A 57431-nucleotide genomic window follows, 5' to 3' on the forward strand; every position below is an offset into this window, starting at 1 on the left:
AGCGAATGCATGGCACGCTGGGGTATCTTTCCCCCGCCCGATTCGCTAAGCAGTTTACGACGGCATCCGTTGCGTGAGTATCTACTTTCTTGACAGAGGTCCACAGCGGCCCTTATTTCGTGAAAAAGACCGATTAACTCCCCGTTGCGGACTGAGAGGACTTTAAAGGGCTGTGTGGAGCGCAAAATGAGGCGGAATGGGTTAATTAAGCGACTCTCAGTCCGCTTGGCCTTCGGCATGGTCCCATTTGCCGAAATAGCGGATCTGTAGTCCGCATGGCCCGCTATCCATCACCTTCTACCGCATCCGTACCCTAATTCCGCTACATCCAACTCGTTCTGCCGCACTCATGCCTATATCCCATATCTTCCTCAGTCTCATCCCGCCGAAGGGCGGTGGACCGCTGGCAAGGCTGAATGTGCGGCTGCCATCTGTTCGCGTATTCCTCTAAGCCGCGCCTTCAGCTCGGGGATGCTGCACTCCAGGATCTGGCTGATGTCGGGCAGGGGGAGCTGGATGCCGTACCATAAGGCACTGGTAACGTGATCATCCCAGTTAAGCAGCCCAGAAGCGCAGCGGCTACGGTCCCGGGCGAGCACGGCACATTGGCGGATGCACTCTCTGTAGGCAGAAGCAGCAGCGCCGTCTCCTGAGAGGCTGTCCTTCAGCCACAGTGGATGGAGTGCCGCGAAGGTGGCGGTGGTTGCTTGCTCGGCGCGGGCCCCCTTTTCGAGCAGCAGGCAGCTAAGCGCATAGACGGGGCCGCTAGATTGCTGGATGAAGTGGTTGAATCCGGCAGCGCTTGCTGCCTTGGGCGATAAGGGGTCAGGCATGTGGTCACGTTCCTTCCTGAATCTGTACTTTAGTGTTCATTCCAGCGCGCAAAAAACCGCAGGACAGAGGAGGACCTCTGCCTGCGGTTTTGGGTATAAGGCGTTAGACGCCTAGCGCAAAATCGTGGCGGATCTGGCTCTCTCTTAGCGCTTACGGGGTTAGCTGTCGGATTCGGACGGTGAGAGTCGCCCTACCTGCCGGAGACTTGCGCGTGGCATTCTCCTTCGGATTCACCCCAAGTCGGCCTGACGGCCGGATGGTTCCCCCGTTTTCCACATGACGGAAATTCAGCGTGCAATGCATATGCTCATTTTCATGATTGCGTTCATTTGCTTTCAACACGAATCATACTCTGTTCAGAGGGGGTTTGTAAAAATGGAAAAGAGTGCTATTCGACTTGTTTTCAGCAAATGGCTGAATGGCTGTGCATAGTGAAGCCAAAACTCATATATATAGCAGATTATCTGCCATTTATCTCGCTCAAGCGCTGTTTTTTATTTTTGGCAGACGGCAGTGGGGAGGAAGGGTCCCCATCTATCGTCGCCGCCTACCTCTATGAATCGCAATAAAAAAGGCGCTGCTCCTGTTGAGAAGACAGCACCTTTACATATATTACAGAACAGCAGCATCCATAAGCTCCTGAAGCTCAGGAAGATTGAAGCCCTTGACCGCCCGGTCCCCGGATACGGTGACTGGAATGCCCATGAAGCCCAGCTTTTCCACTTCTTCCTGGTAGACGGAGCTTGTCATCACATCCCGGACCTCGAAGGGAATGCCCTTGCTCTCAAGCAACTGCTTGACCTGATTGCATTCGCTGCAGCCGGAGGTTGAATAGACAATTACGTTCGCGCTCATTGTTCCACTGCTTCCTTTATCGCTTTTTGGGTAATCTTCCAGTGTGAGGTGTTCCAGCGGACTTCGCTGTCCTCCAGCAGGAAAATCTGCGGGGATTCATGCTTGATCCCTAAATCCTCAGCAATCTGGTTGGAGACAGGACGGTCTTCGATCACATGGACCACGGCTGCAGGAGTATCTGAATGCTGTGCATAGGCCTGGAATTCCTCGTTGGCCTTGGCGCTGATCGGACAGGTGGTGCTGTGCTTGAAGAGCAGTTTTTTGCCAGGCTGCCCGATATATTGCTCTAGTTCTTCCTTAGTGTGAATTTGTTGAATAGACATCAGAGGATCACCTTCCTGGGTAAGAGTTAATGAAACCTGTTGTCAACAATTGTGTTGTTAACAACTATTATTCATGATTGTAGCATAGTTCAAAATTAAAGCAAAAGAAAGTTCACCATAGCCTGCCCCTCCCTTGCGGGATGTTGTTAACGGCCGGTGGCCGTGCTAATGTGAGAGGGATGAACCAAGGCTCGGTGCATATTGATGCAGATATGAGGGGGGAGCTCATGAAAAGGGTTGCGTGTGTCACCGGGGCTGATCGTGGACTCGGATTGTACCTTGTTCGCTCTCTTTTGGAGAGTAAGTACATGGTGTTTGCCGGACAGTATTCGCCGGATCAGGCGGCACTGGAAGCTTTGAAAGCGCAATACCCGGATAGCCTGAGGCTGGTCCCTCTCGATATCGGCAGTGCAGGGAGTGTGAAGGAAGCCGCGCGGAGTATTGCCGGAAGTACAGGGCACCTTGATATGATTATCAATAACGCCGGGATTATCCACCGGTCGGATGATGCAACGGTGCTCGTGGATATGGATGATGAAGCGATGGCGCATATTTATAACGTGAACACGCTGGGGGCGCTGAGGGTAAGCAACGCATTGATGGGTTTACTGCTGCAAGGCCGGCAGCGTCTGGTGGTTAATATCTCGTCGGAGGCTGGCAGCATTGGGCGGAACAAGCGGATTAATATGTATGGCTATTGTATGTCGAAGGCCGCGCTTAATATGCAGTCCTCGCTGCTGCACAATCATCTGCGTACGATGGGCGGACAGGTGATGGTGTTCCATCCCGGCTGGCTGCAGACCTATATGAACGGGGAGAAGGATGCGAAGGCGCCTGTAACTCCTGAAGAATCGGCAGGCAAGATTATGACGATCGTTCATAACCATAAGATGTATCTGGCTGAAGAACCGGCTTATATCGATCTGGACGGCAATCTCTGGCCCTGGTGACACGAATATTCAGGACAGGCTAAATTGGCTAACTTGGCAAAAGAGAGGTGTGCATATCATGTCTTCCTATAAAGCATTGGCGTTCGGCAGCTATACCGAAGTGAAGTATCATCCCTTCCAGGGGGTAGACCGTGAGCTGGAGCAGCTCCTTGAACCGGAGTTCCAGGTGGTCTCTACGGAGGATTACGGACGGATGAACAAGGCAGAGCTGGCAGAATGCAGGCTGGTGGTCTCCTATACGGAATTCTCCGAAGATAAGTTACCCGCTGAGCAGAGCGGGGCCTTACTCGCTTATGTGGCTGGCGGCGGGGGGCTGCTTGTCGTGCACAACGGCATTTCCCTACAGCGTAATCAGGAGCTTGGGGCGATGCTTGGTGCCCGGTTCACCCACCATCCGGCGTTCACGGCGCTAGAGATGAAAGTGACTGCGCCGGAGCACCCGATTATGGAGGGGATCTCTGATTTTGTGATAGAGGATGAGCCTTACTATTTCGAGCAGCATCCCCACTTCGAGACAACGGTGCTGGCCGAATATCCTCATGACGGAGCGATGAGACCGGCGGCATGGTGCCATACCTTCGGCGAAGGCCGGGTGGTCTATCTGATGCCTGGGCACCATCTGCCATCCTTTTCCTCAGAGCCGCTGCGCCGGATGATCCGCAGAGGCGGATTATGGGCTGCCGGAATGCTATAGCATGTGACGCTAATGATAAAAGGCAGGATACCGCTTGGATAACATGCGGTGTCCTGCCTTTGTGTATAGGATGGGATGATCAGCTATGATGCCCTATTTTGGGGGCTCAGTATCAGCAACAGGGACGACCTCGTTCTGATGGAGAGCTTCCAGTACCTCTGCCCGCAGCGTATCGGTGAAGGCGGCCCAGACTTTTTTGCCGACATCCAGCTTTTCGCGTCCAATCGATTGCAGCGTCTCCAGCCATACCCGCTTGTCATTAATGAGTCCGAGCTGGTCCTGAATGTCCTTATAGAAGGCTTCATGGGCGTGGAATTTCTGATCCAGCGCAAAAGCAGCCGCATTCGCCGTATACCGCAGTTCCTTGGCGGCAATCCGCAGCTCATGAAGAGCTTCGAAGGCTTCCTGCGTTTCGGCTGCCGGACCCTTGAATAGGGTTTTGCAGGCTTTTTTCTTCTGTTCAAAGGCGACTTCAAGCTCGCGCATGGCGACATTGGCGTCTTTTTTGGCAGCTAGGGGCTCAAGCCCGGTCTCGATAAAAGGTGTCCACAGCGCTTCGAGTGCTTGGCCGGACAGCTTGGGCAGTGCCTTCTTTAGCTTCTTACGGGACGCCTTGCGTGTGTCCTTCTGGTGTCCGATGACCGCCTTCAGCAGCTTGGCAGTCTTCTTATCGCCCGCCGCCTTCGCCGCCTTGCGCCGGGCCTCAAAGGACCCGATCAGCACATCTGCATCACGGACCCTGCCGAGCTTCTTCTGGGCCTGCTTGAAGCTGTCATACAAGTCTGCCGTTGCAGTATGGCCCGGATCAAGAATGGACAACAGGGTCAGCAGCTTGCGGCTATTGACTCTGGCCTGATGAATATCCTCATCGTTGAACCCTTTGCGTGCATCCTTGCTGTAGTCCTGAAAATTAATGTACAGCTTGTTCATGGCCTGTTCCCATTGCCTGGATTTACTTAGTTGCCTGTGCATTGCCTGTGGTTCGGTTGTCATGCAGCATCACTCCTAGAGGTTGTGTATAGCATGAGCTTATGCGCGAATCTTATGGCTGGTATATTCTTCTGTACTACATTAAGGATAACGGGTTCGCTCCGCCATTTCAAATCCGTAAGGGGATACACTGCTGGTTGTACGGTGCGGGGAGAGATCGGTTACAATGTGAATAGTTAACGGAGTTAAGATTAGCGCAGGTCTTAATAGATAGAAAGGGGAATCAGCATGCGGAGTGAACCTTATGATGTATTGGAGAACGGGGCGGCAGGAAGGCTGCCGGAGCAGATGGTCCTCTTCACGCATACCGGCGGTGAATCAGGGGATGAGGCATCTGCTGAGGATATGCTGATTCCGTTTGCTTTTGAAGAGGTGCTGTGCCGTGATGTCGGGGCCGGGAGGGTCCCGCCGGTGCTGCATCTCTGGAGCCACCCCGGCGGAGTCGCGCTGGGGCTGCGGGACAGTAAGCTGCCCCGCGCAGCAGAGGCGATGCAGGCGCTGGAGCAGCAGGGCATCCGTACGGCGGTCCGCCATTCGGGCGGCGCTGCGGTGCCGCTGGATGCGGGAGTGATCAACGTGTCCCTGCTGCTGCCGAAGCCTGCGGGCAAGCTGGACTTCCACGATGATTTCCGGCTGCTGGCTTCGGTGATTACCGAAGCGGTAGCTGCGGGCCATCCGCAGGCAGCGGCGCAAATCCGGGCAGAAGAAGTCACCGGGTCGTATTGCCCCGGTGACTTCGACCTGGCGATCGGCGGCCGCAAGTTCTGCGGCATCGCCCAGCGCAGACAGAGCAGCGCGTACTTCGTCCACGCGTTCGTGATTGTGTCAGGCTCGGGGCTCGCGAGGGGAGAGCGTATCCGCCGCTTCTATCAGGATGCAGCGGACGGCGATGCCTCCCTGGATTATCCGCGTGTGCGGCCGGAGACCATCGCCGCACTCGCGGAGCTGGGCGGCCCGTCTTCGGCGGCCGAGTTCACCGCGGGTATCCGGCAGGCGCTTGCCGGCCGGGGAACCTGCCTGCTGCCGGCGGAGCTGCTGCAGCAGGAGAACGGCTACAGCCTGCGGTACAGCGACCCGCAGGTGCTGGAAGCAGCGCTTATGCTGCGCGAGAGGTACGCCCGCTGAAGCGGGCTGCGGCTACTGGCGGCAGGCTGGAGTATGCGCGTCCGAATGCATGCGGAAAACAGGATACATTGTGCGCGTCCGAATGTATGCGAAAAACAACATACAATGTGCAGGTCCGGGTGTGCGCGGGCCAGAGACAGTCCAAGAGGATGAACGCGGGGGCAAGAGATGCAGCCCCCCGCGATCATCCTCTACATTCCAATCGTCCCCAACTACATATACAACTCCGGACGCCGGTCCGCGAAGACCGGGATCTGTCCCCGTACCTCCCGGACCCGGGCGAGGTCAAGCTCGCCGCTGAGGATCTCTTCGCTGCCGGAGGCCTCGCTGACAATCTCGCCCCAAGGATCGATGATCATTGAATGTCCAGCGAAGGTATTCGCCGGATCAGCTCCCGCCCGGTTACATGCTACGACGTAGCATTGGTTCTCAATCGCCCTGCTGACCAGCAGCGCCCGCCAGTGAGAGAGGCGGGGAAGAGGCCATTCCGCGCTGATGAACAGGATCTCGGCCCCTGCGGCCATATGGACGCGGACCCATTCCGGGAACCGGATGTCGTAGCAGATCAGCCCGGCGCAGGAGATACCGTCCAGTGTGAATAGTCCCTTGGCCGCGCCGGGCTGGAGGTAGAGATGCTCCTCCATCAGCTTGAACAGATGCAGCTTGCTATACTCCCCGGTGCACGCCCCGCTGCGGTCAAAGACATACATACTGTTCGTTATGCCGCCGCTCTCCTGCCTGACCGCAATGGAGCCAGCGACGATATTCACTCCATTTTCCCGCGCCAGACCTGACATTAAGGCACCGGTGGTCTGTCCGCCAGGGTCGGCGATTTCGCCCAGACGGGTCAGGTCATATCCCGTTGTCCATAGCTCGGGAAGGATAATGCAGTCCGGACTGCCAGCGGCAGCCTCACGAATTTTGCGCTCAGCGGCAGCATAATTCACCTCCGGTTTGCCAAATGCTATATCGAGCTGAATCAGGGCTATTTTCATACAGGCAGCCACCTCCAAAAATTATTAGTTGACGGGTCAATGAATTGGGTGTAAAGTATGTTTTGTCGAAAAGGTTTTGCACAATTTATTTGCGTGAGGGGGTTAATCTTGAGCGAAGTTCAGCCCGATGAACATAAGATCTTCGAACTGCTACAGGCCCTGCACAAAGAAATCGGCCCCAAATTCGAGCGCTGTGCCGGCATGACTCCAACCCGCTTCAGGCTGCTGCAAGAGCTGTACCGGATTTCCGAGATCAGTCAGATTTCCCTGCAAAAGCTTCTGGAAATCGACCCAGCAGCGGTTACCCGCCACTTAAAAGGGCTTGAGGAGAACGGGATGATCGCCCGCCGCAACAATCCAGCCGATAATCGGGTGACTCTCGTCTCCCTGACTAGTCAAGGCCGGGAGCATATTAATGCCTACCGGGAGAATAAGACCCAGTTCATCGGTGATCTGCTGGCCGGATTCAATGAACAGGAGCGAAACGAACTCGCAGAGATGCTTACCCGGCTGCAATATAATATTAATGTACTGTAGCCGGCACCTATAATCAAACCATTTTAAAAGGAGCTAATTATTCATGAACACTACCAAAAACAATGATTACATCAGCATTATTACAGGACGCCGCTCGATCCGCAAATATGATCCATCGGTTAAAATCAGCAAAGAGGAAATGACAGAGATTCTTACAGAAGCTACGCTGGCCCCTTCTTCCGTGAATATGCAGCCTTGGCGTTTTGTGATCATCGAAAGCCCGGAAGCCAAAGCCAAGCTGGCGCCTATTGCCAAGTTCAACCAGCTTCAGGTCGAAACCTCCGCAGCCATGATTGCCGTATTCGGTGATTTGAAGAACTTCGATTATGCTGAAGAAATCTACGGAACTGCAGTAGAACGTGGACTTATGCCTGCCGAAGTCAAAGAAAGACAACTAGCTGCTCTCGGCGCGCACTTCGCCAATCTGCCGGCCGATATTAACAGAGAGACAGTCATGATTGACGGCGGTCTGGTCTCCATGCAACTGATGCTGTCCGCCCGCGCACACGGGTATGACACCAATCCGATCGGCGGATTTGAAAAGGATCAGATCGCTGAAATGTTCGGTATGGACAAAGAGCGCTACATTCCGGTTATGCTGATCTCGATCGGCAAAGCGCTGGATGAAGGCTACGCCTCCGTCCGTCTGCCAATCGACAAGATCGCCCAGTGGAAATAAGCTCAACTTAAACTCAGGAGGAATAAACGAATGTTAATTATCCATGCGCTGCTTCATGTGAATCCTGCACGGGAGGAAGAATTCCTGGCCACAGCGAAGCCGCTGATTGCTGCCACGCACGAAGAAGAAGGGAACCTGTCCTACGAGCTGTATAAGCATGCAGCAGACGGAAGTCTCTATATTATGGTTGAGACCTGGCGTGACCAGGCCGCCGTTGCCGCTCACAACACAAGCCCCCACTTCACCGGCTTCGCCGCCAAAGCGGGAGAGTTCCTGACCGCACCGCTCGATGTTAAGGTGTATAGCGCAGAGGAATTGAGCAAATAATTACGAATTAAGCGGTTCACCCAATACGATCTGGAATCCCGGGATGCTGCGGCAGTCTAATGACTGCTGCGGCATCCTTTTTATTGAAATATAAGAATTTATATGTTTCACATAATAAGTTTTCCTTCTATTTCTCGCTGAAACGGTACCGTCCTTTAAAAGGACGGCATAGCCGTTTCCACTTGCTAAGTGCCATACCGTTTATAAAACGTACAAGCGGGGTATCTTACCTTACTCTCACTTGGATTGTCATTTGCTGGCGAAGCAAGGCGGGGGGAAGGACGAAGGAGATGAAGACAGCATGACTAGTGTACATAACAATCACGGGTTAACCTCAATCCCTGCTGCTGCCGAGCGGGACGGGCAGCTTCAGCAGGATCTCATAGATTACGTGAATTATCATATTTCGGGCGGCTCCCTGGCCTCGCTTACCGAAGGCGCGAAGGAGGCTGAGCCGGCGTTTACCCCTCTTTTGCAAAGTGATACCGCGCGCGCTTACCGGCAGGAGTGCGGGGGCGTCATAACGGATATGCAGCAGCTCGGGCAGCTGCCGGGTATAAGCCAGGAATGGCTTAATCAGCTCGCGGATACAGTTGCGGGACTCGATTCCGGTAAGCTCAGAGCTCTGGCCCCGCAGACCACCCGGCATAACCGGGTAGATCCTTATGTGAACGGGCCGCAGTGCCTGGACATGCTGCTCGGCGAGATCCGCAAGGCTGAACGTTACATTCATCTATCCGTGATGCTGTTCTTCAATGACCATTCGGGGAACCTTATCGCTGCTGAGCTGCTTCATGCGCTTGAGCGCGGCGTCGAGGTTAGAATCATGGTGAATTATACGGTCACTGCGCTCGGATACGGCCAGAATCTGGAGGTGGGGCAATTCTCCACAATTGCCGGGCGTCTGGAGCAGGCGGGTGCGAGGCTGCTGGATACCTTCCACTCCTATTACGGTGCGGAGGAATGGGCTGCGAAGCGTAAGGTGCTGAAGTCACAGGGCGTGCCTGAGAGCATCCTTTTTCTGCAGGATAAGGTTCAGGAGGATGTGGAAGTGACCGGGCTGAATGTGATTGACCACCGCAAATTCATGATTATAGACGGAATAACTTCCGTTATCGGCAGTCTGAATATCGGGGACCAGTATACCTTTGCCACCCCCATTCAGGAAGCCCCGGACCGGCAGGTGGATGGACGTCCGCTCGGTATACCCGCGAAGGAAGAGGAATGGCATGACGGCTGCTTCCGCATTCAGGGGGCTGTGGCCCAGTCGCTGAACGCTGTTTTTCACTCCAGATGGTTGCTGCTCGGGGGAGATCACTTTGACCTTGCGTCACCCTTCTATCGTCCTGCGGTAGACTATGCATTCGGGGAGGAGGAGTGCACGCTCTTCGCGAGCTTTCCCGGCAACCCGGTCAACCTGATTCAGCAATATATTCTGGATGTGATCACCTATGCGGCCGATGAGACCGTTATTGTGAATCCCTATCTGATCGATCAGGCCTTCTGGGACCGGCTGGGAGAAGTGGGGCCGGAGCGCGCCTGCCATCTCGCCATCTGCAATCCGCTGGAGGTTAACGATCATCCGACAAACCGGGCGGCGGTGCGCAGCAACATGTACGTTCCCTTTTGTAATGGCGTATCCTTCTATGATTATAGTGCGACTGAACGCTTCTCCCACTGGAAAATCATCTACGACCACAGAGCGCAGGCGGTATTTCACGGCTCTTATAATATTAATGAACGGAGTGCCTGCCATGATTACGAGCTGGGCCTGCTGGTGAAGGGCAGAAGTCTCGCGGAGAAGGTGAAGCGCATAATTGATTATGACCTCAGTGTCTCCCGCAAAATCACCGACAAACACGAGTTCTTCAAGCATCCATGGCTGCATCCCAGCACGTATCTGAACAAAGCAACGCAGAATTACACCTGATATCCTCTCCGGCGACTGGTCATGTATAATGACGTTATACCAATGAACGAAGATGGAGCTAATGAAGATGAACATACAGATTCTTGGACAAGGTCCCCGGACCGGGGAAATCAGATTCGCGGCAGCGGAATGGGGGGAAGCCAGAGCCATTTGGTGCGGACCGCCTGTTCAGCCGGGAGAGGAATGGGAAGCTGAATGGGAGCTGCCGGCGCTATTCATGAGCTGGGTCGATATTGTGCCGGCTCCCGGCGGTGCCTTTGGCCTGCGCATTGAAGGGGAGACGGTCATCCTGACGGGCGTGCTGGAAAATATAGAGGAGGACGGCACGGGTTATCTGCGGATTGGCCGCGACCTGATCATGTTCGAATGCCTGGGCGAACCGATGGCGCTGGGCGGTTTCGTCGAGCTGAGGACCCGTGAAGCCAGGCTGTATCCGGTGAATCTGTAGGGGCCGCAGAGCCCCGGGCGGACGAATGATTTCCTGCCCCGGCATAGCCACCTTCAAGCAAATGAGCTAATATAATATAGATTGAAACAAGTAACAGCATAAGGAGTAGAAGTCTGATGAACAGCGATATTCAACAATTTAAGACGGAATTCTTCAAGGCGCTGGCTCACCCGATGCGGATTCGGATTCTGGAGCTGCTTAGCGAAGGCGAGAAGAATGTGAACGAGCTGCAGGCGATCCTGGGCTCGGAAGGCTCTGCTGTATCCCAGCAGCTGGCCGTCCTCCGGGCCAAAAATGTGGTCACCAGCGTCAAGGAAGGGACCACTGTCATCTATGCCCTCCGTGATCCTCTGATCAAGGAGCTTCTGGCTGTAGCCAGGCAGATTTTCGACAATCATCTGGTGAGTACCATTTCCCTGCTTGAAGGCATCCGCAGCGAATAACCCCGGCCTCCGGGGGCGGATTACCCCGTTGACAAGAGCAGCGGGCAGGAGTAATGTGGGTATTATATTCAAATAATCAGATATTCAGAGAAAAGAAGGTTATAGGATGACAGGGTGGGGCCGTTTCAAAGGCTATAACATTGCTTCGCTGCGCAAGGATATCATTTCAGGGACAATCGTCGGCGTTATTGCCATCCCGCTCGGGATGGCATTTGCTATTGCTTCCGGTGTGAAGCCGGAGTACGGAATTTATACAACTATTGTGGCCGGCATACTGATTTCCTTATTCGGCGGGACCAAGTTTCAGATTGGCGGGCCTACGGGAGCATTCATTCCTATTTTGTTCGCCATTGCGATGCAGTACGGGTATGAGAATCTGCTGATTGCCGGAATGATGGCCGGGGTGATTCTTGTCGTGATGGGTGTTCTGCGGCTGGGGGTATTGATTAAGTTCATTCCGAAGCCGGTGACCATTGGCTTCACGGCCGGGATTGCCGTTATTATTTTCAGCGGGCAGATTGCGAACTTCCTTGGCCTGAGGGATATGAAGCGGCATGAGAGCTTTATAGACAATATGAAGGAGATCGGGGCGCATCTCTCCACAATCAACCTGTACAGTATTCTGACTGCGGCGGCCTGTCTGGCTGTAGTGGTGCTGGGCATGAGGTTTGCCCCGAAGGTGCCGGGTTCCCTGATCGGACTTCTGTGCGCTACGCTCATCGCCGCCCTGTTCTTCAGCGGTAAGGTGACCACTATCGGTTCTGCTTACGGGGATATCCCGAATACACTCCCGAGCTTTCACTTTCCGCTCATTACCTGGGAGAAGATCAAGCTGCTGATCCGCCCTGCGTTTATCATTGCCATGCTGGGGGCCATTGAGTCGCTGCTCTCCGCAGTAGTAGCGGACGGCATGTCGGGCGACCGCCATGACAGCAACCGTGAGCTGATCGGCCAGGGGGTCGCCAATATCGCCGCGCCGCTCTTCGGCGGGATACCGGCTACCGGCGCGATTGCCAGAACCGCTACCAATATCCGCAGCGGTGCCGCTTCCCCGCTCTCCGGGATCATTCACGGTGTGGTGGTGTTCCTGATTCTGCTGCTGTTCGCTCCGTACGCCTCCAGCATTCCACTGGCAGCGATGGCGCCGATTCTGATGGTTGTAGCCTGGAATATGAGTGAACGCAAGGAATTCCTCCACCTGCTGAAGCTGAAGACTGGGGATTCGCTGGTGCTGGCGATTACCTTCCTGCTGACGGTATTCGCCGATCTGACAGTGGCGGTAGAGGTGGGGCTGATCTTGGCCGTTGTCCTCTTCGTCAAGCGTATGGGCGAGGTGCATAGAATCTCCAAGGTGCTGCCTGACCCGTCTTCCGTCAAGGTCGAGGCCCATATGGTAACAGAGAGCCACGACTGTCCGCAGATCGGAATCTACAATGTGGAGGGACCGCTGTTCTTCGGAGCCGCTTACCGCTTCGACCAAACCATGCCCGAGCTCGGCCCGGATCAGCCTAAGCTCATCCTGCTGCGTATGGGCAAGGTGCCGCTGATGGATACGACAGGCGAGGCCAATCTGGCGGCCCTGGTGAAGGAGCTGCAGGCCGCTGGCGGCAGGCTGATGATCTCAGGCATCCAGAGTCAGCCACTGGAGCTGCTGAAGAAGACAGGACTATACGACCGGATCGGGCCAGCCCAGTTCTATGATCATACCGGCGAAGCGATCAATGATGCGCTGGGAAGCGTGAATCCCAGCCGTTGCCGGGGCTGCGAACATGCGGCCTTCAGAGAATGCAGCGCCCTCTCGGGGCTGGAGGAATCCGCGTCGCGCAGCGCTGCATTCAAGGGGCGTACTCCGGCGGTGGCCCGCAAGCTTAGCGGCGGGGTATAACCCGCGCAATCCGGGGCTAAGAAGGATAACAAATGCTGCCGCTTAGCGGCCAGTCCGCAGGCTCCGCAATTGCAGTTCCCTTTTAACTTCACACCAGCAGTGCTGTCCTTCTTGGGCGGTACTGCTTTTTTATTCTTAAGGAAAGGTGTATGGGGAAAACCGAATACAATGCGCAGCGTGAGGGTACAGCACCAATATTGGACACTCCCGCCCCATATTTGTACAATTACATCATTGGACTATATCAAGGTAAGGAGATTATCCTTCATGAAAGAACTGAATTATACCAAGGTCTTCATCCTTCTGGCTGCTATGACAGCGGCAACACTTGCGGTATACCGCGTGGTTTCGCTGCAGACGGATACGTTCTATGCCTTTCTGCTCTGGAATCTGTTTCTGGCCTGGGTGCCGTTCTTCTTCTCCATGGCCGCGCATGAGCTGGATAAGCGGAAGATCGGGGGGCTGCTGATTTTGCCGCTGGGCGTAGCCTGGCTGCTGTTTTTTCCGAATGCGCCTTATATTATGACCGATCTGATCCATCTGACTGTCCGCAAAAGCAAGTATATCGTCGGCGGAACGATCCAGAACCGGTACTGGTATGATCTGATCACCCTCCTCCTGTTCACCTGGAGCGGCTGGCTGACTGGATTCTTCTCCCTGTACCAGTTCCAGCACGTGATCTACCGGAAAAGCAACATGCTGCTCTCGTGGGCCTTCGTCCTGTTCGCCTGTGTCATGGGCGGCTACGGCGTCCTGCTCGGCAGAGTCTACCGGCTGAACAGCTGGGATGTGCTGACGGACCGCCATCAGCTCTACCGGCTGGTCATGGACAGTCTGAACCGGCAGTCTGTGTTCTTCAGCCTGTTCGTCGCGTTTGTACTGCTGGTGATCTATGCCACGATGTACTGCCTGCTGAACGGGCTGGCGGACGGGAGCCGCAGGAGTTATTCCAAGAGCGGAGGAAGATAGGTTAAGCGTCCTCCTCATCGCCGAGTTCAGGCTCCATCTCGATCTCCATATCCAGCTCCATGTCCAGCTCCAGCTCAAGAACAGGAACATACTGGTAGCGCTCCAGGTCAACCACACCCCGTTCATCGAAGATAACGCCCTCTCCGGTTAAATATAGCTGCTGTAGGGAGGCGGATTCGTCTTCTGTGAGCGAGATCATTCCTTTGGCGTTGATGACCCTGTGCCACGGCAGCTTGTACTTCCTGCTCATGGAGTGCAGGATGCGCACGACCTGCCGGGCCGCCCGGGGACTTCCAGCCACCCGGGCAATTCCGCCGTAGGTCATGACGGAGCCTTCCGGGATCGATTGAATGATGAGGATAACTTTTCGCGTGAATGGTGTCATCTTACGGGCTCCTTACTGTTCGTTCTCTGTCAATAACAATACTGTACTAACCATAACATAAAGCGGCTGCTGCAAGCAGCTTGTGCCGGAGGAAGCAGCGGCTGGCGAATATCATATGAAGCTTGGCGTAAGTCAGCCCCTCTTTTGCAGAGCGGGCTAATTTGTTGTGCCGTTCAAGGGCCGGACGGCTTCGGCTCAAATATAAGAATGTATATGTTTTACGCTATACATTATCCTTCTATTTCTCGCCGAAACGGTACCGTCCTTTAAAAGGACGGCAAAGCCGTTTCCACTTGTTCCATGCAGCAAATTCTGGCGAATAAGAGTTAGAGAGACGGGGGATAATCAGAGCAATAGATCTCTGACAGGAGTGATAGCGGTGAAGAACAAGCATTCTGCACTGAACAGTGAAGCTGCCGGTACCCTGTCTGCCCATCCTCCGCTAAGCCCTTCGCTGGAGGAGACGGTGGGGCGGCTGCGGAAGATTTTCAATAACGACGGGACACTGAGAGTAAGGATCATGGAGAACAGCCAAGGCGCTCCCGTCCGCTGCGGATTAATCTATGTCGATGGAATGGTGGACCGGAATCTGATTCAGACGGGGATCATCAAGCCGATATTGGCTTACCAGCCCGCAGAGGAAGAGCACCGGGACCCTAAGGTTCTGATGGAGAGAATCCGGTTGACTGTCATTGATACCCCAGATGTCATGGTCTCCGAGGAGTTGGATGGACTGATCGGGGCGGTCGTCAGCGGGAAGGCAGTGCTGCTGCTGGAAGGTTATGCCGGAGGGCTTATCATCAATGTTCAGGGATGGGACTCCAGGGCGATAGAAGAGCCTACTACGGAAAAAGCAGTGCGCGGCCCCCGTGAGGGCTTCACCGAATCGCTGCTTGTGAATCTGACCCTGATCCGCCGAAGGGTGCGCGACCCGGATCTGAAAATTGAATTCACCGAAATCGGAACACGCAGCAAGACGCAGACCTGTATCTGCTATATGGGGAGTCTGGCCTCTCCCGATATTATTAAGGAGCTGTATGACAGGCTGGAGAAGGTGGAGCTTGATCTGATTCTGGACACGGGTTATCTGGCCGAGCTGATCCGTGACGAGCCCTACTCTCCGTTTGAAACCGTTGGAAGTACCGAACGGCCGGACACACTTGTGAGCAAAATCATGGAGGGGCGGGTTGCGCTTCTCATCGAAGGCACCCCTTTTGCGCTGACAGTTCCTTATGTATTCGTTGAGAACTTCCAGGCCAGTGAGGATTATTATATCAACTATTATTTTGCATCGTTTAACCGTGTGCTTAGAGTGTTGGGCGCCTTCATGTCGATCAGTATCCCGGCCGGTTATATTGCCCTTGTAACCTATGCCCAGGAGATGGTCCCCACTCTGCTGCTGCTTAGTATTGCGACTGCCAGGCAATCGGTACCTTTTCCAACCATTGTTGAAGCGCTGCTTATGCTGACCATCTTCGAGGTGCTGCGGGAAGCGGGGGCACGGATACCGACATCGATTGGCCAGGCAGTAAGCATTGTCGGGGCGCTGGTGCTGGGCCAGGCTGCCGTGGATGCGCGGATTGTCAGTGCGCCGATGGTTATCGTGGTGGGATTGACAGGGATAACGACCCTGCTGAATCCACGGCTGACCGGGCCGCTGATCATCGCCAGACTGGCGCTGCTGGGTACCACCTTCTTCCTGGGCCTCTACGGGTATTTCTTCGGTCTGCTCGGTCTGGTCATTCATCTGATGAGCCTACGCTCCTTCGGCGTCTCTTATATGCTTGGGGTAGGCTCGATCCGGCCGCAGGATATTAAGGACACCGCTGTCCGTGCGCCCTGGTGGGATATGAATTTGCGTCCGGCGGTGATTGGAATGCGAAACCGGAGACGGAAGCCGTCCAAGAGACCGGCCAAGCGGTCATGAGGTCCCTGCGAAGAGGAATCGCCTCTCTTAGCTCACTACTGCTGCTGCTGCTGCTGCTGAGCCTGGGACTCACCGGCTGCTGGAATTATGCCGAGGTGGATGATATGGCGATTGTAGCCGGAGTGGCCATTGATAAGAATGAGGATGGGAAGCTGCTGCTTACAGCAGAGATTGTGGATACAGGAGGGTCGGCAGACAAGGCTCAGGCGGGCTACAAGATGGTCAGCCTCAGCGGAAATACGATGTTTGAAATCGTCCGCAATCTGATCTCTATAACGGGCAAGAAGCTGTTCTGGAGCCATGCCAAGGCGATTATTTTCAGTGAGGAGGCAGCCAAGGAGGGCCTGATCCAAGTCATTGACTGGTACAGCCGGGATACGGAGACACGTTCAGATGTGTTCATCTTTGTGTCAGGAGAGAAGACGGCCCGCGAGGTTCTTAATCTGAACAGTACCACGGAAGCCATCCTGTCCTTTGAATTGGCCCAGATGATGCGTGATGAGAAGTATACGAACATCGCCCCGGCTGTGGAGATATGGGATTACATCGATAAGCTGGAGACTTCAGGGATCAATGCGACCGCACCAGTCATTCATATTCATCAAAAAAACGGTGAGCAGATCGTAAGGGTGTCAGGTACCGCCGTATTCGTGAAGGACCGGATGGTGGGTAAACTGAGCGGCGATGAGACGAAGACGATGCTAATGGTCAAAAATGTACTGCAGGGAGGGGTGCTGGCTGTGGATGATAAGCGGGGGAATCCGGCGTATTCCCTGGAGATTGTCTCCAGTCAAACCAAGCTGAAGCACAAAATGGTGGATGGCAAGCTCCAGATGCAGATCCGTACTGTAACCAAGACAGGGCTGGATGAGGTTATGACACCGGATGGATTCTTTAAAGATGAGACTGTTCAGGATATTGAGCACAGGGCCGCTGAGCGGCTGCAGGCAGATATTCTTACGTTAGTTCACAAGATGCAGCAGCAATACGATGCTGATATTTTTGGCTTTGGCGAGAGCCTGTACGAGAATCAGCCCAAGCTCTGGGCGGAGGTGAAGGATCATTGGCCTGAGGTCTTTGCCGATCTTGAAGTGAACGTCCAGTCTAAGGTGACGATACAGAGCAGTGCCAAGACTTCACGGGCCATCCGGCTGGGGGATTAAATTATGGTCATTTACGTGGTATTAATCTACGCCTTGATCGCTGTAATTGATCCATATGGGCTGCGGAAGAAGGGAATGAAGCGGGATTTCCTGGTCTGCTCTGTCCTGTACCTAATTTCCTTCGCGCTGGCCTTCGCACTCTCGATGCGCTGGGAGATTCCCAGTCCGTCCCCGCTGTTTGTGGATTGGGTGAAAAGGCTATATTAAAGCGCGCCGCTGAAGGAGGAGGAGAGTGTGAGCAAAGAGATTATTCCGGCTGGCCAGTCCATCAGCATCGCTATATTATTTGTCACCGGCGCTTCCCTGTTCCTGGGAACCTCCTCACAGTCCGGTAACAGCAGCTGGATTGCCCAACTGCTGGCGATTCTGCTGGCGCTTCCCCTTATGCTGATCTATGCAAGACTCCATGTTCTGTTTCCAGGCAAGGATCTGTATGACATGCTGATTGAAGTGTTCGGCTCCGTCCTGGGACGGATGCTCTCTTGTCTGTATATCTGGTATGCTTTACATCTGGGAGCGCTGGTGCTGCGCAATTTCGGGGAGTTCAGCAAGACCGTGGCTTTAACCGCAACTCCGATGTTCGCACCCATGCTTATGATTGGACTGCTCTGTATCTGGGTGGTCCACGCCGGCATCGAGGTGCTTGGAAGAAGCGCCAAATTCCTGCTGCTGTTCTCGCTGATTGTAATTGTGATTTTACAACTACTCTCCGTACCCAAGTTTGAATACCATCATCTGAAGCCGCTACTCCATACCAGAGTAGGCCTTATTCTTGCAGATACAGCCGGCTCGTTCACCTTCCCTTTTGCCGAGATTGTAGTCTTCCTTGGCGCGTTCAGCGCCATTCCGGCCAAGGGCTCTGCCAAGCGGGTGCTGGTCAGCAGCACACTGATTGCAGGGAGTATCATTATTATGATTACGCTGCGCAACCTGCTGATTCTTGGCCCTGATATTCTGTCCGGTCTGTACTTCCCCTCTTACGTGGCGGTCAGCCGGATTAATATCGGCGATTTCGTTACCCGGATCGAGGGCTCGGCGGCCATTGTATTTGTTACGGCGCTCTTCGTCAAGGTCAGTCTGTGCCTGTATGTAACCTGCAACGGGGTAGCGAAGGTATTCAAGCTGAGGAGCTACCGGTCTGTAGTGCTGCAGATGGGGCTGATTATGATCTATCTGTCGGATTTCATCTATTCCAATATTATGGAAATGGAGTATTTCGCGTATCACATCTATAAGGTGTATGCCCTTCCTTTCCAGGTGGTTATCCCTGTACTGCTGTGGCTTACAGCCGAGCTTATCGCCCGCAAAAGGAGCAGCAGGCAGGAGGTTCCTCCAGAGCAGCAGCCGGAAGGTTCATAAGCGTAGAAGTGTCATCTCCTCAGCCCCGCCCTGCGGGGCTGCCTTGTTTTCAACCTATGCTGAAGTTAGCTATAATGAGAGGTAAGAGAGCATCTCATAGAACAGGTAGGAAAGGCGTGGATTAAAGATGAGCGTATCCAGCATTGTAATGTCCTCACATTGGGGCAGAGAGGTCAGACATAAGCTTATCGCCCAAGGCTCCAAGGTACTGGCTGTGGTGTTTCCGGGACAGAATTATTCCGCCGAGCGGCCGCTGCTGGATTATGCGGGCAAGCTGGCCCGGGAATACGGCTGTGACCTGCTGCTATTAGAATACGGCTACCAGGCTGCAAGAGTATCCTTCAAGCGCGAAGAGATTGATATTGTTGCCGAGGAATGCAAAATTGCCCTTGCTTCGCTTCCCGACTATGAACAGCTCCTGTTCATCAGCAAGAGTATGGGGACGATTATTGCCGGTAAGGTGGCGTCGGAGCCGGGAATGGGTGAGAAGGTATCGCATCTGTTCCTTACCCCTGTTCCCGAGAGTCTGCCGTTCATCCGGCAGAGCCGGGGCAGTGTGATTTACGGCGGGAGTGACCCGATGTTCACCGGGCAGTATCCTGCCGAGCTTAGCAACATGAAGCAGGTAAGGGTATATAGGATTGACGATGCCAACCACGCTCTGGAAGTGGATAGCGTCAACGAATCGCTGGCAGTGCTGCTGGTTATTATTAATTTCTATCATGAATTTTTCCGCGATTCACTATAAAGGGAGATGAGAGCATTTACTCGCGGATCAGTCTGGATTAGCCGGGAGGGCATTGATATGCAGGGGAAGGTAATCGGTCAAGGCAGAACGGCGGAAGTGCTGGAGTACGGGGAAGGAAAGATTCTTAAGCTGTACCGCGATGACGTTCCGGAAGAGTATGTGGACTTAGAATTCCGCTTCAGTAAATGGGTCTATGAACAAGGTGTTGCTACTCCGCAGCCCCATGAGCGGGTAGTGGTAGAGGGCAGACCGGGAATTGTGTATCAGCAGATCGCCGGTCCTACCTTGCTGCAGCAGATGAACCGAAAGCCGTGGCTGAACTTCAGCGGCTTCAAGCAGATGGCCGGCCTGCACTACAGTCTTCACCAGCTTGAGGGTATGGGCGAAGCTGGAGCGCAGAAGAAGCAGCTGGAACATCAGATCATAGCTGCACCCATGCTTGCGACAGAGGAGAAAACACAGATTCTGTCCCGGCTTGCAGAGCTGCCGGACGGGGAGAAGCTATGCCATGGCGATTTCCACCCGGACAATATCCTGATGGACGATAAGCTGTGGGTCATTGACTGGATGACCGGCGTCCGCGGCAATCCTGCAGCGGATGTTGCACGGTCGGTAATCATGTTCAGTATCGGGGCCTTGCCTGAGCGGGCTTCTATGTTCACTAAGGGGTTCCTGGGATTTGCCAGGAAGCGGCTGACCGCGCAATATGTCCGCAGGTATCTGAAGCTGTCAGGCATGACGCTAGCTGATATTAACCCTTGGATACTGCCGGTAGCGGCGGCACGGCTGGTAGAAGGCCTTCCGGTTCCCGAGAAGGAACTGCTGGTCCGCGAGATCCGCAGACATCTGAGAGCATAGAGCTGAGGGCAACAGACTGTATAGAGGAGGCGGAAGTGCAGATGAATACATACATTGCCTTGCTGCGCGGCATTAATGTCGGCGGCAATAAAATCATTAAGATGCAAGCACTTACGGCGATGTTCGAAGCGCTTAAGTACGGGAAGGTGCGGACCTATATTCAGAGCGGCAACGTTGTGTTCGAGAGTGAAGAGACCTCCGCTTCTCTGCTCGCCGGGACGATCAGCCAGCGGATTCAGGAGACCTTCGGCTTTGAGGTGCCGGTGATGATCCGTTCTCTGGAGGAGCTGGAGGCGGTCATTGCCGGCAATCCGTTCCCGCAGAGTGAACAGGAAGCCTACAAGCGTCTGTATGTCTCGTTCCTGGCAGCGGAGCCAGCCGCTGAGGCGCTGGAGAAGCTCCGCCCCTATGAGGATGGAGCCGATAAGGTGCGGGTGATCGGCAGGGAGCTGTATGCCTTCTATGAAGTGAGTGTAAGCAAGTCGCCGCTGTTCAAGGTGCCGTTCGACAAGCTGCTGGGAACGGCACTTACCGCGCGCAACTGGAACACCCTGAACAAGGTAGCAGCGCTGGCCCGTAAGCCGTAAAGGAAGTAGCAACTCTAATAAATACCCCACTTGGATGCATCTCCGAGTGGGGTATTTGTCTAAATATAAGAATTTATATGTTTCACACGATAACTTATTCTTCTATTTCTCGCTGAAACGGTACCGTCCTTTCAAAGGACGGCAAAGCCGTTTCCACTTGTGTCCTGTGCTTCCGGCACGTTCAGCAAACATTCAGCGGGCATTCATTGCCGGTTAAGGTACGGATGCCATAATACACCTAAGAAATGAACGAATCGGAGTGGATCAAACGATGAAATTACTGAAGAGGCCGGGTACCGATGTTGTCCTGCTAATGATTATGCTGCTGGCAGCCGTCCTGTACGGATACGGAATCTGGAATGACCAATATGCTAATACGTACTATACAACCGCCGTGGGCAGCATGCTGCAGAGCTTCCATAACTTCTTCTTCGCTTCCCTGGATTCAGCAGGGTCTGTAACAGTGGATAAGCCGCCGGTCACCTTCTGGCTGCAGACCTTAAGTGCGCTGGTCTTCGGACTGCATGGCTGGAGTGTCATTCTGCCGCAGGTGCTCAGCGGTGTAGGCTCGGTACTCTTAGTCTATCTGCTGGTGAAGCCAACCTTCGGACGGGCGGCGGCAAGGCTTGCAGCGCTCGTTATGGCCGCTACTCCAGTAGCAGCGGCGGTAAGCCGCACGAACAATATTGATACGCTGCTGGTGTTCACACTGCTGTTGGCGGCTTGGTTTCTCTTCCGGGGCACCCAGACCCACCGGCTTGGCAGCCTGCTGGCTGCCTTCGGGCTCATCGGTGTCGCCTTCAATGAGAAGATGCTGCAGGCTTATATGGTACTTCCGGCCTTTTATCTATTCTATCTCCTGGCAGCAAAGATGAACTGGAAAAAGAAAACCGGCACCCTTGCAGCCTGCACTGCCGTACTCCTGGCAGTCTCTCTATCCTGGGCGGTAATTGTAGATTCCATTCCGGCGGATAAGCGGCCTTACATCGGTAGCAGTGGCACCAACTCTGTGCTGGGTTTGGCTTTTGGCTATAACGGTGTGTCCCGTCTGACCGGTGACCGCAGCACTGGGGGAGCCGGAAGCGGCGGCTTCGGCGGTGGCGGCATGCCCGGAATGAACGGGGAAATGCCGGACTATAGCGGTGAATTCCCGGCCATGGATGGAGCTGGCGGGCAAGGGGGCGCAGACGGGCAAGGGGCGACGAACGGCCGAGATTCCGCCGCCGGGGACAATCAGAGCCGTGACAGCGGCGGGACTGCTCCAGGCCAGGACGGACGCGGTGGCGGAATGGTGCCGGGCGGTCAGGACGGCGGACGGCGCGGAGAAGGAGCGGAAGGCGGATTCGGCGGGTTCGGCGGCCCGAACGGACGCGGAGGAATGAACGGCGGCGGCATGTTCAACACAGGCACTGCCGGTCCGCTGCGGCTGTTCCAGCAGGAGCTGTCCGGCCAGGCGAGCTGGCTGCTGCCGTTCGTGCTGTTTGGCAGCATCGGGATCTTGGCCAGCCTGCGCCGCAGGAGCTTCACCCGGCAGCATAAGGAAGCCATCTTCTGGCTGGCCTGGCTGGTTCCGGTCATGGGATTCTTCAGCATCGCCGGCTTCTTCCACCAGTATTACCTGATCATGATGGCTCCGCCGGTGGCGGCGCTGGCAGGTGCAGGCTGGTCTCAGCTCTGGAGCTACTATAAGGAGCGGAAGGCCTGGCTGTCCTGGCTGCTGCCCGCAGCCGTGCTGGCTACAACGGTGCTTGAGGTGTACATTATCCGGCCGTACGACGATACCATCGGCAGCGGCTGGTCCTACGGTATTTTGGCAGCAGGTCTTGCAATGACTATACTGCTGGTGATACTGCCGCTGCTCAAGGCGGTACGCGATAAGTCTTCCTGGCTGCATGCCGCAGCGGTAACGGGGTTGCTAGTGCTACTGATTGGCCCGCTCTATTGGGCGTTCACACCGCTTGTCTACGGCAATAATAGCATGACGCCAGCAGCAGGACCCGATAGCGGCAGCTCCTTCGGAATGGGCGCAATGGGCAACATGCCTGACATGCCCAACATGCCCAACATGGGCGGCATGGGGGGAAGGAATAACGCTGCCGGAATCAATGAGTCTCTGCTGACCTATCTCAAGAAGCATAATACCGGCGAGAAATATCTGTTCGCAGCGATGGATTATGGAACAGCAGGCCCGTATATCATCGACGAAGGGGAGCAGGTTGTTATCCTGAACGGCTTCAATGCGTCAGATACGCCTTACACCCCCGACACCCTGAAGGAGCTTGTAGAGAGCGGGCAGGTGAAGTACTTCCTGGTCACCAGCGGCGGCATGGGCGGGGGGCGTGGAGGCGGCAGCTCGGAGATTACGGAATGGATCACCAAGAACGGGACAGAGATTCCGGCCGCAGACTGGCAGGGAACAGAGAACAGCGGCAATGCCGGAACCCTTTACGAGATAACCCTGAACTAACCTGCGGGAGCAGGAGAACAAGGAGCGCGTATACCGGTCGTGTGCCGGCGCGCTTCCTTACTACTTTCGAGGAGGAGCTGCCCATGAGTATCCAAGTGCGCTATTCCATTATTATACCGATGTTCAATGAAGAGGCTGTTATTCAGGAGACCTACCGGCGCATCCGCAAAGTAATGGGCGCCACCGGCGAGCCCTACGAGCTGATCTTCGTCAATGACGGCAGCACCGACAACTGCGCACAGATGATCGAGGAATACAGCTATTGGGATGAAAGTGTGAAGCTGATCGATCTGTCCCGCAATTTCGGGCATCAGGTTGCTATTACAGCAGGGATGGATTATGCACTGGGCGATGCGGTTGTGATCATTGACGCGGATCTCCAGGATCCGCCCGAGCTGATTCCGGAGATGATTGCGGAGTGGAAGCAAGGCTACCAGGTCGTGTATGCCAAGCGGATCAAGCGAAACGGAGAGTCCCTGTTCAAAAAGTGGACGGCCAGCTTATTTTACCGGGTGCTGCGTTATTCGACAGATATCTCCATTCCGGTGGATACCGGCGATTTCCGCCTGATGGACCGCAGGGTCTGCGACGAGCTGAAGCGTCTGCCCGAGAAGAACCGCTTCGTGCGCGGTCTGGTCAGCTGGGTCGGATTCCGCCAGACGGCGATAGAATACGAGCGGGAGGAGCGGCTGGCCGGAGAGACCAAATATCCGTTCAGACGGATGCTGAAGCTGTCGCTGGACGGCATTACCTCCTTCTCCTATAAGCCGCTGAAGCTGGCGGGCGTGCTTGGAGCGCTGCTGTCCGCATCCGGTTTTCTGTACCTGATGTACGTACTGTATCTGGTGCTCTTTACAGACGCAGCCGTAAAGGGATGGGCATCGATGATCGGAATCACCTTGACCTTCAACGGGTTCGTACTGCTCATGCTGGGTATTCTCGGGGAGTATGTCGGACGGATCTATGATGAATCGAAGGGCCGTCCCCTCTACATCGTTCAGGAATTCTACAATGGCAGGCCGCAGCAGAGCGCACAGGAGCAGAGAGTCGCCAGTCTCAACAAATAACATTATTCCTTCTGCACAAGTCCTTATATTTTCACAAAAAAACCGCCTCTCCTCCAAAAGGAAAGGCGGTTCTTCTGTACCATTTGCTAAGCCTTCAGCAAATCGTGATCTACATACCGTGCGCCGTTCAGCTCACTGATGATGTTGACGGCCACCTTGGCGCCGTCCCCGGCAGTGATAATCGCGTGGACACTCATTCCGGCAACGGTTCCGGCGGCCCAGATTCCGTCGATGTTGGTTCTGCCTTCCGGTGTGGCGGCAATCACCGTCTTGATTCTTGGCTCCGTACCCTCCTTGGTTGTTACCCCGGCTGCGGCAGCCAGATCCGTCAGAACACCTGTCGCCAGCACAACATGCATAGCTTCATAAGTAGCTCCGCTCTCCGTCCCGATGACGAAGCCCTCACCGCCTGCTTCCAGCGAGGTGGCCTGTCCGGCAACCAGCTCGGCCCCGAACTTCACGGCCTGCTTATGTCCGGTTTCTACCAGATCAGGTCCGCCGATCTCGCTAATCCCGTAATAATTCTCATACCAGCCTCTGCGGGTCATACCTTTGTCGTTGTCAATCAGCAGTGTTTTTTTGCCGGCCTTGGCAGCGAACAGGGCGGCGCTTGCACCGGCAGGACCGGCACCGATAATGGCGATTTCGTACATGAGATAACCTCCTAAAAGTTTTGGTAGCATACTCTTCATTGACTCACTTCGCAAAACTAGCTTCGAAAGCATGCGCTTAAGTTTTGATAGCATAAACCTCGTTGAATCACATCGCAAAACTCGCTTCGTTTCTGCTAACTATTATATCGCTATTTACAGCTCATTGGCTAATCTGGCGAACAAGGAAGCGAGACCTTGAAGGCAGCGCCCTCACCCGGGGTGCTGGAGACAGTAACTTCTCCCTGATGTGCCTCGGCAATGGACCTCGTAATCGATAATCCTAGCCCGGAGCCGCCGTATTTGCGTGTGCGGGAGGAATCGCTGCGGTAGAACCGGTCGAAGACATACGGGATATGCTCCGCAGAGATGCCGGAGCCGTTATCCTTCACGGTCAGCTCTGCCAGTTCTCCCAGTTCTCCCCCAGCATGCAGCGATATATGGATGATGCCCTTGGCCGCATCGGTATGCTGAACCGCATTGTGGAATAGATTAAGAAGGACCTGTCTGATCTGGTCAGGATCAACCAGGCACCGGATGCCGCAGGCTAGATCGAAGACGACCTGCCGCTCTCCGGCCAGTACCTGGAGCTGCGGCTGCATGTCGTCGATCAGCTCGCCCAGCAGTACCTGCTTGACCCGCAGCCGGGGCGCGCCGTCCATCCGGGCGAGCAGAAGCAGGTCCTCCACCAGCTTGTTAATCCGCTTAGCTTCACCGTGCATGCTGTTCAGCGCGCTGTACAGCTGCTCCCGGTTATCGGCGGCTCCGCGCAGCAGCACCTCCAGGAAGCCGTAGATGGACGTCAGCGGCGTCCGCAGCTCATGGGAAGCATCGGCGGCAAACCGGCGCATCTGCTCCTTCGCCTCCCGCTCATTCTTGAACGAAATCTCCAGCCGCTCCAGCATGCCGTTGAAGGACTGGGCGAGCTGGTCGATCTCAAGCTGGCCCTGCTCCTCAGGGAACCGCACATTAAGATTGCCGGCATCGATGATCTGGGCCGAACGCCCCATGTTGGATAAGGGGACCAGCGTCTTGCGCAGCGCAGGCAAATACAGCAGCAGCCCGGCGAGCAGAGCCGCTACCGACAATGCGCCGAAGATAAGCAGCTGCTGCAGGATGACATCCCTCAGCGGTCCTGTCTCCACCGTCATCTGCAGGAGCATCCGGGCAGCACCGGGTCTGCCCAGATTCATGAAGACCGCCAGATGCTCGCTGCCATCCCCGGCTGTAATCAGCTGGTAATCCCCGCCCCGCTTGTCCGGGGGGAGCATCAGCAGCCGGTTATAGGCCTCACTGCTCATTCTAGGTGCAGGCGAAGCGGATAGGGTCTCGTCCTGCAAATCCCTGAAGCTGCCGTCCTGGCTGTAGATAGCGAGGGTAGTATGGGCGTCCAGCAGCAGAGGACGGCGGTCTCCACCCGGCCGTCTGCTGCCTGTACTATTGAAGATTTCATACGGCACGGAGCGTATCTGGGTCTCCATCGCCTCCGCCCGGTTGCTGTATATGAAATTCCGCATGAGTACATACTGGAGTGTGCCAATCAGAATAAGCAAGCCCGAGAGAATGAGCAGCGAGGCGGCGAGCAGCTGCTTGCGCAGGGAACGCGGAGCATGGAATCTGCCCGTGAGCCTCCGGGTCCGGGCCGTCATAACAGATCCACACGGTACCCTGCCCCGCGCAGGGTACGGATAATCCGGTGCTCCTTATCACCGAGCTTCTCCCGGAGGGAGCGGATATAGACCTCCACAATATTCTCCTCTCCGCCGAAATCATAGCCCCATACCTTGTCGAGAATCATCGGCTTGCTCAGGACCAGCCCGTGGTTAATCACCAGATACTGCAGCAGCTCATACTCCGTCGGAGACAGCTCCAGCACCTCCTCCTTATGGCGGATCTCTTTGCGGCGGCCGTCAATCCGGAAGGGGCCGCAGCGCACCTCGCCGAGCAGGCCGGGGAACTGGTTGCGCAGCCGTGCCTGAATCCGGGCCAGCAGCTCATCGAAGCTGAACGGCTTCACCATATAATCATCTGCGCCCAGAGACAGGCCCGTCACGCGGTCGTCCACTTCATCCTTAGCGGTCAGCATGATGATCGCCACCTCCGCTTCCTCGGCACGGAGGGACCGGCAGACCTCGAAGCCGTCCATGCCGGGCATCATGACGTCGAGGATGACTACATGCGGCTTGAAGTCAGCCGCCGCAGCCAGGGCTTCGGCCCCATCTGCGGCCGTCTGTACCTCAAAGCCTTCGTTGATCAGGCCCAGCTCCAGGAACTGGAGGATATGAGGCTCATCATCCACCAGGAGCAATCGGACACCTTGTGCTGATTTCATTGGCAGTTCCTCCATATTAAGTAAATTTAATATTATAGTATGTCCATAGTATGAAGTCTCAGGTTGAAGGTTTGCTGAAAATAGGTCTTTGGAGCCAAGGCTTCGATTCATTCGTGCTGATTACGGTTAATCATAATGGTTAATCTAATTATAGAGATATTTTACGTCATTAAGTATGAAATATAGTTAGAAATAAGGCAGGCAATAAAGGGTTTTGACGGCGGGTATAGAACACTATTAGAATAAAAGGATAGAATATATCCCGATCAGCAGTTTTCCTCCCCGTATCACCCGTATTCATCCTGTCTCTGCATTTCTTTTGGGCTACATCTTTTCACAACACTTCTTTTTAGGGTATTTACTTAGGTCTACACTTCACAGCTTCATTCATTCAACCTAATTTATTACATGTTTCACTACCCATAAGTCAAGGAGGCTCTTCCATGAAGAAAAAAGAGATGGTAGCCATGCTGTTGGCGGGAGGCCAAGGGAAAAGATTAAAAAGTTTGACCAAATCGATTGCCAAACCGGCTGTTTATTTCGGAGGAACCTACCGCATCATCGACTTCCCCCTAAGTAATTGCTCGAATTCGGGCATCGATACCGTGGGTGTGCTGACACAATATGAACCGCTGGTGCTGCATTCGTATATCGGAGTCGGCAGCGACTGGGATCTGAACCGCAAGGATGGCGGCGTATTTGTATTGCCTCCGCATGAACGGGAGAATGGAAGCAGCTGGTACCGGGGAACGGCGGATGCCATTTACCGCAATCTCAAGTTTGTGGATCAGTTCGATCCGGAGCATGTGTTAATTCTGTCGGGAGACCATATTTACAAGATGGATTATCATGCCATGCTGCAATATCACAAATCCAAGAACGCGGACTGCACCATCTCGGTCATTGACGTTCCGCTGGAGGAAGCGAGCCGCTTCGGCATACTGAATACGGAAGATGATCTGAAGATCTACGAGTTCGATGAGAAGCCAGCCCAGCCTAAGAGCACACTTGCTTCAATGGGTGTATATATTTTCAAATGGGATGTTCTGCGCAAGCATCTGCTGGAGGACGGAGAGAACGCCGGCTCCTCACATGACTTCGGCAAGGATATTATTCCGATGATGCTGGGTGAAGGCCAATCCCTCTATGCTTATCCATTCGAAGGCTACTGGAGAGATGTGGGTACGGTAGACAGTCTGTGGGAAGCGAATATGGATCTTCTGAGCGATACGCCTCCCTTGAACCTGAATGATACCGGCTGGAGAATCTTCACCCGTAATCCGAATCAGCCTGCACAATATGTGGCGCCGGGAGCCAAGGTATCGAGCTGCATCATTAATGAGGGCTGCATCGTGCATGGCGAGGTGAGGCACTCCGTCCTCTTTTACGGGGTTGAAGTGGGCGAAGGCAGTGTCATCACCGACTCTGTCATTATGCCCAAGGTGAAGATCGGCAAGAACGTGAGAATTCACAAAGCCATCATCAGTCAGAACACGGTCATTGAGGATAATATGGAAATCGGCGCCGACCGGGAGAATGAGAATGAAATTCTGCTGATCGACAAACGAAGCAAGAAGCTCAAATCTGTAGCAGCCAAAACCATATAACCACAAGAGGACGGGGGATTCCGATGAAAGAGCTTATGGGCGTAATTAATCTTGATCATGAATTGGATAATTTAAATGAACTGACCTATTTCCGCTGCGGGGCAGCGGTCCCCTTCGCCAGCCGGTACCGGCTGATAGATTTCGTCTTATCCAACATGATGCGTGCAGAGCTGGAGAGCGTGGGACTGTTCGTCCGCCGCAAATACCGGTCGCTGATGGATCATCTCGGTGACGGCAAATCGTGGGATATGAACCGTAAGCACGGCGGACTGTTCATCCTGCCGCCGGACTGGAATGACCCTACGGACACCTCCCTGGGAGACCTGCAGCATTATCATAACAATCTGGATTTCTTCAAAAGGGCTTCGGCCAAATACATCGTTTTCTCCGGCAGCCAGCACATTAACACGGTGGATCTGCAGGACCTCTATCAGTATCACCTGGAGCAGGGCGCGGATGTAACGATGGTCTACAAGCAGATTGACGAGCTTCAGCCGGAGCATGATCCGTGTCTGCGGGTCGAGCTTAATGAAGACAACCTCGTTACGAATATTCACCATGAGAAGCATCATCCGAATGTGTATCTGGACATCTTCATTATGGAGAAGAAGCTGTTCCTGGAGCAGGTGGAGCATTGCATTGCCCATGGCGAGAGCTATTTCTTCCGCGATGCCATTCAGAAGAACCGCCACAAATTCAAAATCTCCGCCTATGAATATAAGGGTTACCATGCCGTTATCAATTCGCTGGAGAGTTACTATAAGAACAGTCTGGAGCTGCTGAAGCAGGAGAATTACTTTGGCCTGTTCAAAGAGAATCCGGTGCAGACCAAGATTAAATACGAGGCGCCTACCCGTTATCTGGATAGTGCGTCGGTCAGCAACTCGCTGGTGGCCAACGGTTGTATAATCGCCGGGACGGTGGAGAACAGCGTCATTTTCCGGGGCGTGCAGATTCGTAAGGGTGCGAGGATTATTAACTCTGTTATTATGCAGAAATGCGTGATTGAGGAGAATGCCGTGATCGAGAATGTGATCATGGACAAAGATGTGCATCTCAGCAAAGACCGGATACTCGTTGGAGACAGCAGGCGTCCATTTGTCATAGCCAAGAGCAGCAAGATATAATATCTGGATCAGGGGAAATGTTCCACTTCGGGGCATTTCTTCTGATCCAGTGTTGTAATAGGCACTAATTTCTACAAATACAAGTATCTGTTAGGAGGAACCTGCCGTTGTTCAACGATAAAGAGACTTTCAAGCAAGTGTTCCGTGAGAAACTCATCGGGAAATTAGGCAAGCCGCTTGAGGAAGCTTCCAATGCTGATATTTATAATATTCTCGGCAACATGATCCGTGAGAGTGCCGGTAAGGACTGGGCTGCCACTAATCAGAAGTTCAAGATCGACAAGGATAAGCAGGTGTATTATTTCTCCATGGAGTTCCTGATCGGCAGGCTGCTGGGCAATAACCTGCTGAATATGGGCGTGCTGGAGGTTGTCCGCGAGGGACTCGCGGATCTGGGGTTCTGTCTGCAGGATATCGAAGAGGTAGAAGCGGATGCCGGTCTGGGCAACGGGGGGCTGGGCCGTCTGGCTGCCTGCTTCCTGGATTCGCTCGCTTCCCTGCAATATGCAGGACACGGCTGCGGCATCCGTTATAAATACGGCCTGTTCGAGCAGAAGATTGTAGACGGCTATCAGGTAGAGCTGCCAGACTATTGGCTGCAGAATGATAATGTGTGGGAAGTGCGCCGCGAAGACAAGCAGGTAGAGGTGCGGTTCTGGGGACAGGTGGATACCCGCTGGGAGAACAATGAACTTGTGTTTGAACACAAGGATTATGAAGCGGTACGGGCGGTTCCTTATGATATCCCGGTCATCGGTGCAGACCGCAGACATGTGAACACACTGCGGAACTGGAGTGCCGAGTCTATCACCCAGCCTTCGAGAGTCTTCGGTTCTCTGGGCGGTTCGGATTATCACAAGTTCCTGGAATACAAGCGGTCCGTGGAATCCATCTCGGAATTCCTGTATCCAGATGATTCCCAGTACGAAGGCAAGCTGCTTCGGCTGAAGCAGCAATATTTCCTGTGCAGTGCCGGTCTGCAGAGCATTATACGGACCTTCGCTAAGACGGGCGTGCCGATTGAGAACCTGCCGGACAAGGTTGCCCTGCATATCAATGATACACATCCTACGCTGTTGATCCCGGAGCTGATGCGCATCCTGATGGATGTCTATAATCTGGGCTGGGATCAGGCTTGGGATATGACGACCCGTATGGTGTCGTATACGAATCATACCATTCTGAGCGAGGCACTGGAGAAGTGGCCGATCGGCATGGTCAGAGAGCTGCTTCCGCGCATCTTCCTGATTATTGAGGAGATTAACGCCCGCTTCTGTGGCGAGCTGATGAGCAAATATCCCGGAGACCAGGACCGGATCAATCAGATGGCGATCATCCATGATGATCAGGTGCGGATGGCGCATCTGGCGATTGTTGCCAGCCACAGTGTGAACGGTGTAGCGGCACTGCATACGGAGATTCTGCAGAAGCGTGAGATGCGCCTGTTCAATGAGATGTATCCGCACCGCTTCAATAACAAGACCAACGGCATCACACACCGCCGCTGGCTGCAGCATGCCAATCCTGAGCTTGCCGGACTGATCAGCGAATCCATCGGCACCCGCTGGATGCATCAGCCCCAGGAGATGATCGGGCTGATCAAGTACAGCGAGGACGCCTCCTTCCAGGAGCAGGTGGCCGCCATCAAACGCCGCAACAAGCTGCATCTGGCGGAGTATATTACCAGTAAGCACGGCATTCAGGTAGACCCGGACTCGATCTTCGACGTTCAGGTGAAGCGCCTGCATGCCTACAAGCGCCAGTTGCTGAATGTACTTCATATTATGCATCTGTATAATCAGATCAAAGATAATCCTTCGATTAATATCATCCCGCGTACCTTCATCTTCGGTGCCAAGGCTGCTCCAAGCTACCATCTGGCCAAGCGGATCATTAAGCTGATCAATACAGTGGCTGATGTAGTGAACAAAGATCCGGACATTAACGGGAAGATCCGTATCTTCTTCCTGGAGAATTATTCGGTATCCTTGGCGGAGAAGATTATTCCGGCCGCCGATGTTAGCGAGCAGATCTCCACGGCGAGCAAGGAAGCTTCCGGTACCGGCAATATGAAGTTCATGATGAACGGTGCGCTGACGATCGGAACCATGGACGGGGCTAACGTGGAGATGCATGAGATGGTAGGAGACAATAATATGTTCCTGTTCGGCCTCCGGGCAGAGCAAGTACTTGATTATTACCAGTACGGCGGATACCACGCCCGCGATATCTATAATGGCGACGGTAGGGTAAAAGAAGTCTTGGATCAGCTAATCGTCCCAGGCCCCTTCTGCTCCCATGCCCAGGAGTTCGATACGCTCTTCCAGTCACTGATTGACAACAATGACGAATTCTTCGTGCTTAAGGATTTCGCCAGCTATGTGGAGACCCATGTCAAGATTGACTTGGCTTACCGGAATCAGAAGGAGTGGCTGAAGAAGTCCATTATCAATATCGGCCATTCCGGCAAATTCTCCAGCGACAATACGATTAGCCGCTACGCCTCCGAGATCTGGCATATCAATCCGGTCCGGCTGTAACGCCGCAGCTCCGGACGGTATAATCTGAGCAGCAAAAAGCCGCCCCATCCAGGAATCATTCCTGCGGTGGGGCGGCTTCTTTCCGGTTCTTGCCTTATTTACTGCTGATGAGGAAGGATGCCCTTACAGCACCTCGGATACCATGGCTGCGAACCGTTCAAGGAAGCGGCGCTCCTCGTCGTCGAAGCGGTGCTTGAGCGGGCTGTCGATATCCAGTACGCCATAGAGGGTGTCCCCTTTGACCAGCGGAACGACAATCTCACTATTGGAGGCAGCATCACAGGCAATATGCCCCGGGAAGGCATGAACATCGCCGACCACTAGCGTGCGGCGCTCAGCGGCTGCGGTTCCGCAGACGCCGCGGCCCAGCGGAATCCGGATGCAGGCCGGAAGTCCCTGGAAGGGGCCGAGCACCAGCTCTTTGCCGTCATACAAGTAGAAACCGGTCCAGTTGGTGTCCGGTAGAGAGAGCTTTAACAGCGCCGAAGCGTTGGCCAAGTTGGCAATGGCGTTCGGTTCACCCTCCATCAGTGCCCCGAGCTGGCTTAGAACGGCTTCGAACCGTTCGCTGCGAGTGCCATCATAAGGCATGGCTTGAAACATGAAGCATCACCTTCCTGTACCTTGAGTCAGTATGAATCCCATAACTGTTAACTATCAAGATAGTACAGGGAAGCGTAATACGTCAAGTATTAACGAAGGATTAACAGGTTTTTCCGCTTAGTGGAAGGAGAGGAAGATGCAAGCATTGCTTAAGGGCGGATGTTTCCGCGAACTCAGGGCAGGGTAATGCTTTTATAAATACAACAGGCTAGTAGCCAGAAGGAGTGAAACATGCGCGCCGACGTACAGAACTTGTTTATTGGAATCCACATGCTCTATTGTGCACATGAGAAGGATCTGAAACTAACGGAAATGCTGCCGGAGCTGGAGAAGCTGGGGTACCGGGTGGCGGAGCGCGAAGTGAAACAGGAGCTGGAACGGCTAACCCAGGAGAATTTCCTTACAGCCCATGGTGATGCTTATAGTATCACGGGAACGGGAATTGAAGAATTCAAAGCCATTCAGGCCAAGCTTGGCGTACTGTGCACCGAGGTGCTTAAGCCGGTTAAGGCAGCGGGTGCGTCAGGTTAAGTCTGAATGCGGCTGCACGAAATGGGACATAACATTTGGCATTAGGTACAGCGTTTGACCCTGTGGCGGCAAGCTATGGGGGCAGACGCTATTTGTGATGGGTAAGCGGGAGTGACAGGTAAACGCGCCGCTCGGGCAGAATAAGATGTATACTGATAGGGTTGAAAGGGGACCGGAACATGTATGTGTGCGGGGGGGTTATCCCGGAATTAAGCGGACGGAGGGTACGTCTGCGGGCGATGCTGCCCGCAGACGCGCAGGCGCTGTTTGGGATTTGGAGTCATCCGGCGGTAGCGCCCTGGCTGGATGGCCCGCCTCTGTCCTCTGTGGAGGATGCAGAAGCACTGATTGATCTGCTCGCGGAGTGGGCTGTGGAGGAAGAGAGCCTGCGCTGGAGCATCCTTGGCCCGGAAGATGTTGTCATCGGCAGCTGCGGCTATAACCACTGGCAGCTGCAAGGTGCCTACCGGGGAGAGATCGGCTTCGAGCTGTCACCGGCTGCTGTGCGCCAGGGGTTCATGCGGGAGGCGCTGGAGCTGGTGCTTGCGTTCGGCTTCCAGAGCATGGGGCTGAACCGGATGGAAGCCTTGTGCCATCCGGACAACCTTCGCGCAGAGCGGCTGCTTACGGGACTTGGCTTCCGGCAGGAAGGCTTGCTGCGGCAATACCGGCATACGGCGTCCGGTTATCAGGATGTAGTGATGTATTCCCTGCTGCAAGGAGATACGGGCGCAGAAGAGAGAACAGAGAGAATATAGAGAGAAGGTATGGATTCATTGAGTTCAATGGGGGAAAAGCAGCGGAAGTTAATATTGACAGGCGTACTGCTGGCTACATTTCTGGCAGCGATTGAAGGGACGGTAACGGGTCCGGCGGGTCCGGCTATCGTAGGGGATTTCCAGGGGATGCAGTGGCTGAGCTGGATCTTTACAGCTTATCTGCTGGCGATGGCAGTGACCACGCCGATTTTTGGCAAGCTGAGTGATCTGATCGGGAGGAAGCCCGTGTTCATCGGCGGCGCCGTAGTTTTCCTGGCAGGTTCGCTGTTATGCGGAGTCTCGCAGAGTATGCAGCAGCTGATTATTTACCGGGGGATTCAGGGGATCGGTGCCGGGGCGCTGATTCCGATGACTTTTACCATTATCGGAGATATCTACAGCCTGAAGGAACGGGCGAAGACGCAGGGGCTGCTTAGCTCGGTGTGGGGGATTTCTTCGCTGGTCGGGCCGCTGCTTGGCGGTTATGTAGTGGATTACTTAAGCTGGCGCTGGGTATTCGTGTTCAATCTGCCCTTCGGACTGCTGTCGATTATCTTCATCTCACGGTATCTGAAGGAAGAGAAGGTCCGCCGCAAGACGAAGATCGATGTAGCCGGAGTGCTGCTGTTCGCTGCGGGCATGGGGGCACTGCTGTTTGGCCTGACGACTGGAGGACAGAGCCTGCCTTGGACTTCTCCGCTGCTGCTGGCCATTCTCCTGGCGGCTGTTCTGCTGCTGGTGGTGTTCCTGTTCGTGGAGCGCCGGGCCGCCGAGCCGATGCTGCCGCTGGAGCTGTTCTCCATCCGTAATATTGCGGTCTCTACAGGTGCGAATCTGCTGGTCAGTACGCTCATTATCGGCTTGTCTACGTATGTTCCGCTGTGGGTGCAGGGCGTATTCGGCAAAAGCGCCGCCCTCTCGGGCCTGCTCCTGGCGCCGATGTCGGTCGGCTGGATGCTGGGCTCTATCGCGGGCGGGCGGATGATTCTGCGTGCAGGCACGCGCCGCACGGGAATGCTCGGCCTGTCGCTGATTGTTATCGCAGCCGTGGGGCTTACGCTGATGAATGCAGACTCCTCGCAGCTGCTGCTTCTGGTGCTGATGCTCTTCTGCGGGGTGGGCTTCGGCTATGCCTCGACAGTCTTCACCATAATCGCCCAGTCCTCGGTGCAGCATGAGCAGCGCGGTGCGTCTACGGCACTGAACACCTTCACCCGCTCACTCGGGCAGACCGTCGGGGTGGCGATCTTCGGCTCGTGGCTGAACTTCAGTATTGACCGGAGCCTGGCGGAACAGCCGGGAGCCGCCGCCTCCGGCGCGGATATCAACCAGCTGCTTAACCCGCATAGCGGAAGCGTGCTGTCCGGGGAAGCCTGGAGCAGTCTCCAAGGTGCGCTGGAGGGCGGTCTGCACTCCCTGTTCATCGTAATGGCCGTGTTCGCTGTGATATCCTTGGTGATCTCGGTGCGCCTTGACCAAGGGGTGCCTTCCATACAGGAAGTAAGCACACCTTCGAAGCGCTAAGCTTCTCTTTTTGAACATACAAAGAAATCGCTCCTTTGGGGATGGATGGCGGACCTTCCATTTACCAAAGGAGCGATTTTAATGGTAGTGAATATATTCACAACATCCGATTCCTCAACTAAGCTTATTTGCGCGGGAGCGGGGAGAGCTTCTCAGCCTGCAGGCCCATCTTCTTCAGCAGCACAATCATCTGTTCCTTCTCTTCGTCACTGAGTCCGCTGAAGGCCAGATGCAGGCGCTCTGAGTACTTCGGATACATCTCGTTCATCAGGCGTTCGCCCTCGGTAGTCAGCTCGGCAAAAATAACACGGCGGTCGCTAGGGCAAGGCTTACGCTGCAGGTAGCCGCGTTCCTCCAGCTTGTCGATCACATAAGTAACGTTGCCGCTCTGAAGCAGCAGCTTGGCACCGATCTGCTGGATCGGCTGTGGTCCTTTGTAAAAGAGAACCTCCATGACTGCGAAGGCCGTCGGGTTGAAGCCTTCAATCTTGCTGCCGGTTACAGCATGCTCGTTAATACTCTTGAAGGATTTGGCAAAAACTCTGTACAAATGCAGGGTCAACTGAGTATCGCGTTCATAGGATTGTATCATGCTTCTCCACCTCTATTGTTAATCGTACGGGCTTATCCGCACGGTTTGGAATACTTGCTTCCTGATATCTAGCTTTACAATACGTCAAACAAAGTTTGAAGAACATGTCATTTGTCACAATAAGCACACTTTTAATAATGAAAAATTGAACAATCTTTTGAAGGACGGGTGAAGGGTGAAAATTATTGCAGCAAAGGCCCGTCTATGGTGCTATGATCGCATTATATTGAATGATGATACAGGAGATGGAGAGATACATGGAAGAGACAGAAGGCTCAGAGGAACAGAAGGCTCCGAAGCAGACGGAGGACCGGATCAACAAGTATTACGACGACGACGATGATGACTACGATGATGAGGATACCGTGCTTGATGTAGTGATTGAGGAAGCGGGCTATGAGGCAGGAGATATCCGCATCTCAGGAATCTCTTTCCAGGTAAGAAAGGGCGAGCTGCTGGGACTGATCGGACCGAACGGGGCCGGCAAAAGCACTACGATCAAGACCCTGCTAGGTCTGCTGAAGCATGCCAAAGCCCGGGTGAAGCTGGGCGGCGAGAATAAGTCCTACGCCTACGTGCCGGAGCAGCCGGTATTCTACGAGGACCTTACGCTGTGGGAGCATCTTGATCTGGCCGCTGCCGCCTACGGCTTAAGCTATGAAGCCTTCGAGTCCACGGCTGAACAACTGCTTGTACAGTTCAGCATGACCCATGTGCGCGATGATCTGCCGGCGGGCTTCTCCAAGGGGATGAAGCAGAAGATGATGCTCATGCTCGGCTTCCTGGTACAGCCGGATGTCTATATTGTGGACGAGCCGTTCATCGGGCTTGATCCCAGAGCCACCAAGGATTTCCTGCGCCTGCTGGAGGCGGAACGGGAGCGCGGCGCCGGGGTGCTGATGTCCACGCATGTTCTGGATACAGCGGAGAAAATCTGCGACAGCTTCATTCTGATCTCCGGAGGCAAAATTGCCGCCGAGGGGACACTTGCGGCAATACGCGGGGAAGCGGGGCTGCCGGAGGGATCGCTGTTTGATTGCTTCGACGAATTAACATGAGCCGGAATTCATTTGCGTTCCCGGCTGCAAGGAATCTCTTAAGACGAAGACTATTTTCCCATTTCCGGGAGCAGACTGCTATTATCCGTACGGCTGTAGACTGGACAGTCCTGCTGTATATCCTCATCCCGGGGGGCCTCCTCGGCGGCCGCTTCTATTATGGCTACTGGAGCGGCAATCTTCCGGGGTGGTTCAGCCATGTACCCTTTGTTGTTGTGCCTTCGCTGCTGGCCATTCTGCTGGCAACCGGAGGGATCGTACTGCTGCTCCAGGAAGGCGATCTGCTGTTCCTGCGGCAGCGCCAGAACTGGATCAGCACGATCCTCAAGGGCGGAATGGTCTATAGCCTAGCGGTAACTGCGCTGAAGATGGCGGCGGTGTACGTCATTCTGCTGCCGTTTCTGATCCGCGGCTATGATCTGAGCGCGGCAAGCGCCTATGGTCTGCTGGTGCTGACCATAACCTGCAGCTGGGCTGTTAAGCTGCTGGGCCATATCGTCAAGGTGCAGCGGCAGGGCTTCCGCCGCCGGCTGTGGCTGATCCTGGCGGTGGCCGTACCCTGCGGGATCTACCTGCGTCTCGCGCTCTTCTGGAAGGACAGTCCAGCCCTTCTGTTCCTGGCGGCTGCCGGCTACGCGGTTGTGACCGTCCTGGCATTCAGAGCCCGCTTGCGCCTGCGCGGCACGTTCGTGAACGATGTGCGCGAAGACTACAAGCAGCGGATGAGAATTGCAGCGATTCTGCTGCGCCGTGTGCTGGATAAGCCGCGGCCGACGCGCTATAAGCCCTGGATCTTCCGCAAGTCGCAGCCGCTGCTGGCTTCGAAGTTGCCCGAGAGCCGCTTCGCCGCCGCGGGGATGAAGGCGATGCTGCGCAATCCGGCCCATCTCAAGCTGTATTTGCAGTTCACCGGGGTATCGCTGGTGGCTATCCTTATTGTGCCGGTAGTGCTGAAATGGCTGCTATATATTGTCTTGACGAGTATGATGGCGTACTGGTTGACCTCCTTCTGGAATCTGTTCTCCGGGGATGATTATATCGGCATTCTGCCGTTCACTAAGGTGCAGAAGGCGGACGCCGGTTCCAAGGCGATGCCCATTCTGCTGACGCCCTTCGCCGTCCTGTGCTCCGCCATGCTCTGCATTCCTGCCTATGGCTGGTGGGGCCTACTGATCTTTATCCCTGTAGGAGCAGCAGCCGGAATCTGGATCGGACGTATCTTCAGTGTCATAAGATTTGCAAGATAACAGCAAAGAGCCTTCCTCCACAAGCCGGGGGAAGGCTCTTTGCTGTTCTGGCTGTTCTAACTATAAGCACTGCTTATCCGCCTTACTGCGCCGCCGCATGCTTGCCGGCCGTATAGCCGGTGGAGAAGGCGGCGGTAATATTATAGCCGCCGGTATACCCGTGAATATCAAGAATCTCACCGCAGAAATAGAGGCCTGCGGTCAGCTTGGACTGCATGGTCTTGGGGTCAATCTCCTTGAGCGCGACTCCGCCGCCGGTCACGAAGGCTTCCGCCAGGGAACGTGTTCCATGAACCTGAACAGGCATCCGCTTCACCAGGGCAGCCAGCGCCCCAAGGCCAGTCTTCGGCAGATGATGGCCTGTAATCTCCCCGTCCAGACTGCACCACGCCAGCAGCAGCGGGATCAGGCGCTCGGGCAGCAGGCCCTTCAGCGAGTTGCGGATAGCCTTCTTCGGCTCCAGATCCAGCTTATTCTGGAGCATAGACTCCGCCTCCTGGAGGGACAAGTCCGGGAAAAGGTCGATGGACATCTCTACGTTATCGGTTCCCGACTTCTGCTGAACCTGGCGCAGGAACTGGCTGCAGCGCAGCGCGATCGGGCCGGATAAGCCGAAATGGGTGAAGATCATATCTCCCCGGTGGGAGATCACCTTCTTGCCCCTCTGATTCCAGACACTCAGCGTGACATCGCGGAGGGACAAGCCCTGAAGCTCCCCGGATTTGATCCACGCCTCCCGTGAGAGAATGGGGACTTCGGTCGGGAACAGCTCCGTGATCGTATGTCCGGCAGCGGCAGCCCATGGGTATCCGTCGCCGGTAGAGCCGGTCTGCGGCACAGACTTGCCTCCGGTGGCGATGATGACAGCCTTCGCGCCGAAGGCTTGGCCTGACTCCAGGCGGATGCCCCGGACAGCTCCTTCCTCGTAGAGAACCTCCCGAACCGGGCTGTCCGTCATGATCTGCACGTCAAGGCTCCGCACCTTACCCACCAGTGCGGATACTACGCTTGCGGCCTTGTCCGATACAGGGAACATCCGCCCGTTATCCTCCTCCTTCAAGGCGATGCCCAGCCCCTCAAAGAAATCTATAATATCCCGGTTGTTGAAATGATCAAACGAGCTATATAAAAAACGGCCGTTGCCCGGAATATGGGCGATCAGCTCCGAGGTCTCCTTTATATTGGTAACATTGCAGCGCCCGCCGCCTGAAATTCCCAGCTTGCGGCCCAGCTTCGCCCCTTTGTCGATCAGAAGTACGGACGCCCCGTGTCCGGCTGCGGCTACACTGGCCATCAGCCCGGACGGGCCGCCTCCAATGACGATTACATCATAGCTATTCATTCATTTGCTCCTTTTACTTATTGCGACATTCTATTAACGGCATCATACCATTCCAGGGAGAGCGTAGCCAGACCCAGGCGACCGAAACCTGATTATCGTTGTCAGGAAAGCGCGGTTGTGCTTTAATCTAAGTGGAAAAGGAATTTTAACCAATTTGAGGAGTGATTGCAATTATTTATGCGGTAAAGGATATTTTATTGCAAATATCGGCTGCCTGCATTTTTCTGTTTCTCTTTCAGTGGAGGCTGGACCGGGGCGATCCCCTGCGCCGGAGCATCAAGTTTCCCGATGATCACACCTTTCTAATGATCTGCTGCGCGCTGGGCATTACGTTGTGCATGGCACTATCGGATACGATGTTCGGAGTGGTCTATTTGAATCTGGCGATTCTCCCGGCCTATCTGGGGATCTTATATGGCAATCTGCCCTCCAGTATCTACCTGGCGCTGTATTTCTTCTTCTGCACTGCATTGTTCTGGGTGCCGTCAGGGTTGGAGCATCTTTTCTTGAATACAGGGGTGCTAATGTATCCGCTGCTCTTCGGCATGTCCGGGCTGTTCAAGAAATCCGCGATACCCGGCAAAATCGCCATTTTGTGGGGCGCGCTTTTTCCAAGCATGCTGTTCATTGTCATTGTACCGAATATGCAGGGCCGGAGCGTCCTGGATATCCCTCCTGCTGAAGCCGCCCTGGCCGGGCTATACGCCTTAACGGCCTTAATTCTGGGCGCCTTGTTTATCCTCTATATCGATAAGGCCTGGGACAAGCTGCAAGTCAGGATACAGATGCAGGGGATCTCGGAGAAATTCCAGTGGGAATCGGAGAAGATGCAGCAGATCACGAATGTGGTTCCGCTGAATATTATGGAGTTTGATGACAACGGGTATGTTACGGAGCTGAATGAATACATGCTGACCCTGATGCAGCGTCATTGCCCCCTGTTGACCAGAGAGATTATTTTGTCGAGTCCGGCAAGTGAGATCTTCGGCAAAAGCATGGATCAGCCCGCCCTGACCCGGTTAGAGGAGGTTCTGCGCAGCAGACTGCGTTCCAATACCAAGATCAGGGTCGATTCGATGACCTATCATATTTTTACCGCGCCGCTCCGGCATGAATCGGGGCAGCCGGGCGGAATCGTCATGATTATTCAGGATTTGACGGAAGAGGAGAAAATCCGCAGTGAGCTGGACAATGTCGAGCGCCTGTCGCTGGTGGGACAGATGGCTGCGGGAATTACGCATGAGATCCGCAACCCGATGGCGGTAGTACGCGGCTTCCTGCAGCTGATGCGGGAAAAGAGCCCGGAGGATCTCCACTCCTATTATCATATTGTCATGGAGGAGCTGGACCGGGCCAACAGCATCATCAATGATTTTCTGTCGCTGGCGCAGACCCGTGTATCGGACAAGGAGCCGGCCGGGCTCCAGCCTATTATGGAGGAGCTTACGCCGCTGATCTGGGCGGATGCCAATCTTCGCGGCCAGAGCGTGGAGCTGAAGATCAGCCCGACGATGCCGCTGCTACAGCTTAATGTCCGGGAGATCAAGCAGCTGATTCTGAATTTGGCCCGCAACGGCATGGAGGCGATGGAGGCCAAGGGCGTACTGACGCTTGCTGCCTGTGAGCATGAGGATAACGTGCTGCTGATTATTACGGATACCGGAGGCGGTATGCCCCAGAGCCAGCTGAAACAATTGTTCACCCCGTTCTTCACCACCAAGAGCCAGGGGACAGGACTTGGCCTGCCGCTCTGTCTTAGTATTGCGGAGCGGCATAACGGAACGATCCGGGTGGAATCGGAGGTAGGCTCTGGGACCTCGGTCATCGTTACTTTTCCGGTGGAGTCCAGAGAGGGAACTGTCCAAAGCCCAGTATATATGTAGCGGATTCCGTCGGGACTGGTACCGTTTCGAGGCTGTGCAGCGGCAGGCTGGAGACGGCTGCTTCTCTTGCTTTCACAGAGTATGTATGTATAATAAAGTTAGCAAGTAGTGCTGGAACGCGGTAACGTTATCCGGGTTCTGACCTTATCTCAATTCAAGTGATGAAGGAGAGTGCAGAGAAATGTCCATGTCTTTTAATCAATATATGAGAGATTCTATTCAACCTATGCGCGACGATCTGACAAGCATCGGATTTCAGGAGCTATTGACCCCGGAGGATGTGGAAGCAGCCCTTCCGGCAGCTAAGGGAACTTCGCTGGTTGTTGTTAACTCCGTATGCGGCTGTGCCGCCGGACAGTGCCGTCCAGGGGTAGCCCAGGCGCTGCAGAACGAGATTCTGCCGGATCACCTGTTCACCGTATTCGCCGGACAGGAGAAGGATGCTACCGCCAAGGCGCGTGAATATTTCGCACCGTATCCGCCATCGTCCCCGTCCATCGCGCTGATGAAAGACGGCGAGCTGATTCACTTCATCGAACGTCACGGTGTAGAAGACCGTTCGGCCGCCGAGATTGCTGCGGAGCTGAAGGAAGTTTTTGACCGCGTGTGCCAGTAATAATGTCCTGCAGCCTGAGGGCAGCAGCATGAATAAGTAATGATCCCGCATCAGCCAGCCGTCAGCCGGAGGCTTGGCTCATGCGGGATTTTTTTCTAATGATAAGGGCAGGGATTATAATTCTAAGAAACGGGGTGGTCCTGTGAGTCTGCAGGAAGAGATTATTGCTGCACTGGGAGTTAAGCCGGTGATTGATACGGATGCGGAGATACGGGGGCGTGTAGATTTCCTGAAAGCGTATGCGCTCCAGGCGGGAGCCAGAGGTCTGCTGATTGCGATTAGCGGGGGTGTGGACAGCGCGGTGGCTGCGGGTCTGTGCAAGCTGGCTACGGACGAGCTGACGGCGGAGGAAGGCAAGGAGTATATGACACTCGGGGTGTTCCAGCCTTACGGGGAGCAGGAGGATATTGAGCACAGCTATGCGGTGGCCCGGGCTTTTGAGCTGACCCATACGGTGGAGACCAATATTGAAGAAGCGGTGAACGAGATCGCCCTCGAGGTCGAGCATAGCCTGAAGGCTCTGGGCCAGCACAAGCATATTACCCATCAGGGCAAGGGGAATGTAAAAGCGAGAACGCGGATGGTGATGCAGTATGCGCTTGCTTTTGAGAACAATCTGCTGGTGGTGGGTACCGATCATGCTTCTGAAGCGATTACCGGATTCTATACGAAGTGGGGCGATGGCGCCGTCGATATTACACCGCTGTCTTCCCTGAACAAACGGCAGGTGCGGCAGCTGGCTGCGGCGCTTGGTGTGCCGGCGGATATCGTGACCAAAGCCCCTACGGCCGGACTCTGGCCGGGCCAGACGGATGAGACAGAGCTTGGAATCACCTATGAGGAGAACAGCGATTATCTGGAGGGGAAGACCGTCAGCCCTGAAGCGGCTGAGAAGCTGGAGCGCTTCTTCCGGAGAACGGCGCATAAGCGCGATAGTATTCCGGGGATCTAAGCAGGTAATGCCGGAGCCGCCGGGGTGCTGCGTTTGATGCAGACGCTCCGGCGGTTTTTTGGTAGGAGTAAGAATCTACTCCGCCAGCACCCGGTTGATGAACTCTCTGGTAGCGGATATCGCCTGCTCCAACTGGGGCGTCGTTCCGGCAAATGGGTGAACGGTGCCAAAGGTATGATTGCCGCCGGGAATCTGCACCCATTCGATATCCGGCCGCAGCCGGGTTAATTGCTCGGAGCCGCGCCGCAGATGCTCGCCGTCCTCACTGCCTTGAATCAGGACAACGGGGAAGCTGGCCTGCTTCATCCGTTCTACAATCTGGTAACGCTCCGCCTGCTGCTCCAGATCTTCTATAATGATGGCATCCAGCGGCATTTGCTGTCCGGTCCGTCCGTTGAGCACATGTGTCCGGCCCTTCTCCCGCATCTCACTCTTCTGCTGCTCTGTGAACAGGTCCAGGCTGGTGATCCCGTTCCAGGAGATGACCCCGGCAATTTCAGCCGGATGATCCAGTGCGTAGAGGAGTGAGTCGCCCCCGCCGCGGCTATGGCCTAACAGGAAAAGCGGGAGGCTGCCGAACCTGTGGTGCTGGCTCAGATAAGAAAGCAGGATCTCCATATCCTTGATCTCACGCTGGTAGGTGTTGCGGGCGAACTTGTCCAGCTCGGTGAAATTCTGCAGATCCTCGCCGATGCCGGCATGGGAGAAGTTGAAGCTGATCACTTCATGCTCGTCGCTGAGCGCCTGTGCCGTATACGGGAACATCCCCCAATCCTTGAAGCCTTTGTAGCCGTGAGCGATGACTATTACACTGCGGGCCTCTCCCTGAGCGGGAAAATGGGAGCAGCGAAGCACCGCATCCTCTCCTGCGGGTAATTCAAAATTACGGGACATAAGGTATTCTTCCTTTCCTTACTTTCCTTAATATCTTGGAAATGGCGGTTGCACTTCTTTACCAGATATAACTGATTTGCGGGTGATAGACTTTCAGTTTTTTTTCTTTTAAGATAGCAGAAAGCTGACGCTAAGACTATTATTAATAATACTTGGCCAAGAAGCTGACAGGCCTCACTGTTACATGAGATCTGTGGAGTCCTAGCAAGATCATATCATTAGACGCAGGGTAAGGATAGAAGGTAATATAAGAGGGTTAAGGAATGCAGAGCCAGGAGAGGTGTGGGAGTGTGATTTACGGAATCGGGCATGATGTGCTGGAAATCGACAGGGTTGCCGGGATTACGGAGGGCAGCCTGGGTAGCCGCTTCTCCCGGAGAATTCTGACCCGGCTGGAGCTGGGGCTGGCCGCAGGCAAAGGCGCGAAGACAGCGGAATTCATCTCCGGGAGATTCTCGGCTAAGGAAGCGGTTGTGAAGGCGTTGGGCTGCGGAATCGGACAGCTGGTGGGTTTTCAGGATATTGAGATTCTGCCGGATGCGCTGGGCAAGCCAGTCGCTATATTGTCAGCGGAGGCCTGGTCCCGTCTGGGGCTGCCGGAGCAGGAGTATATCATTCATCTCACCATTACGCACAGCCGCGGACTGGCCTCGGCCTTCGCGGTGGTGGAGCGGACGCCCGGCCACAGCCTGTAACTATATAATTATGAACGGCAAGGAGAATAACGATGACCACAGATGAGAAGCACATAGAAGCGCAGCAGGAAGCCAAGTTATTCTTCAGCCGGTTCCTGCTGGAATGGTATCACCTCCAGAAGCGGGACCTGCCGTGGCGGCGCCACCGCAACCCGTATTATATCTGGATCTCGGAGATTATGCTGCAGCAGACCCGGGTGGATACGGTAATTCCTTATTTCAACCGTTTCATTGAGCAGTTTCCAACCGTGGAGGCGCTCGCAGATGCACCGGAGGAAGAGGTGCTGAAATGCTGGGAGGGGCTTGGCTACTACTCGCGTGCCCGAAATCTCCAGCATGCGGCGAAGCAGGTCAAGGAGCTGTACGGGGGGCAGGTGCCGGATGACCGCGATGCCGTATTCAGCCTCAAGGGCGTAGGTCCGTATACAGCCGGTGCTATTCTGAGCATCGCGTTCAACCGTCCGGAGCCGGCGGTGGATGGCAATGTGATGCGCGTCTTATCCCGGTATTTTCGGATTGAGGATGACATTGCTAAAGGCCCGACCCGAGTGAAAATGGAAAAGCTCGCCGCCGAGCTCATCCCCGAAGGGGAAGCGGGCAGCTTCAATCAGGCGCTGATGGAGCTTGGCGCGCTGATCTGCACGCCGAAATCACCGCGCTGCCTTCCGTGCCCGGTGATGGAGCACTGCGCCGCGCGGCTGGCGGGCTGCGAGACCTCGCTGCCCGTCAAGACCAAGGCGAAGCCGCCGCGTCCGGAGGAGCGGCTGGCTGCCCTGGTGGAGGGCCGCGGCGAGCACGCGGGCCGGGTACTGATCCGGCAGCGGCCGGCTAGCGGGCTTTTGGCCCGCATGTGGGAGCTGCCGCACTGGCCTGCGCCGCCTGCTGAGGCTGGCGGCGCGCGCGGTGCGCTGCTGCCGGAAGCGGCAGCGCTGGACCGGCTGCGCCGGTCCATGAGCCAGGCCGGGATTCTCGCCCGGCCTGAGGGGCACTGGATGGCTGCGGAGCATACATTCAGCCATATTGTGTGGACCCTGCAGGTGTACCGCTGCAGGGAAGAGGCGGCGCTGCCGCTGGCAGCGGAGAGCCGCGCGGTGTATGGGGCGGCGCTTGTGGAGCGCGGCGATAGCGCGCTGGGGGCAGAGTCTGGAGCGGCACATGCGGGACGCGGCGATAGCACGTTGGCTGCAGCGCTGGAAGCACAGCCAGCGGAAGACGCACCGCTGGCGCTGTTCGACAGCGGGGATGCCGCCGCCGATGCGGCAGACAGCGGTGCGCAGCGCTGGATCAGCCGCGAGGACATGAAGAATTATGCCTTTCCGAATGTGTTCCTCAAGCTGCTGAACAGCTATTTCGATGAGCAAGGGACGTAGGCTCCCACCCACTACCGCGATGCTAATCCCTGCTGAGCCATACAGTCCACCAAGGGACAAGCATCACTCTGCCGATTGCAGTGTAAAGATTAGTATGTTTGGTGCTAGACGGGGGTTCTTCCCTCGTGTTCTCACCAACACTGCAACGGCTGCCGTCCTTCTAAAGAGAGTGCCGCCGCTTCCGTATGCTGTTGAGCAAATGTAGGGGCATCGGTTGTGGACAAACTGGAAGTATGTATTATCTGACCTCAACAGCCGAAAGTATAGTATATGTGCGCCACTAACTGCGCCGGAATTAGGCTGCAAAACCCTGTTGAAAGTAACGGAAGTGAGCCGCACGGCGCAACCAAAGGGATAAATCCCATTAAAAGTGCCAGAAGTGAGCCGCGCGGTGAAATCAAAGGGATAAATCCCATTGAATGTGCCAGAAGTGAGCTGCACGGCGCAATCCAAGGGATAAATCCCATTAAATGTGCGGGAAGTGGGCCACACGGTAAAATCAAAGGGATAAATCCCATTAAATGTGCGGGAAGTGGGCCGCACGGCCGAACCAAAGGTATAAATCCCATTAAATGTGCCGGAAGTGGGCCGCAGGCGTAAATGAGGAGCACAAGTGCCCCTGAATTTGCCGAAAGTGGGCGGTTGAGCGAAATGAGGAGCACAAATGCCCCTGAATTCACCCAAAGTGGGCGGCTGAGCGAAATGAGGCACAAATGCCCCTGAATTCGCCGAAAGTGGGCAGTTGAGCGAAAGGGCAGTTGGTAACTGGGAGGAATAAAGGGCTACTAGGCACCAGCCCGTCCTCCCCCGCGCCCTGCCAACTCTAACAGCACCCTGCCCCAACTCCCTCCCCCCTGCCAACTCCTCCGCCCTACCCCAACCCCCGCAGCCATCCGCCCCGGATGTAAGTTGCTATAAGCCAGGAACGCAAGACCAAGGAGGTAAAGGATGAAGACGATTACCATATATGATATCGCCAAGGAGGCCCAGGTGTCCGTAGCCACAGTCTCCCGTGTCCTCAACAATACAGCTCCGGTCAAGGAGAGCACCCGAAAGATCATCATGGCTGTGATTGAGAAGCACCAGTTTCAGCCGAACGCGCTTGCCCGCAGTCTGCTCAAGAAGGAGACCGGCACCATCGCCATGATTCTGCCTGACATCACCAACCCGTTTTTCCCGGAGGTCTTTTGGGGAGCCGAGAATGTAGCCAGAGAGAAGCATTATACCTTCTTCCTCTGCGATACGGCGGGGGAGCATAGCCGCGAGTCGGAGTACCTTAGCATTCTTCGGGAGAAAAGAGTGGACGGGATTATTTTCCTGGGTGGAAGAATTAACCTGAACCAATGTCCGCCGGCGTTGTCCCAGGAGGTCGTGGAGCTGTCGAAGCATGTGCCGATCGTGCTGGTCAACGGCAATCTGCCCCGGAGTGGCCTGCACCGTATTTACACCGATGAAGAAGAAGGGGCGGCGCTGGCTACTCAGCATCTGCTGGACCTGGGGCACCGGAGAATCGGGTTCCTCGGGGGGATGGAGGAGACCTCGACAACTCAGGTGAAGCTGAAGTCTGTACGGATGAAGCTGAAGGAGCAGGGGCTTACGCTGCGCAAGGATTGGGTCATGTTCCACGACTTCTCGATCGAGGGCGGACGGGCGCTGATGGACCGGATGCTGGAGCAGGAGGACCGGCCGACAGCGGTGCTGTGTGTGAATGATTTTACGGCCATCGGGGCATTAAAGTCTGCCACTCAGCATGGGCTGAAGATACCGGAAGATATGTCGATCGTGGGGTTCGACGATTCGCCCTTGTCCAGAGCGGTTATTCCGGAGCTGACCACGGTGTCGCAGAACACCAACCAGCTGGGGGAGCTGTCTGTAGAGATGCTTCATGAGCTGATTAGCGGCGGAAATCCCAGGAAACGCACGGTGCTCCAGCCTAAGTTGGTGGTACGCGACAGCACGGGACGCCCGAAAAATCCCGCAGAATAGCTCACGCAATAGCACGCATAGTAGCCTAACGGAAGCTGCTTACCAGATTAATCTGCCGCGCAAGCATTCAAGCATGTTCATCCAGGGCCGGGCAAGAACTTTCCAGGCGTATGTGGAGTGCGTCAGCACGAGGGGGCCTGTATTCTGGAAAGTTTTTGGATTGAAGCATGGAATTTGTGTAAAGTAGGATTGACCAGGGGATAAGCAGAAGTTATAATGAAATGGATTTCATGAAACCCATTTCATTATTTTTAAGGTTTTGAGTAAGCGGTTACTCTTGCGGTACATATGGGACAAGGCGAGTTTGCGAATTTACTGACAATTTGAAAAGTATAAGAAAATCGCAGCCATAACCCACCAGTCACCCTGATATTTTCCTCGAGAGAGGCACCTTCCTTAGATGGACGGCATGGGTCGTACACAGTTGATCCTGATATTCCCTCTGAAGCAGTATCGCTCCTAATGGGGCGGCATGGGCCGTACAACAATCCTAATCCTTCCCTCTGGAGTAGAACCGCCCTTAAAGGGACGATTCGGCCATGCAATGCTCCTTATCTTTCTCACTTATACGGCACCGCCCTTAGGGGGCGGCAATAACCGTATCCAAGTTCAGTTATTCCAAGTTTTCTTTTCATCATTTCAAGACTTACCTTAAAGGCTTATATGCTGGCATCCGCCACTATATAAATATGACATCGGGAAGGGAGCGGGGGACGGACGCAGACATGCTTGAATCAGTTCTATCTTGGATTAGCTTAACATCACTGAAATTAGGGGAGCGTGGCGAACAGTGAAACAGTTGAAGAAGAAAAGCTCGGCTTGGCTTATGCTGCTGACAGCCTTAGTTACACTTGTAACCGGTTGCAGCGGAGGGAATAATGCGTCTGCACCGGCAACACCGGCGGCGGAGGCGACTCAGGCTCCGGCAGCCAGTGAAACGGCACCAGCGGCAACGGAAGCGCCTTCGGCAACGCCGGTTGCTAATCTGAACGGGCGGGAGATCCGCATCTCCCACTGGTGGGATGCCACTCCTGTCGGGGATTCAGAGGCAGATGAGCTTGCCCGCGAACGGATCAAAGCGGTGGAAGAGAAATACAACGTCAAGATTAAATACCTGAATACAGAGTATTGGTCCACCGCCGAGAAGCTGTCCTCTTCCGTTATGGCGAGCGATCCGTTTGCCGAGATTGTCCGGCTGCCGGACGGCTTCATCTGGGGCCTGATGCATGGCGGCTTCCTGACACCGCTGGATGATTATCTGAAGGATTCACTCATCGATCAGAGTGTGATTGATTCCATGCGCTTCGGCGGCGACAAGGTCTACGGCCTGGAGAGCTGGTATAGCCCGAACGACAGCGGCGTGTTCTACAACAAGCGTATTTTCAAGGAAGCAGGTCTGAAGGACCCGCAGCAGCTGATGGATGAGGATAACTGGAACTGGAATACGATGCTTGATGCGGCGAAGAAGCTGACGATTGACAAGAACGGGGACGGGAAGATGGACCAGTACGGTCTGGCCGGAGCCCATTATGTGATCTCGGAGCTGCTGATCGCCAGCAACGGCGGCAAAATCTACGACGAAGCTAATCAGAAGGCGGTCTTTGATTCACCGGCATCTATGGAAGCGCTTAACTTCCTTCATAAGCTCTACACCCAGGATAAGGTGTTTAAGCCTAACGAGGGCAACGACTGGGAAGACCCGGCTAAGTATTTTGGAGAAGGCACCGTGGCTATGTATCCGGGCGGTCTCTGGGAAATCGAGGGGCGTATTCTTGGCAAGATGAAGGATGAATGGGGATATGTCTATATTCCAAAAGGCCCGCAGGCCGACAAGTACTACGATCCGCTGGGCCAGACGGCAGCCTATGCCATTCCCAAAGGGGTTAAGGATGCGGATACAATCGTAAAGATCTGGGAGGATCTGCAGCCGTTCGACAGCTGGCAGGAGAACCGCAGATTGTCGATGGAGAATGTGTTGCCGGATGAAGCCTCAATCGCCAATGCGATGAATGATGAAGGTAAGGTGGAGCGGGTCTTCGGCGGACGCTACGGCGGTCTTGGCGTCAAGGATCAGCTGGATAAGGTGACTGAGAAATTCCTCAAAGGCGAGATTACACCGTCCACCGGGGTGGCCCAAGTCATTGGAACGGCGCAGGCCGCAGCCAAGAAGGTACTGAGCGGTGAGCAGGATAAAGAGAAGAAATAGGTAGTCGGACGGCTCATAACAAGGATAATACCTGCTTGTCCTGCGTAATACCTGCTGTGTTAGTCCTCAGAATCGGCAGCCGCCCTTATAGGGCGGCGTAGCCGAGTGCATCTGTATCACTCTTATTATGCAAGTCTGCTAGAGGAGGGAACCCGAGTGAGAATGTCATTATCCCGGCGGATGATGAACCGGACACTTGTAACTGTCATGCTGATCTCCATGACGGCGCTGCCAGCGGCAAGCGCAGAGCTGCCTGCTGCCCAGGCGCAAGGTGTAACGGGGAACGGGCAGGAGGTGCGGCAGCTGCCTGAGGGCAGCTATGAGCATTATCTGCAGCAATACGAGCGCGAGGAGCAGCCCCGCGAAGAAATTATGCTGAAGGGAGCCGATTATACAGGGGCCGAGGGGATGAGCCCGGAGGTGCTGACGGAGCTTGGCGGGGAGACGGGAAGATACGTCAGAACGGAGGAGAGCGGTTCGGTGGAGTGGCAGCTGGATGTACCGAAGTCCGGGCTATATCACATCTCTGTCCGGTATTATCCGGTGAAGGGCAAAAGCTCGGCGATTGAACGTGAGCTGCTGATCGACGGCAAGCTGCCGTTCACCAGCGCCCGCAATCTGTCCTTCGGGCGGATCTGGGTCAATGAGAACCCGGAGATCCAGCAGGATAACCGGGACAATGATCTCCGGCCGCGCCAGATTGAGGCCCCGGCCTGGCAGGAGACCCTGCTGAGAGATACGGAGGGCTACTATGAGGAGCCGTACCAATTCTATCTGTCGGCCGGAAGGCACACCTTGACGATGGTGTCCAGCAGAGAGCCGATGGTCATCGACTATATTAAGCTGCACAGCTACGCTGCACCCGCTGCCTACGCAGAGGTGAAGCAGGGCTACGAAGCTAAGGGGTATAAGCCCACCAGCGGCCATCAAGTTAAGATTCAGGGGGAAGACGCTGCCTACAAATCCTCCCCGACCTTGTATCCGATTACAGACCGCTCAAGCCCTTCAACAGAGCCGTACGATGTCTCCAAGATCAGAATGAACACGATTGGCGGCAACAACTGGCGGGTACCGGGCCAATGGATCGCCTGGGAAGTGGAAGCGCCGGAGGACGGTCTGTACAACATCACCATCAAAGGCCGGCAGGAGCTGCTAAGAGGGGTTTATTCCACACGCTCCCTGCGGATTGACGGAGAGATTCCGTTCCGGGAAATGCTGCAGATTCCGTTCTACTACGATTCGGATTGGCAGATGAACCGGCTGGGGAACGATGATGAGCCGTATTTGTTCTATTTAAGCAAAGGAAAAAACGAATTACAGCTGGAGGTCAGCCTCGGGGCAATTGCACCGCTCTTGCGCCAGGTGGAGGCCAGTGTGCTGGACATTAATGCGATGTACCGGAAAATCCTGATGATTACAGGGAATGTGCCAGATCCGTACCGCGATTACAGGCTGGAGGAGCAAATCCCGGATATGACGGCGGTCTTCCGTGAGCAGAGCCAGATTCTATATGGCGTATCGGAAGAACTGGTCCGGCTTACAGGGGAAAAGAGTGATAAAACCGCAACCTTGAATAAAACTGCCTATCAGCTGGCGGACATGGCCGACAAGCCGGAAACGGTGCAGAAGCGGCTGTCGCAGTTCAAAATCAATGTCGGCAGCGTAGGCTCCTGGATTCTGGAGGTATGGGAGCAGCCGCTGGAGATTGATTACCTGCTGCTCTCTTCGCCGGATGTGAAGCTGCCGAAGGCGAATGCTTCCGGGTTCAGGAAGCTAGTGCACGAGGTGTCGTCCTTCACCCATTCGTTCTTCGAGGATTACAACACGATTGGCAATACCACGGAGAACGGCGAGACCATTGATGTATGGATCGGAACCGGCCGCGACCAGGCGCAGGTGCTGAAGGCAATGATCGATGATACATTTACCCCGCTTACCGGCATCGGTGTCAATCTGAAGCTGGTGAGTCCGAATGTGCTGCTGCGCGCCTCGCTGGCCGGGGAAGGCCCGGATGTGGCGATGCAGGTCGGCAATGATATGCCGGTGAACTTTGGGATGCGCAAAGCGGCGGAGGATCTGTCAAAGTATCCCGGCTATGAGGATGTGGTGAAGCAGTTCAGAGACAGCGCGCTCGTGCCGTACCGGTTCGAGAATCAGGTCTTTGCCCTGCCGGAGCAGCAGATCTTCAACATGCTGTTCTACCGGAAGGATATTCTGCAGGAGCTGAACCTTGCGCCGCCGCAGACCTGGGATGAGGTATACGCGATGATTCCGGTGCTGCAGAAGCACCGGATGGATATGGCGCTGCCGCTCGCGCAGACCACAGGCGTGCCAGTACTGGAGGTCAACCGCGCGTATGCCATGCTGCTCTATCAGATGGGCGGATCATTTTATCTGAATAACGGAGCGAAGAGCGGACTCGATACGGAGAACGGGCTGGCTGCCTTTAAGAACTGGACCAATTTCTATACCAGCTACAAGCTGCCGCTGATCTTCGACTTCCCGATGCGGTTCCGCACCGGCGAGATGCCGGTCGGCATTCAGGACTATACCTTCTATAACTATCTGACGGTATCTGCACCGGAGATTAAGGGACTATGGGAATTCATTCCGGTTCCGGGGACGAAGCAGCCGGACGGGAGTATCCGCAGGGATGTTGCCAGCGGGGGCACCGCCGCCCTGATGCTGAGGCAGGCCAAGAACAAGGATGCCGCCTGGGAATTCATGAAATGGTGGGTAGACAAGGATTCGCAGGTCCGCTTCGGCCGGGAGATGGAGGGCCTCATGGGCGCGGCTGCGCGGTATCCGACCGCGAACGTGGAAGCGCTTAAGGAGCTGCCATGGCCGACAAGCGATTACCGCCATCTGGAGGAGCAGTGGCAATGGGTGCAGGGTGTGCCTGAGGTGCCGGGCGGTTACTTCACAGGCCGCCATCTGGACAATGCCCTGCGTGAGGTCATCAACAATGGAACGAACACCGCCGATGCCCTGTACGATTATGTGCAGGAGATCGACTATGAGATTGATCAGAAGAGAGCAGAGTTCGATTTGAAACGAAGGGAATAGGGAGGGACTCTTGTGCAGAAAGTGAAAAATACGGCCGAACCCTTGATTCAGCCCCGGCTGTCCCCTTCCGGGCTGCGTAATTACTGGGCTTTGTTCGGCAAAGATGTGCGGCGGGATAAACATCTGTATGTACTGCTGGCTCCATATATGGTGCTGTTTCTGTTGTTTACCGTATTGCCGGTGGTGATTTCGATCATCTTCAGCTTCACGCACTTCAACATGCTGGAGATGCCGCGCTGGATCGGCTGGGAGAATTATTCCAAGCTGCTCTGGAATGATGATGTGTTCCTGATCGGGGTCAAGAATACACTGATTTTCTCGGTGGTTACCGGACCAGTCAGCTATATCGCCTGTTTTTTGTTTGCCTGGCTGATCAATGAGCTGAATCCCAAGCTGCGGGCGTTTATGACCCTGATCTTTTTTGCGCCGTCGATCTCCGGGAATGTCTTCTTCATCTGGCAGATCATCTTCTCCAGTGACTCCTACGGGATCATCAACGGACTTCTCATGCAGCTTGGCGTAATTTATGAGCCGATCCAATGGCTGCAGGACCCCAAGTATATGCTGGGGATCATCATGCTGGTGCAGCTCTGGCTAAGCCTCGGGACCAGCTTCCTGGCCTTCATCGCCGGACTGCAGACCGTTGACAAGACGCTGTATGAAGCAGGGGCTGTGGACGGTGTCAAAAACCGCTGGCAGGAGCTGTGGTTCATTACGCTCCCTTCCATGCGTCCGCAGCTGATGTTCGGCGCGGTCATTCAGATTACTGCCTCGCTGGCAGTTGCTGATGTGGCTATGGCGCTGGCAGGCTTCCCGAGTGTGCAGTACGGGGCGCATACGATCGTAACCCATCTGGTGGACTACGGTACGATCCGCTTCGAGATGGGCTATGCCTCGGCGATTGCCACCGTGCTGTTCGTGATGATGCTGGGCAGCAATCTGATTGTTCAAAAGCTGCTGAAGAGGGTGGGTGAATAAGCGGGATGAAGCTGGCAATACGTCTGAACAAAAAAGTAAACCGTTCCTGGCAGGTCGATGCCCTGCTGTTCCTGGCCCTGGCCGGATTCGGAGCATTCATGGCGATTCCGTTAATTTATGTCATTAACAATGCGTTCAAGCCGCTGGATGAGCTGTTTATTTTCCCGCCTACGCTATTTGTACGCAATGCAACGCTTGAGAACTTCGCCAATCTGTTTCAGGTGATGAAGAATTCCTGGGTGCCGTTCTCCAGATATATATTCAACACGGTATTCATTACCGCCGCCGGTACAGCCGGGCATATCCTGCTGGCCTCGGCGGCGGCGTACCCGCTGGCGAAGCATAAATTCCGCGGCTCTAAGGTGCTGTTCACCGTGGTTGTCCTGTCGCTGATGTTCTCGCCGCATGTCACCGCGATACCGAACTATATGATTATGTCCGCGCTGGGCTGGATGGACTCCTACCAGGCGGTTATCGTTCCTGCCTTTGCCTATCCGCTGGGACTCTATCTAATGAAGCAGTTCATGGAGCAGATCCCGGATGCGCTGCTGGAGGCGGCGAAGATTGACGGGGCAAGTGAATACCGCATCTTCTGGCAGGTCGTCATGCCGCTGGTCAAGCCGGCCTGGCTGACGCTGCTCATTCTGATGATGCAGATGCTATGGGGCACGGACGGCGGCAGCTTCATCTACAGCGAGCAGCTCAAGACGCTGCATTACGCGATGGGCCAGATTATTCAGGGCGGGATCGCCCGTGCAGGAGTCGGGGCCGCTGTGGCGGTGATTATGATGACCGTGCCGATTGTGACTTTCATTCTGTCACAGAGCAATGTGATTCAGACGATGGCTTCGTCCGGCATGAAGGACTGAAGCGATGGAGGCGTTAGGGTTGAGAATAAAGTCATCGATACTGGTGCTTGTATCCGTGCTGCTGCTTGTGGGCCTGTGTCCTAGGCCGGCCGGGGCAGCGCCGTATGAAGGATATACCTACTCCTACTGGGGAGACGCGGTTCAGTCGCCGATTGCTTATCTTCCTTCGCGGGCCATCAGCGGGCTAGAGGCAGGGACGGGAGCCTGGAACGCCCCGGGAGACCTGTTTGTCTCAGCGGAAGGGCTGCTCTATGTGCTCGATTCCGGGAACGGGCGGATTGTGGTGCTGGATAAGGAGTGGAACACACTCCGTGTCATCGAAGGCTTCCGGAACGGGGAGAAGAAGGACAGCTTCAATAACCCGGAAGGGCTCTTCGTTACGGACGCCGGCCGGATCTACGTGGCGGATACGGAGAATAGACGGCTGGTCGAGCTGGACGGCACAGGAACCTTCGTGCGGGAGATCGGAGCGCCGAAGGCGGATGTGATCGGAGCGGGTTTTGAGTATTTTCCGCGGAAAGTGATTGTTGATAAGGCAGGCCGCATCTATGTGGTCGGCAGAGGGGTCTACGAAGGGCTGATCGAGTTCGACAGCGACGGGCAGTTCACAGGCTTCATGGGCACGAACAAGGTGCAGTTTGATCCTGTGGATCTGTTCTGGAAGTCCGTATCGACCAAGGAGCAGCGCGAGAAGATGGTGCAGTTCATTCCGCTGGAATTCAATAATGTCGATGTCGATGAAGATGGCTTCATCTATACCACTACCGTGGATAAGAAGACCTTCTCTCCGGTAAAAAGACTGAATCCCTCCGGCATCGATGTCCTGCGGGTCAGCAGCGAGATCCCGCCCATCGGCGATCTGAGCCTGGACCGCTCCGCCTTCATTGACATTGATGTGACGGGGAACGGAGTGTACCGGGCACTGGACACCACGCGCGGGCGGGTCTTCACCTACAATGAGGACGGCAAGCTGCTATATGTAATCGGTCAACTCGGCAGCCAGCTCGGCACATTCAAGAACCCGGCGGCGGTGGAGAGCTATGAGAATGCAATCTATGTGCTGGACCGCGATCTGGGGAGAATTACCGAGTTCATGGTGACTCAGTTCGGCAGCATGGTTAATGAAGCCAACACCCTGTACAGCTCCGGCAAGCATGATGAAGCCGCGAAGCTGTGGCGGGAGGTGCTGAAGCTGGATGCCAACTATGAGATGGCGTATGTCGGTATCGGCAAATCGCTGCTCCGCCAAGGCGAATACAAGCAGGCCATGACCTATCTGAAGCTGGGCAATGACCGCGAATATTACTCTAAGGCGCTGGGGAAATACCGCAGGGAGTATATGCGCGATCACTTCAGCATCTATATGACCGGAATGATAGCCGTACTGCTGGGCGGCTACGTGATCGTCCGCCTGGTGAAGCGGCAGAGAAAGGGAGGGAGGGTTCAGGATGCCGTTTCTT

Annotated in this window: 53 protein-coding genes and 1 riboswitch (2 of these 54 only partly in view); of the genes, 40 read left to right on the plus strand and 13 right to left on the minus strand. The window is 55.0% G+C overall.

Translation table 11 applies throughout. From position 1 onward, the window contains the following. Nucleotides 1-377 precede the first annotated feature (377 nt). The 3 genes from ACFSX3_RS03210 to ytxJ form a co-directional block, all read right to left on the minus strand. Nucleotides 378-833 carry a hypothetical protein gene (locus tag ACFSX3_RS03210; protein WP_209993677.1) on the minus strand — a complete coding sequence of 152 codons (456 nt, stop codon included), beginning with the start codon at nt 831-833 and terminating at the stop codon, nt 378-380. 134 nt (nt 834-967) lie between these two features. Then, nucleotides 968-1137: riboswitch (cyclic di-AMP (ydaO/yuaA leader) on the minus strand. A gap of 309 nt (nt 1138-1446) precedes the next feature. Then, nucleotides 1447-1689, minus strand: a complete 243-nt coding sequence (locus ACFSX3_RS03215) for a glutaredoxin family protein (RefSeq protein WP_076160073.1) — start codon at nt 1687-1689, stop codon at nt 1447-1449. Further along, nucleotides 1686-2012 (minus strand): bacillithiol system redox-active protein YtxJ, encoded by a 327-nt coding sequence (gene ytxJ / locus ACFSX3_RS03220; protein ID WP_209993678.1) that lies wholly within the window; start codon nt 2010-2012, stop codon nt 1686-1688. The genes ACFSX3_RS03215 and ytxJ overlap by 4 nt, the downstream gene beginning before the upstream one ends. A gap of 227 nt (nt 2013-2239) precedes the next feature. Here ytxJ and ACFSX3_RS03225 point away from each other — a divergent pair, with 227 nt between their 5' ends. Next, complete coding sequence (locus ACFSX3_RS03225; protein WP_209993679.1) at nt 2240-2962, plus strand: SDR family NAD(P)-dependent oxidoreductase; 723 nt, start codon at nt 2240-2242, stop codon at nt 2960-2962. A gap of 58 nt (nt 2963-3020) precedes the next feature. Further along, nucleotides 3021-3656 carry a ThuA domain-containing protein gene (locus ACFSX3_RS03230; RefSeq protein ID WP_209993680.1) on the plus strand — a complete coding sequence of 212 codons (636 nt, stop codon included), beginning with the start codon at nt 3021-3023 and terminating at the stop codon, nt 3654-3656. Nucleotides 3657-3749: 93 nt separating this feature from the next. Here the strand turns inward: ACFSX3_RS03230 and ACFSX3_RS03235 are convergent, their stop codons facing one another. Continuing rightward, nucleotides 3750-4649 carry a CHAD domain-containing protein gene (locus ACFSX3_RS03235; protein WP_209993681.1) on the minus strand — a complete coding sequence of 300 codons (900 nt, stop codon included), beginning with the start codon at nt 4647-4649 and terminating at the stop codon, nt 3750-3752. Between the two features lie 225 nt (nt 4650-4874). Between ACFSX3_RS03235 and ACFSX3_RS03240 the strand changes: the two genes are divergently transcribed. Next, nucleotides 4875-5771, plus strand: a complete 897-nt coding sequence (locus ACFSX3_RS03240; RefSeq protein WP_209993682.1) for a lipoate--protein ligase family protein — start codon at nt 4875-4877, stop codon at nt 5769-5771. A gap of 212 nt (nt 5772-5983) precedes the next feature. Here ACFSX3_RS03240 and ACFSX3_RS03245 read toward each other — a convergent pair whose 3' ends face one another. Then, the gene (locus tag ACFSX3_RS03245; protein ID WP_209993683.1) at nt 5984-6766 is read right to left on the minus strand and encodes a carbon-nitrogen family hydrolase; all 783 of its coding nucleotides are present in this window, start codon (nt 6764-6766) and stop codon (nt 5984-5986) included. A gap of 108 nt (nt 6767-6874) precedes the next feature. Here ACFSX3_RS03245 and ACFSX3_RS03250 point away from each other — a divergent pair, with 108 nt between their 5' ends. The 8 genes from ACFSX3_RS03250 to ACFSX3_RS03285 all read left to right on the plus strand — a co-directional run bounded on the left by ACFSX3_RS03250 (nt 6875) and on the right by ACFSX3_RS03285 (nt 13984). After that, nucleotides 6875-7303, plus strand: coding sequence for a MarR family winged helix-turn-helix transcriptional regulator (locus ACFSX3_RS03250; protein ID WP_379258097.1), 429 nt, complete (start codon nt 6875-6877; stop codon nt 7301-7303). 43 nt (nt 7304-7346) lie between these two features. Next, nucleotides 7347-7982, plus strand: coding sequence for a nitroreductase family protein (locus tag ACFSX3_RS03255; RefSeq protein WP_209993685.1), 636 nt, complete (start codon nt 7347-7349; stop codon nt 7980-7982). A gap of 30 nt (nt 7983-8012) precedes the next feature. Then, the gene (locus ACFSX3_RS03260) at nt 8013-8309 is read left to right on the plus strand and encodes a putative quinol monooxygenase (RefSeq protein ID WP_209993686.1); all 297 of its coding nucleotides are present in this window, start codon (nt 8013-8015) and stop codon (nt 8307-8309) included. Nucleotides 8310-8610: 301 nt separating this feature from the next. Continuing rightward, nucleotides 8611-10239 (plus strand): phospholipase D-like domain-containing protein, encoded by a 1629-nt coding sequence (locus tag ACFSX3_RS03265; protein ID WP_209993687.1) that lies wholly within the window; start codon nt 8611-8613, stop codon nt 10237-10239. A 67-nt stretch (nt 10240-10306) separates the two neighbouring features. Beyond that, on the plus strand, nt 10307-10687 hold the full coding sequence (locus tag ACFSX3_RS03270) for a hypothetical protein (protein ID WP_209993688.1): 381 nt from the start codon (nt 10307-10309) through the stop codon (nt 10685-10687). Between the two features lie 116 nt (nt 10688-10803). Beyond that, on the plus strand, nt 10804-11130 hold the full coding sequence (locus ACFSX3_RS03275) for an ArsR/SmtB family transcription factor (RefSeq protein ID WP_036700195.1): 327 nt from the start codon (nt 10804-10806) through the stop codon (nt 11128-11130). 106 nt (nt 11131-11236) lie between these two features. Then, on the plus strand, nt 11237-13015 hold the full coding sequence (locus ACFSX3_RS03280) for a SulP family inorganic anion transporter (protein ID WP_209993689.1): 1779 nt from the start codon (nt 11237-11239) through the stop codon (nt 13013-13015). 267 nt (nt 13016-13282) lie between these two features. After that, nucleotides 13283-13984: a DUF1361 domain-containing protein gene (locus tag ACFSX3_RS03285; RefSeq protein WP_209993690.1), complete on the plus strand. Its 702-nt coding sequence runs from the start codon at nt 13283-13285 to the stop codon at nt 13982-13984. Nucleotide 13985: 1 nt separating this feature from the next. Here the strand turns inward: ACFSX3_RS03285 and ACFSX3_RS03290 are convergent, their stop codons facing one another. Next, on the minus strand, nt 13986-14369 hold the full coding sequence (locus ACFSX3_RS03290; RefSeq protein ID WP_209993691.1) for an MGMT family protein: 384 nt from the start codon (nt 14367-14369) through the stop codon (nt 13986-13988). A 379-nt stretch (nt 14370-14748) separates the two neighbouring features. Here ACFSX3_RS03290 and ACFSX3_RS03295 point away from each other — a divergent pair, with 379 nt between their 5' ends. From ACFSX3_RS03295 to ACFSX3_RS03335, 9 genes are all read left to right on the plus strand, one after another. After that, the gene (locus tag ACFSX3_RS03295) at nt 14749-16296 is read left to right on the plus strand and encodes a spore germination protein (protein WP_379312603.1); all 1548 of its coding nucleotides are present in this window, start codon (nt 14749-14751) and stop codon (nt 16294-16296) included. Then, entirely contained in the window at nt 16293-17459 is a 1167-nt protein-coding gene (locus ACFSX3_RS03300) for a Ger(x)C family spore germination protein (RefSeq protein ID WP_379312605.1), read from the plus strand. Before ACFSX3_RS03295 ends, ACFSX3_RS03300 begins: the two co-directional genes overlap by 4 nt. A 3-nt stretch (nt 17460-17462) precedes the next feature. Then, complete coding sequence (locus ACFSX3_RS03305) at nt 17463-17666, plus strand: hypothetical protein (protein WP_209993694.1); 204 nt, start codon at nt 17463-17465, stop codon at nt 17664-17666. Between the two features lie 27 nt (nt 17667-17693). Next, nucleotides 17694-18818, plus strand: a complete 1125-nt coding sequence (locus ACFSX3_RS03310) for a GerAB/ArcD/ProY family transporter (RefSeq protein ID WP_209993695.1) — start codon at nt 17694-17696, stop codon at nt 18816-18818. A 127-nt stretch (nt 18819-18945) separates the two neighbouring features. Then, the gene (locus ACFSX3_RS03315; protein ID WP_209993696.1) at nt 18946-19566 is read left to right on the plus strand and encodes a hypothetical protein; all 621 of its coding nucleotides are present in this window, start codon (nt 18946-18948) and stop codon (nt 19564-19566) included. Nucleotides 19567-19623: 57 nt separating this feature from the next. Further along, a complete protein-coding gene (locus ACFSX3_RS03320) occupies nt 19624-20424 on the plus strand; it encodes a phosphotransferase family protein (protein ID WP_209993697.1) in 801 nt (266 codons plus the stop codon). A 41-nt stretch (nt 20425-20465) separates the two neighbouring features. Next, nucleotides 20466-21011, plus strand: a complete 546-nt coding sequence (locus tag ACFSX3_RS03325) for a DUF1697 domain-containing protein (RefSeq protein ID WP_209993698.1) — start codon at nt 20466-20468, stop codon at nt 21009-21011. Between the two features lie 271 nt (nt 21012-21282). Then, nucleotides 21283-23478, plus strand: coding sequence for a glycosyltransferase family 39 protein (locus ACFSX3_RS03330; RefSeq protein ID WP_209993699.1), 2196 nt, complete (start codon nt 21283-21285; stop codon nt 23476-23478). Between the two features lie 83 nt (nt 23479-23561). Next, on the plus strand, nt 23562-24545 hold the full coding sequence (locus tag ACFSX3_RS03335; protein ID WP_209993700.1) for a glycosyltransferase family 2 protein: 984 nt from the start codon (nt 23562-23564) through the stop codon (nt 24543-24545). An 86-nt stretch (nt 24546-24631) separates the two neighbouring features. On the opposite strand, the gene ACFSX3_RS03340 is transcribed toward ACFSX3_RS03335, so the two are convergent. From ACFSX3_RS03340 to ACFSX3_RS03350, 3 genes are all read right to left on the minus strand, one after another. Then, complete coding sequence (locus tag ACFSX3_RS03340; RefSeq protein WP_209993701.1) at nt 24632-25198, minus strand: FAD-dependent oxidoreductase; 567 nt, start codon at nt 25196-25198, stop codon at nt 24632-24634. Nucleotides 25199-25365: 167 nt separating this feature from the next. Continuing rightward, nucleotides 25366-26844: a sensor histidine kinase gene (locus ACFSX3_RS03345; protein ID WP_209993702.1), complete on the minus strand. Its 1479-nt coding sequence runs from the start codon at nt 26842-26844 to the stop codon at nt 25366-25368. Beyond that, on the minus strand, nt 26841-27527 hold the full coding sequence (locus tag ACFSX3_RS03350) for a response regulator transcription factor (RefSeq protein ID WP_209993703.1): 687 nt from the start codon (nt 27525-27527) through the stop codon (nt 26841-26843). The genes ACFSX3_RS03345 and ACFSX3_RS03350 overlap by 4 nt, the downstream gene beginning before the upstream one ends. A 443-nt stretch (nt 27528-27970) precedes the next feature. Between ACFSX3_RS03350 and ACFSX3_RS03355 the strand changes: the two genes are divergently transcribed. The 3 genes from ACFSX3_RS03355 (at nt 27971) to ACFSX3_RS03365 (ending at nt 32801) form a co-directional block, all read left to right on the plus strand. Then, nucleotides 27971-29134, plus strand: a complete 1164-nt coding sequence (locus ACFSX3_RS03355; protein WP_209993704.1) for a glucose-1-phosphate adenylyltransferase — start codon at nt 27971-27973, stop codon at nt 29132-29134. Nucleotides 29135-29157: 23 nt separating this feature from the next. Further along, nucleotides 29158-30261, plus strand: coding sequence for a glucose-1-phosphate adenylyltransferase subunit GlgD (glgD, locus tag ACFSX3_RS03360; protein ID WP_209993705.1), 1104 nt, complete (start codon nt 29158-29160; stop codon nt 30259-30261). Nucleotides 30262-30368: 107 nt separating this feature from the next. Further along, a complete protein-coding gene (locus ACFSX3_RS03365) occupies nt 30369-32801 on the plus strand; it encodes a glycogen/starch/alpha-glucan phosphorylase (RefSeq protein WP_209993706.1) in 2433 nt (810 codons plus the stop codon). 123 nt (nt 32802-32924) lie between these two features. Here the strand turns inward: ACFSX3_RS03365 and ACFSX3_RS03370 are convergent, their stop codons facing one another. After that, nucleotides 32925-33404 (minus strand): GAF domain-containing protein, encoded by a 480-nt coding sequence (locus ACFSX3_RS03370; RefSeq protein WP_339222022.1) that lies wholly within the window; start codon nt 33402-33404, stop codon nt 32925-32927. 231 nt (nt 33405-33635) lie between these two features. Between ACFSX3_RS03370 and ACFSX3_RS03375 the strand changes: the two genes are divergently transcribed. The 3 genes from ACFSX3_RS03375 (at nt 33636) to ACFSX3_RS03385 (ending at nt 36217) form a co-directional block, all read left to right on the plus strand. Beyond that, nucleotides 33636-33935 (plus strand): hypothetical protein, encoded by a 300-nt coding sequence (locus ACFSX3_RS03375; RefSeq protein ID WP_209993707.1) that lies wholly within the window; start codon nt 33636-33638, stop codon nt 33933-33935. A 179-nt stretch (nt 33936-34114) separates the two neighbouring features. Then, on the plus strand, nt 34115-34693 hold the full coding sequence (locus ACFSX3_RS03380; RefSeq protein WP_209993708.1) for a GNAT family N-acetyltransferase: 579 nt from the start codon (nt 34115-34117) through the stop codon (nt 34691-34693). 27 nt (nt 34694-34720) lie between these two features. After that, the gene (locus tag ACFSX3_RS03385) at nt 34721-36217 is read left to right on the plus strand and encodes an MDR family MFS transporter (RefSeq protein ID WP_379312616.1); all 1497 of its coding nucleotides are present in this window, start codon (nt 34721-34723) and stop codon (nt 36215-36217) included. A gap of 124 nt (nt 36218-36341) precedes the next feature. Here ACFSX3_RS03385 and ACFSX3_RS03390 read toward each other — a convergent pair whose 3' ends face one another. Beyond that, the gene (locus ACFSX3_RS03390) at nt 36342-36809 is read right to left on the minus strand and encodes a MarR family winged helix-turn-helix transcriptional regulator (RefSeq protein WP_036700143.1); all 468 of its coding nucleotides are present in this window, start codon (nt 36807-36809) and stop codon (nt 36342-36344) included. Between the two features lie 257 nt (nt 36810-37066). On the opposite strand from ACFSX3_RS03390, the gene ACFSX3_RS03395 reads away from it, so the two are divergent. Then, complete coding sequence (locus tag ACFSX3_RS03395) at nt 37067-37867, plus strand: ABC transporter ATP-binding protein (RefSeq protein ID WP_209993710.1); 801 nt, start codon at nt 37067-37069, stop codon at nt 37865-37867. Continuing rightward, nucleotides 37846-39114: an ABC transporter permease gene (locus ACFSX3_RS03400; protein WP_379258089.1), complete on the plus strand. Its 1269-nt coding sequence runs from the start codon at nt 37846-37848 to the stop codon at nt 39112-39114. Before ACFSX3_RS03395 ends, ACFSX3_RS03400 begins: the two co-directional genes overlap by 22 nt. A gap of 82 nt (nt 39115-39196) precedes the next feature. On the opposite strand, the gene ACFSX3_RS03405 is transcribed toward ACFSX3_RS03400, so the two are convergent. Continuing rightward, nucleotides 39197-40456 (minus strand): BaiN/RdsA family NAD(P)/FAD-dependent oxidoreductase, encoded by a 1260-nt coding sequence (locus tag ACFSX3_RS03405; protein WP_209993712.1) that lies wholly within the window; start codon nt 40454-40456, stop codon nt 39197-39199. Between the two features lie 197 nt (nt 40457-40653). Between ACFSX3_RS03405 and ACFSX3_RS03410 the strand changes: the two genes are divergently transcribed. The 3 genes from ACFSX3_RS03410 (at nt 40654) to nadE (ending at nt 43907) form a co-directional block, all read left to right on the plus strand. After that, nucleotides 40654-42339 carry an ATP-binding protein gene (locus ACFSX3_RS03410; protein ID WP_379312608.1) on the plus strand — a complete coding sequence of 562 codons (1686 nt, stop codon included), beginning with the start codon at nt 40654-40656 and terminating at the stop codon, nt 42337-42339. Nucleotides 42340-42520: 181 nt separating this feature from the next. Further along, nucleotides 42521-42955 (plus strand): BrxA/BrxB family bacilliredoxin, encoded by a 435-nt coding sequence (locus ACFSX3_RS03415; protein ID WP_209993713.1) that lies wholly within the window; start codon nt 42521-42523, stop codon nt 42953-42955. A gap of 142 nt (nt 42956-43097) precedes the next feature. Continuing rightward, the gene (gene nadE / locus ACFSX3_RS03420) at nt 43098-43907 is read left to right on the plus strand and encodes an ammonia-dependent NAD(+) synthetase (protein WP_209993714.1); all 810 of its coding nucleotides are present in this window, start codon (nt 43098-43100) and stop codon (nt 43905-43907) included. A 75-nt stretch (nt 43908-43982) separates the two neighbouring features. Here the strand turns inward: nadE and ACFSX3_RS03425 are convergent, their stop codons facing one another. Further along, nucleotides 43983-44801, minus strand: a complete 819-nt coding sequence (locus tag ACFSX3_RS03425) for an alpha/beta hydrolase family protein (RefSeq protein ID WP_209993715.1) — start codon at nt 44799-44801, stop codon at nt 43983-43985. Nucleotides 44802-45091: 290 nt separating this feature from the next. Between ACFSX3_RS03425 and acpS the strand changes: the two genes are divergently transcribed. Next, nucleotides 45092-45496: a holo-ACP synthase gene (gene acpS, locus ACFSX3_RS03430; RefSeq protein ID WP_209993716.1), complete on the plus strand. Its 405-nt coding sequence runs from the start codon at nt 45092-45094 to the stop codon at nt 45494-45496. 32 nt (nt 45497-45528) lie between these two features. Beyond that, nucleotides 45529-46866, plus strand: coding sequence for an A/G-specific adenine glycosylase (gene mutY, locus ACFSX3_RS03435; protein ID WP_209993717.1), 1338 nt, complete (start codon nt 45529-45531; stop codon nt 46864-46866). Nucleotides 46867-47814: 948 nt separating this feature from the next. Continuing rightward, the gene (locus ACFSX3_RS03440) at nt 47815-48852 is read left to right on the plus strand and encodes a LacI family DNA-binding transcriptional regulator (protein ID WP_209993718.1); all 1038 of its coding nucleotides are present in this window, start codon (nt 47815-47817) and stop codon (nt 48850-48852) included. Between the two features lie 790 nt (nt 48853-49642). Then, a complete protein-coding gene (locus ACFSX3_RS03445) occupies nt 49643-51058 on the plus strand; it encodes an extracellular solute-binding protein (protein WP_209993719.1) in 1416 nt (471 codons plus the stop codon). 162 nt (nt 51059-51220) lie between these two features. Beyond that, complete coding sequence (locus ACFSX3_RS03450; protein ID WP_209993768.1) at nt 51221-54124, plus strand: extracellular solute-binding protein; 2904 nt, start codon at nt 51221-51223, stop codon at nt 54122-54124. A gap of 72 nt (nt 54125-54196) precedes the next feature. Continuing rightward, nucleotides 54197-55102, plus strand: a complete 906-nt coding sequence (locus ACFSX3_RS03455) for a carbohydrate ABC transporter permease (protein ID WP_379258976.1) — start codon at nt 54197-54199, stop codon at nt 55100-55102. A 5-nt stretch (nt 55103-55107) separates the two neighbouring features. Further along, entirely contained in the window at nt 55108-55971 is an 864-nt protein-coding gene (locus ACFSX3_RS03460; RefSeq protein ID WP_209993721.1) for a carbohydrate ABC transporter permease, read from the plus strand. Between the two features lie 19 nt (nt 55972-55990). Next, nucleotides 55991-57431: the 5' portion of a tetratricopeptide repeat protein gene (locus tag ACFSX3_RS03465; protein ID WP_209993722.1), read on the plus strand. The gene runs 2 nt beyond the window's last position; only the first 1441 of its 1443 coding nucleotides appear in the window; the start codon lies at nt 55991-55993; its stop codon straddles the right edge of the window (only 1 of its three bases is visible, at nt 57431). Then, nucleotides 57420-57431, plus strand: partial view of a Yip1 family protein gene (locus ACFSX3_RS03470; protein ID WP_209993723.1) — the 5' portion only. It continues 612 nt past the right edge of the window; the window shows 12 of its 624 coding nt (coding positions 1-12); it begins with the start codon at nt 57420-57422; its stop codon lies beyond the right edge, outside the window. Before ACFSX3_RS03465 ends, ACFSX3_RS03470 begins: the two co-directional genes overlap by 14 nt.

The sequence above is a fragment of the Paenibacillus rhizoplanae genome (assembly GCF_042684125.1).
Taxonomy (GTDB): domain Bacteria; phylum Bacillota; class Bacilli; order Paenibacillales; family Paenibacillaceae; genus Paenibacillus_AQ; species Paenibacillus_AQ rhizoplanae.

Coding starts and splice junctions, on each gene's coding strand:
- ACFSX3_RS03370 (WP_339222022.1), bottom strand. CDS start 33,404: ATGTTTCAAGCCATGCCTTATGATGGCACTCGCAGCGAACGGTTCGAA.
- ACFSX3_RS03240 (WP_209993682.1), top strand. CDS start 4,875: ATGCGGAGTGAACCTTATGATGTATTGGAGAACGGGGCGGCAGGAAGG.
- ACFSX3_RS03325 (WP_209993698.1), top strand. CDS start 20,466: ATGAATACATACATTGCCTTGCTGCGCGGCATTAATGTCGGCGGCAAT.
- ACFSX3_RS03460 (WP_209993721.1), top strand. CDS start 55,108: ATGAAGCTGGCAATACGTCTGAACAAAAAAGTAAACCGTTCCTGGCAG.
- ACFSX3_RS03320 (WP_209993697.1), top strand. CDS start 19,624: ATGCAGGGGAAGGTAATCGGTCAAGGCAGAACGGCGGAAGTGCTGGAG.
- ACFSX3_RS03330 (WP_209993699.1), top strand. CDS start 21,283: ATGAAATTACTGAAGAGGCCGGGTACCGATGTTGTCCTGCTAATGATT.
- ACFSX3_RS03395 (WP_209993710.1), top strand. CDS start 37,067: ATGGAAGAGACAGAAGGCTCAGAGGAACAGAAGGCTCCGAAGCAGACG.
- ACFSX3_RS03245 (WP_209993683.1), bottom strand. CDS start 6,766: ATGAAAATAGCCCTGATTCAGCTCGATATAGCATTTGGCAAACCGGAG.
- ACFSX3_RS03280 (WP_209993689.1), top strand. CDS start 11,237: ATGACAGGGTGGGGCCGTTTCAAAGGCTATAACATTGCTTCGCTGCGC.
- ACFSX3_RS03235 (WP_209993681.1), bottom strand. CDS start 4,649: ATGACAACCGAACCACAGGCAATGCACAGGCAACTAAGTAAATCCAGG.
- ACFSX3_RS03255 (WP_209993685.1), top strand. CDS start 7,347: ATGAACACTACCAAAAACAATGATTACATCAGCATTATTACAGGACGC.
- ACFSX3_RS03225 (WP_209993679.1), top strand. CDS start 2,240: ATGAAAAGGGTTGCGTGTGTCACCGGGGCTGATCGTGGACTCGGATTG.
- ACFSX3_RS03440 (WP_209993718.1), top strand. CDS start 47,815: ATGAAGACGATTACCATATATGATATCGCCAAGGAGGCCCAGGTGTCC.
- ACFSX3_RS03425 (WP_209993715.1), bottom strand. CDS start 44,801: ATGTCCCGTAATTTTGAATTACCCGCAGGAGAGGATGCGGTGCTTCGC.
- ACFSX3_RS03335 (WP_209993700.1), top strand. CDS start 23,562: ATGAGTATCCAAGTGCGCTATTCCATTATTATACCGATGTTCAATGAA.
- ACFSX3_RS03210 (WP_209993677.1), bottom strand. CDS start 833: ATGCCTGACCCCTTATCGCCCAAGGCAGCAAGCGCTGCCGGATTCAAC.
- ACFSX3_RS03215 (WP_076160073.1), bottom strand. CDS start 1,689: ATGAGCGCGAACGTAATTGTCTATTCAACCTCCGGCTGCAGCGAATGC.
- ACFSX3_RS03345 (WP_209993702.1), bottom strand. CDS start 26,844: ATGACGGCCCGGACCCGGAGGCTCACGGGCAGATTCCATGCTCCGCGT.
- mutY (WP_209993717.1), top strand. CDS start 45,529: ATGACCACAGATGAGAAGCACATAGAAGCGCAGCAGGAAGCCAAGTTA.
- ACFSX3_RS03390 (WP_036700143.1), bottom strand. CDS start 36,809: ATGATACAATCCTATGAACGCGATACTCAGTTGACCCTGCATTTGTAC.
- ACFSX3_RS03305 (WP_209993694.1), top strand. CDS start 17,463: ATGGTCATTTACGTGGTATTAATCTACGCCTTGATCGCTGTAATTGAT.
- ACFSX3_RS03355 (WP_209993704.1), top strand. CDS start 27,971: ATGAAGAAAAAAGAGATGGTAGCCATGCTGTTGGCGGGAGGCCAAGGG.
- ACFSX3_RS03270 (WP_209993688.1), top strand. CDS start 10,307: ATGAACATACAGATTCTTGGACAAGGTCCCCGGACCGGGGAAATCAGA.
- ACFSX3_RS03450 (WP_209993768.1), top strand. CDS start 51,221: ATGTCATTATCCCGGCGGATGATGAACCGGACACTTGTAACTGTCATG.
- ACFSX3_RS03285 (WP_209993690.1), top strand. CDS start 13,283: ATGAAAGAACTGAATTATACCAAGGTCTTCATCCTTCTGGCTGCTATG.
- ytxJ (WP_209993678.1), bottom strand. CDS start 2,012: ATGTCTATTCAACAAATTCACACTAAGGAAGAACTAGAGCAATATATC.
- glgD (WP_209993705.1), top strand. CDS start 29,158: ATGAAAGAGCTTATGGGCGTAATTAATCTTGATCATGAATTGGATAAT.
- ACFSX3_RS03350 (WP_209993703.1), bottom strand. CDS start 27,527: ATGAAATCAGCACAAGGTGTCCGATTGCTCCTGGTGGATGATGAGCCT.
- ACFSX3_RS03290 (WP_209993691.1), bottom strand. CDS start 14,369: ATGACACCATTCACGCGAAAAGTTATCCTCATCATTCAATCGATCCCG.
- ACFSX3_RS03300 (WP_379312605.1), top strand. CDS start 16,293: ATGAGGTCCCTGCGAAGAGGAATCGCCTCTCTTAGCTCACTACTGCTG.
- ACFSX3_RS03380 (WP_209993708.1), top strand. CDS start 34,115: ATGTATGTGTGCGGGGGGGTTATCCCGGAATTAAGCGGACGGAGGGTA.
- ACFSX3_RS03230 (WP_209993680.1), top strand. CDS start 3,021: ATGTCTTCCTATAAAGCATTGGCGTTCGGCAGCTATACCGAAGTGAAG.
- ACFSX3_RS03275 (WP_036700195.1), top strand. CDS start 10,804: ATGAACAGCGATATTCAACAATTTAAGACGGAATTCTTCAAGGCGCTG.
- ACFSX3_RS03375 (WP_209993707.1), top strand. CDS start 33,636: ATGCGCGCCGACGTACAGAACTTGTTTATTGGAATCCACATGCTCTAT.
- ACFSX3_RS03340 (WP_209993701.1), bottom strand. CDS start 25,198: ATGTACGAAATCGCCATTATCGGTGCCGGTCCTGCCGGTGCAAGCGCC.
- ACFSX3_RS03265 (WP_209993687.1), top strand. CDS start 8,611: ATGACTAGTGTACATAACAATCACGGGTTAACCTCAATCCCTGCTGCT.
- ACFSX3_RS03415 (WP_209993713.1), top strand. CDS start 42,521: ATGTCCATGTCTTTTAATCAATATATGAGAGATTCTATTCAACCTATG.
- ACFSX3_RS03385 (WP_379312616.1), top strand. CDS start 34,721: ATGGGGGAAAAGCAGCGGAAGTTAATATTGACAGGCGTACTGCTGGCT.
- ACFSX3_RS03315 (WP_209993696.1), top strand. CDS start 18,946: ATGAGCGTATCCAGCATTGTAATGTCCTCACATTGGGGCAGAGAGGTC.
- ACFSX3_RS03260 (WP_209993686.1), top strand. CDS start 8,013: ATGTTAATTATCCATGCGCTGCTTCATGTGAATCCTGCACGGGAGGAA.
- ACFSX3_RS03405 (WP_209993712.1), bottom strand. CDS start 40,456: ATGAATAGCTATGATGTAATCGTCATTGGAGGCGGCCCGTCCGGGCTG.